The sequence below is a fragment of the Postechiella marina genome (genome assembly GCF_039538365.1).
GTDB lineage: Bacteria > Bacteroidota > Bacteroidia > Flavobacteriales > Flavobacteriaceae > Postechiella > Postechiella marina.
Genome location: NZ_BAABCA010000002.1, coordinates 288,358 through 346,028, shown reverse-complemented (window position 1 = coordinate 346,028; position 57,671 = coordinate 288,358). Strand labels below are relative to the sequence as shown.

The 57,671-nt window shown below is 32.6% G+C and carries 45 protein-coding genes (1 of these 45 running past the window's edge); 29 read left to right on the top strand and 16 right to left on the bottom strand.

Annotated features, from left to right (window positions below):
* The 3 genes from ABD715_RS05300 to ABD715_RS05290 all read left to right on the top strand — a co-directional run.
* Window positions 1-575, top strand: partial view of a DUF1501 domain-containing protein gene (locus tag ABD715_RS05300; RefSeq protein ID WP_344787071.1) — the final stretch only. It extends 880 nt beyond the left edge of the window; the window shows 575 of its 1,455 coding nt (coding positions 881-1,455); its start codon lies off the left edge, out of view; it ends in the stop codon at window positions 573-575.
* Between the two features lie 6 nt (window positions 576-581).
* A complete protein-coding gene (locus tag ABD715_RS05295) occupies window positions 582-2,720 on the top strand; it encodes a c-type cytochrome domain-containing protein (protein WP_344787070.1) in 2,139 nt (712 codons plus the stop codon).
* Window positions 2,721-2,787: 67 nt separating this feature from the next.
* Window positions 2,788-3,696: a M28 family peptidase gene (locus ABD715_RS05290; protein ID WP_344787069.1), complete on the top strand. Its 909-nt coding sequence runs from the start codon at window positions 2,788-2,790 to the stop codon at window positions 3,694-3,696.
* Here the strand turns inward: ABD715_RS05290 and ABD715_RS05285 are convergent, their stop codons facing one another.
* Complete coding sequence (locus ABD715_RS05285; protein WP_344787068.1) at window positions 3,697-7,116, bottom strand: hypothetical protein; 3,420 nt, start codon at window positions 7,114-7,116, stop codon at window positions 3,697-3,699.
* 215 nt (window positions 7,117-7,331) lie between these two features.
* Between ABD715_RS05285 and ABD715_RS05280 the strand changes: the two genes are divergently transcribed.
* From ABD715_RS05280 to ABD715_RS05270, 3 genes are all read left to right on the top strand, one after another.
* Window positions 7,332-8,093, top strand: coding sequence for an exodeoxyribonuclease III (locus tag ABD715_RS05280; RefSeq protein ID WP_344787067.1), 762 nt, complete (start codon window positions 7,332-7,334; stop codon window positions 8,091-8,093).
* A gap of 42 nt (window positions 8,094-8,135) precedes the next feature.
* Window positions 8,136-9,095 (top strand): OmpA/MotB family protein, encoded by a 960-nt coding sequence (locus tag ABD715_RS05275; RefSeq protein ID WP_344787066.1) that lies wholly within the window; start codon window positions 8,136-8,138, stop codon window positions 9,093-9,095.
* A gap of 399 nt (window positions 9,096-9,494) precedes the next feature.
* On the top strand, window positions 9,495-10,667 hold the full coding sequence (locus ABD715_RS05270; RefSeq protein ID WP_344787065.1) for a beta-ketoacyl synthase N-terminal-like domain-containing protein: 1,173 nt from the start codon (window positions 9,495-9,497) through the stop codon (window positions 10,665-10,667).
* Window positions 10,668-10,675: 8 nt separating this feature from the next.
* Here ABD715_RS05270 and ABD715_RS05265 read toward each other — a convergent pair whose 3' ends face one another.
* The gene (locus ABD715_RS05265; RefSeq protein ID WP_344787064.1) at window positions 10,676-11,725 is read right to left on the bottom strand and encodes a sugar-transfer associated ATP-grasp domain-containing protein; all 1,050 of its coding nucleotides are present in this window, start codon (window positions 11,723-11,725) and stop codon (window positions 10,676-10,678) included.
* A 219-nt stretch (window positions 11,726-11,944) separates the two neighbouring features.
* On the opposite strand from ABD715_RS05265, the gene ABD715_RS05260 reads away from it, so the two are divergent.
* From ABD715_RS05260 to ABD715_RS05235, 6 genes are all read left to right on the top strand, one after another.
* Window positions 11,945-12,514: a hypothetical protein gene (locus tag ABD715_RS05260; RefSeq protein ID WP_344787063.1), complete on the top strand. Its 570-nt coding sequence runs from the start codon at window positions 11,945-11,947 to the stop codon at window positions 12,512-12,514.
* A 4-nt stretch (window positions 12,515-12,518) separates the two neighbouring features.
* Window positions 12,519-13,946 (top strand): flotillin family protein, encoded by a 1,428-nt coding sequence (locus ABD715_RS05255; protein ID WP_344787062.1) that lies wholly within the window; start codon window positions 12,519-12,521, stop codon window positions 13,944-13,946.
* Window positions 13,947-14,047: 101 nt separating this feature from the next.
* Window positions 14,048-15,289, top strand: coding sequence for a S41 family peptidase (locus tag ABD715_RS05250; RefSeq protein ID WP_344787061.1), 1,242 nt, complete (start codon window positions 14,048-14,050; stop codon window positions 15,287-15,289).
* A gap of 102 nt (window positions 15,290-15,391) precedes the next feature.
* Window positions 15,392-16,486 carry a biotin synthase BioB gene (gene bioB, locus ABD715_RS05245; RefSeq protein ID WP_344787060.1) on the top strand — a complete coding sequence of 365 codons (1,095 nt, stop codon included), beginning with the start codon at window positions 15,392-15,394 and terminating at the stop codon, window positions 16,484-16,486.
* A 244-nt stretch (window positions 16,487-16,730) separates the two neighbouring features.
* Window positions 16,731-17,591, top strand: a complete 861-nt coding sequence (locus ABD715_RS05240) for a cupin-like domain-containing protein (protein ID WP_344787059.1) — start codon at window positions 16,731-16,733, stop codon at window positions 17,589-17,591.
* 64 nt (window positions 17,592-17,655) lie between these two features.
* Window positions 17,656-18,171, top strand: a complete 516-nt coding sequence (locus ABD715_RS05235) for a DUF6646 family protein (RefSeq protein ID WP_344787058.1) — start codon at window positions 17,656-17,658, stop codon at window positions 18,169-18,171.
* A 133-nt stretch (window positions 18,172-18,304) separates the two neighbouring features.
* On the opposite strand, the gene ABD715_RS05230 is transcribed toward ABD715_RS05235, so the two are convergent.
* Complete coding sequence (locus tag ABD715_RS05230) at window positions 18,305-18,778, bottom strand: regulatory protein RecX (protein ID WP_344787057.1); 474 nt, start codon at window positions 18,776-18,778, stop codon at window positions 18,305-18,307.
* 114 nt (window positions 18,779-18,892) lie between these two features.
* Between ABD715_RS05230 and ABD715_RS05225 the strand changes: the two genes are divergently transcribed.
* Window positions 18,893-21,232: a lamin tail domain-containing protein gene (locus tag ABD715_RS05225; RefSeq protein ID WP_344787056.1), complete on the top strand. Its 2,340-nt coding sequence runs from the start codon at window positions 18,893-18,895 to the stop codon at window positions 21,230-21,232.
* Between the two features lie 186 nt (window positions 21,233-21,418).
* On the opposite strand, the gene ABD715_RS05220 is transcribed toward ABD715_RS05225, so the two are convergent.
* The 4 genes from ABD715_RS05220 to gdhA form a co-directional block, all read right to left on the bottom strand.
* Window positions 21,419-23,833: a TonB-dependent receptor plug domain-containing protein gene (locus ABD715_RS05220; RefSeq protein WP_344787055.1), complete on the bottom strand. Its 2,415-nt coding sequence runs from the start codon at window positions 23,831-23,833 to the stop codon at window positions 21,419-21,421.
* Window positions 23,834-23,836: 3 nt separating this feature from the next.
* Entirely contained in the window at window positions 23,837-24,556 is a 720-nt protein-coding gene (gene recO, locus ABD715_RS05215) for a DNA repair protein RecO (RefSeq protein WP_344787054.1), read from the bottom strand.
* Window positions 24,556-26,898 (bottom strand): type IX secretion system anionic LPS delivery protein PorZ, encoded by a 2,343-nt coding sequence (gene porZ, locus ABD715_RS05210; RefSeq protein ID WP_344787053.1) that lies wholly within the window; start codon window positions 26,896-26,898, stop codon window positions 24,556-24,558. The genes recO and porZ overlap by 1 nt, the downstream gene beginning before the upstream one ends.
* 119 nt (window positions 26,899-27,017) lie before the next feature.
* Window positions 27,018-28,361 carry an NADP-specific glutamate dehydrogenase gene (gdhA, locus tag ABD715_RS05205; RefSeq protein ID WP_344787052.1) on the bottom strand — a complete coding sequence of 448 codons (1,344 nt, stop codon included), beginning with the start codon at window positions 28,359-28,361 and terminating at the stop codon, window positions 27,018-27,020.
* Window positions 28,362-28,564: 203 nt separating this feature from the next.
* Between gdhA and ABD715_RS05200 the strand changes: the two genes are divergently transcribed.
* Window positions 28,565-29,368, top strand: a complete 804-nt coding sequence (locus tag ABD715_RS05200) for a THC0290_0291 family protein (protein WP_344787051.1) — start codon at window positions 28,565-28,567, stop codon at window positions 29,366-29,368.
* 63 nt (window positions 29,369-29,431) lie between these two features.
* Window positions 29,432-30,151 carry a DUF3298 and DUF4163 domain-containing protein gene (locus ABD715_RS05195; RefSeq protein ID WP_344787050.1) on the top strand — a complete coding sequence of 240 codons (720 nt, stop codon included), beginning with the start codon at window positions 29,432-29,434 and terminating at the stop codon, window positions 30,149-30,151.
* Here the strand turns inward: ABD715_RS05195 and ABD715_RS05190 are convergent.
* The gene (locus ABD715_RS05190) at window positions 30,128-30,592 is read right to left on the bottom strand and encodes a DinB family protein (protein ID WP_344787049.1); all 465 of its coding nucleotides are present in this window, start codon (window positions 30,590-30,592) and stop codon (window positions 30,128-30,130) included. The two genes, ABD715_RS05195 and ABD715_RS05190, sit on opposite strands and share 24 nt — an antisense overlap.
* Window positions 30,593-30,659: 67 nt before the next feature.
* On the opposite strand from ABD715_RS05190, the gene ABD715_RS05185 reads away from it, so the two are divergent.
* Window positions 30,660-31,016 carry an arsenate reductase family protein gene (locus tag ABD715_RS05185; protein WP_344787048.1) on the top strand — a complete coding sequence of 119 codons (357 nt, stop codon included), beginning with the start codon at window positions 30,660-30,662 and terminating at the stop codon, window positions 31,014-31,016.
* A 77-nt stretch (window positions 31,017-31,093) separates the two neighbouring features.
* Here ABD715_RS05185 and ABD715_RS05180 read toward each other — a convergent pair whose 3' ends face one another.
* Window positions 31,094-31,702 (bottom strand): superoxide dismutase, encoded by a 609-nt coding sequence (locus ABD715_RS05180; RefSeq protein WP_344787047.1) that lies wholly within the window; start codon window positions 31,700-31,702, stop codon window positions 31,094-31,096.
* 248 nt (window positions 31,703-31,950) lie between these two features.
* On the opposite strand from ABD715_RS05180, the gene ABD715_RS05175 reads away from it, so the two are divergent.
* The 5 genes from ABD715_RS05175 to ABD715_RS05155 all read left to right on the top strand — a co-directional run bounded on the left by ABD715_RS05175 (window position 31,951) and on the right by ABD715_RS05155 (window position 41,510).
* Window positions 31,951-35,082 (top strand): UvrD-helicase domain-containing protein, encoded by a 3,132-nt coding sequence (locus tag ABD715_RS05175; protein WP_344787046.1) that lies wholly within the window; start codon window positions 31,951-31,953, stop codon window positions 35,080-35,082.
* 234 nt (window positions 35,083-35,316) lie between these two features.
* On the top strand, window positions 35,317-36,711 hold the full coding sequence (locus ABD715_RS05170; RefSeq protein ID WP_344787045.1) for an OmpA family protein: 1,395 nt from the start codon (window positions 35,317-35,319) through the stop codon (window positions 36,709-36,711).
* 196 nt (window positions 36,712-36,907) lie between these two features.
* A complete protein-coding gene (locus ABD715_RS05165) occupies window positions 36,908-39,661 on the top strand; it encodes a PD-(D/E)XK nuclease family protein (protein ID WP_344787044.1) in 2,754 nt (917 codons plus the stop codon).
* A gap of 1 nt (window position 39,662) precedes the next feature.
* Window positions 39,663-40,505, top strand: a complete 843-nt coding sequence (locus ABD715_RS05160) for an alpha/beta hydrolase family protein (protein ID WP_344787042.1) — start codon at window positions 39,663-39,665, stop codon at window positions 40,503-40,505.
* A 243-nt stretch (window positions 40,506-40,748) separates the two neighbouring features.
* Complete coding sequence (locus tag ABD715_RS05155) at window positions 40,749-41,510, top strand: HpcH/HpaI aldolase family protein (protein WP_344787041.1); 762 nt, start codon at window positions 40,749-40,751, stop codon at window positions 41,508-41,510.
* A 52-nt stretch (window positions 41,511-41,562) separates the two neighbouring features.
* Here ABD715_RS05155 and ABD715_RS05150 read toward each other — a convergent pair whose 3' ends face one another.
* Window positions 41,563-42,081 (bottom strand): CvpA family protein, encoded by a 519-nt coding sequence (locus tag ABD715_RS05150; RefSeq protein ID WP_344787040.1) that lies wholly within the window; start codon window positions 42,079-42,081, stop codon window positions 41,563-41,565.
* Between the two features lie 121 nt (window positions 42,082-42,202).
* Between ABD715_RS05150 and ABD715_RS05145 the strand changes: the two genes are divergently transcribed.
* From ABD715_RS05145 to ABD715_RS05115, 7 genes are all read left to right on the top strand, one after another.
* Window positions 42,203-42,559, top strand: coding sequence for a hypothetical protein (locus ABD715_RS05145; RefSeq protein ID WP_344787039.1), 357 nt, complete (start codon window positions 42,203-42,205; stop codon window positions 42,557-42,559).
* 142 nt (window positions 42,560-42,701) lie between these two features.
* Window positions 42,702-43,721: a phenylalanine--tRNA ligase subunit alpha gene (pheS, locus tag ABD715_RS05140; RefSeq protein ID WP_344787038.1), complete on the top strand. Its 1,020-nt coding sequence runs from the start codon at window positions 42,702-42,704 to the stop codon at window positions 43,719-43,721.
* Between the two features lie 174 nt (window positions 43,722-43,895).
* Window positions 43,896-44,396, top strand: coding sequence for a GbsR/MarR family transcriptional regulator (locus ABD715_RS05135; RefSeq protein WP_344787037.1), 501 nt, complete (start codon window positions 43,896-43,898; stop codon window positions 44,394-44,396).
* A 12-nt stretch (window positions 44,397-44,408) separates the two neighbouring features.
* Window positions 44,409-45,539: an efflux RND transporter periplasmic adaptor subunit gene (locus ABD715_RS05130; protein WP_344787035.1), complete on the top strand. Its 1,131-nt coding sequence runs from the start codon at window positions 44,409-44,411 to the stop codon at window positions 45,537-45,539.
* Between the two features lie 22 nt (window positions 45,540-45,561).
* Window positions 45,562-48,699, top strand: a complete 3,138-nt coding sequence (locus tag ABD715_RS05125; RefSeq protein ID WP_344787034.1) for an efflux RND transporter permease subunit — start codon at window positions 45,562-45,564, stop codon at window positions 48,697-48,699.
* A 4-nt stretch (window positions 48,700-48,703) separates the two neighbouring features.
* Entirely contained in the window at window positions 48,704-50,122 is a 1,419-nt protein-coding gene (locus ABD715_RS05120; protein WP_344787033.1) for an efflux transporter outer membrane subunit, read from the top strand.
* A gap of 14 nt (window positions 50,123-50,136) precedes the next feature.
* Window positions 50,137-50,736, top strand: a complete 600-nt coding sequence (locus ABD715_RS05115) for a TetR/AcrR family transcriptional regulator (RefSeq protein WP_344787032.1) — start codon at window positions 50,137-50,139, stop codon at window positions 50,734-50,736.
* A 14-nt stretch (window positions 50,737-50,750) separates the two neighbouring features.
* Here the strand turns inward: ABD715_RS05115 and ABD715_RS05110 are convergent, their stop codons facing one another.
* On the bottom strand, window positions 50,751-51,470 hold the full coding sequence (locus tag ABD715_RS05110; protein ID WP_344787030.1) for a hypothetical protein: 720 nt from the start codon (window positions 51,468-51,470) through the stop codon (window positions 50,751-50,753).
* Between the two features lie 119 nt (window positions 51,471-51,589).
* On the opposite strand from ABD715_RS05110, the gene ABD715_RS05105 reads away from it, so the two are divergent.
* On the top strand, window positions 51,590-51,985 hold the full coding sequence (locus ABD715_RS05105; protein WP_344787029.1) for a hypothetical protein: 396 nt from the start codon (window positions 51,590-51,592) through the stop codon (window positions 51,983-51,985).
* A 157-nt stretch (window positions 51,986-52,142) separates the two neighbouring features.
* On the opposite strand, the gene ABD715_RS05100 is transcribed toward ABD715_RS05105, so the two are convergent.
* The 5 genes from ABD715_RS05100 to ABD715_RS05080 form a co-directional block, all read right to left on the bottom strand.
* Window positions 52,143-53,483, bottom strand: coding sequence for a deoxyguanosinetriphosphate triphosphohydrolase (locus ABD715_RS05100; RefSeq protein WP_344787028.1), 1,341 nt, complete (start codon window positions 53,481-53,483; stop codon window positions 52,143-52,145).
* A 94-nt stretch (window positions 53,484-53,577) separates the two neighbouring features.
* Window positions 53,578-55,443, bottom strand: a complete 1,866-nt coding sequence (locus ABD715_RS05095) for a SulP family inorganic anion transporter (protein ID WP_344787027.1) — start codon at window positions 55,441-55,443, stop codon at window positions 53,578-53,580.
* A gap of 101 nt (window positions 55,444-55,544) precedes the next feature.
* The gene (locus ABD715_RS05090) at window positions 55,545-56,213 is read right to left on the bottom strand and encodes a DUF2490 domain-containing protein (protein ID WP_344787026.1); all 669 of its coding nucleotides are present in this window, start codon (window positions 56,211-56,213) and stop codon (window positions 55,545-55,547) included.
* A gap of 4 nt (window positions 56,214-56,217) precedes the next feature.
* The gene (locus tag ABD715_RS05085; RefSeq protein ID WP_344787025.1) at window positions 56,218-56,844 is read right to left on the bottom strand and encodes a carbonic anhydrase family protein; all 627 of its coding nucleotides are present in this window, start codon (window positions 56,842-56,844) and stop codon (window positions 56,218-56,220) included.
* Between the two features lie 28 nt (window positions 56,845-56,872).
* A complete protein-coding gene (locus tag ABD715_RS05080) occupies window positions 56,873-57,664 on the bottom strand; it encodes a universal stress protein (protein WP_344787024.1) in 792 nt (263 codons plus the stop codon).
* Window positions 57,665-57,671 lie beyond the last annotated feature (7 nt).

The window sequence follows — 57,671 nt, the reverse complement described above, 5'->3', positions numbered from 1 at the left end:
ATTTATCTAAAGAGCCTGCTCATATTACAGAAATGTATGGCTCAGATTCTTTAATTCCGGGTACTTATGCGTCTAACTGTTTACTGGCTAGAAAACTATCTGAATCTGGTGTGAGGTTTGTACAATTGTATCACCAAGGGTGGGATCAACATGGTAACTTGCAAAGAGATATGCCTAAGCAAGCCATGGATGTAGACAAAGCATCGGCTGCTTTAATAACAGATTTAAAACAACGTGGATTATTAGACGAAACTTTAGTGATTTGGGGTGGCGAATTTGGGCGAACTAACTATTGTCAAGGTAAATTAACTAAAGATAATTATGGAAGAGATCATCACCCAAGAGCATTTAGTATGTTTATGGCTGGTGGTGGAGTAAAAGGCGGAATGTCTTACGGTAAAACAGACGAATTTGGGTATAACATTATTGAAAACCCTGTGCATATTCATGATTTACATGCTACCATTATGCATTTAATGGGGCTAGACCACGAAAAGTTAACATACAAACATTTAGGAAGACGATTTAGATTAACCGATGTGCATGGGCATGTTGTTAAAGATATTTTGGCGTAAAAGAACATGAAAAAACTAGAATCTACAGTTATAAACCTATTATTTTTATTGCATTGCTTTTTGGTGGTGTTATTAATTTTCGAGAAAGGTGTTATTATTCCCTATTGGCTTCAACCCCTTGGTAGAATGCATCCGCTTGTTTTACACTTTCCAATTGCGTTTATTGTTTTGCTAGCTATTTTTAGTTTTTTTAAAAAACAAATCGAAGCAGAAACTTATAAAAACATAAACAGGTTTTTAATAGTGTTTACTGCATTTACAACGGTTATAGCAACTATAATGGGACTTTTTCTTTCTATGGAAGGCGACACTACAGATTTAATGACACTGCATAAATGGTTTGGAGTTGGTATATGTTTTCTAGTTTACGTACTTACTTTTGTTAAAAAAGAAAAGGTGTTTAATGCGTTGCTTTACGTAGGCGTAATTGGTGTTGTTTTTGTTGGCCACTATGGTGCTGGTTTAACACATGGTACTAATTTTATAACCGAACCTTTAGTTAAAACAAAGGTTGTAAAACTTAATGAAGAGACTCCAATTTTTCAAGGTTTTGTAAAACCAGTGTTAGATTCTAAATGTTTAAGTTGTCATAATTCTGAAAAACGAAAGGGTGAGTTAGACATGAGTTCTTTTGAAGGCATGATGCATGGAGGAAAAGGAGGCAAACTTTGGATTGCAGGAAACCCAGAGAAAAGTGCCTTATTAAAACGTGTACATTTACCCGAAGATAATAAGAAGCATATGCCACCTCAGGGTAAAAAACAACTTACCAAGGGCGAAATACAATTAATAAATGCATGGATTAAACAAGGCGCAGACAATAAAATTGCATTGGCACAATTACCAGAAGAGGATGGTTTAAAGCAGATTACATCAAAATTACTAGCATCTAAAAACAAAAGCATAGAGCCTGTTTTTGCTTTTAATTTTGCTAAAACCGAAATTATTGATGGATTACAAAACCCTTTTAGAAGTGTTATTCAAAAATCGCCAGCATCTCCAGCTATAGAGGTGGTTATAAACGGAAGAGAAACGTATAGACCAGAGTTTCTTACCGATTTATCGAGTATAAAAGAACAAATTGTTTCTTTAAACTTATCGTTTCTTCCTGTAGATAAATCATCTATAGATTTTATAAGTTCGTTATCAAACCTAAATAATTTACTGCTAAACTTTACTGATGTTACAACCAATGATTTATCGGGCTTAAAAACCTGTGTTAATTTAAAAACTCTGTCTTTAAGCGGAACAAAAGTAGATGTTGAAATTAAAGATTTATTAAAACAATTACCTAAGCTAGAAACACTTTATTTATGGAATACAGAAATAAATAACGAGGCTATTGATGGTTTAAAATTAGAATTTCCTAATGTGCATTTTGAAACAGGGTTTAAAAGTGATGGTAAGGCATTAAAGCTAACTCCACCTGTGTTGTTAAGTGAAAAAACTATTATTTCTAAAGGTGATTTTATCGAGTTAGGACATAAAATGCCAGGAGTAGAAATACGCTATACTACAGATGGTACAGTTCCTACTAAATCTTCTAAATTATTTAAAACGCCAATTCAAGTCGATTTAAAAAATAAGAAACCTTTTAAGGCCATTGCTTATAAAAAAGGTTGGTTGGCAAGTAATGTAAAAACTATTAAATTTATAGATAAAGGCTATACGCCAAAACAATTTGAAGTAACCTACGAAGGTGAAAACAACGAATTTATTGGTGTAGCTTCAAGAATATTAATAGACCATAATAAAGCAGGAAATGGTACAGCAAATTCCACACCATCTTGGGCTGCATTTAACTTTAACAACCCTTTAAACGCTCTTGCTTATTTTGGAGAAAATCCGCCAACTATAAAGCATATTATTTTTAATTATGGTGTGCATAAATGGTCTAAAACAGAGCCTTTAGCTACATTAGAGGTTTGGGCAGGTCAAGATAAAAACAATCTTACTTTATTAAAACAAATTAAAAAAACACCAAGAAAACTAAAAGGAGATAAAAAGAATCAAGATATTGAGGATAAAAGGCCACGAAGACTTAAAATTGAAGTGCCAAAAAACAAAATCTTTAAATATTATAAAATTATAGCAACACCCCATAAAAAATCTAGAATTTATGTAGATCAACTGTATTTTTATTAATTCTAATTAATAAAAAACTAACTTATACTAAATTAATACTACTTTAGTATAAGTTAGTTTTTTGTTTATGCTACAAATTAAAATTTTAGTATTTTTTATAGGCTTTAGCTGTATTGGTTTTGCTCAAAATGCGAATAATGCTGTCAATTCATGGAGTAAAGACGCTTTGTTGCAGCATGTAAAAACGCTTTCTTCCGATATCTTCGAGGGCAGGCGCACAGGAACTAAAGGCGCAGTAAAAGCTAAAAAATATATTATAAATCAATTTTACAGCTCTGGATTAAAGCCTTTTAAAAAATCTTTCGAACAGCCTTTTACCTTTGTTAAAGGTAATAAAACGTATAATGCATCAAATGTTTTAGGAGTTGTTAAAGGCACAGAACATGCTAATAAATATATTGTTATTAGCGCTCATTACGATCATGAAGGAAAAAAAGGGGGGCAAATTTTTAATGGAGCAGATGATAACGCTTCTGGAGTAAGTGCTTTGTTTGCTTTCGCAGAATATTTTAAAACCCACCCGCCAAAGCATTCTGTTATTTTAGCAGCCTTTGATGCTGAAGAATTAGGGCTTCGTGGGTCTAAGTATTTTGTAAGCACCTCTGCTATTTCTTTAAAAAACATAAAGCTTAATATAAATTTAGACATGATTAGTAGAAGTGTTAAAAATGAATTGTTTGTTGTGGGTACAGCCTTTAACAAAACTTTGAAACAATTAATTTTAGGTGTAAATACTGTTGATGATTTAGAGCTTAAACTAGGACACGATGGCGAAGATGGTTTAGAAAATTGGACCTATGCCTCAGATCATGCCAATTTCTATAAAAATAATATTCCCTTTTTATATTTTGGAGTAGAAGACCATAAGGATTATCATGAACCTACAGATGATTACGAAAATATCCACCCAGAATTTTACAAAAAAGCAGTAGAAACCATTATGTCTGTTTTTGAAAAAACAGACAAATCTCTGTAATTAAAAATAAGCTTTTAGTTGAATGTTTCCTGTATGAATGGTTTTACTCGTTTCGGTCTTTCTTCCAAAATAACTAAGGTTTAAATCTAAAAATTTAGTTATTTTCTTTTGTGCTAATAAACTCCATGTAAAGTTTTTTCCATCTTGTAAGCCTTCTAACATTTGGTAAGATACTGGTGTGTTTGCACTACCAGTAAAACTATTAGAAAAGAAATTAAACTCTCCATTTATAGCACCACGTTCTTGATTAGAAAAAGCAAACGATGTGCCGTATTTTTGTTGTTTTAAAGACTCTAATCCACCAATAGTATTGTCTTTTGTTGCGTATTGATAAAAGATATCAAACTGCGCGTTATCGTTTAAAATGTACGATATTTTAGGGTTAAAACGTGTTTCGTCAAAGTTGTAATTCTTGCTGGCAAAATTTTCGCTAATACTTTCGTTGGTGTCAAGAGCAAAAAGCATATTTAGTAACCAGCTATCTTCAATTTTATGGTTAAAGTTTACTTGGTGGCTCTTTAAGTTGTTTTCTATAAAACCAATAGATAGTATATTTCTCGATTGGTTTTTTAAATAGGTGTACGAGGTTGTGTAATGCTGCTTTCCTCTGTTAAAAAAGAATACATTTCTTAAGTTTAATTGCAATCCTAATTGGTTTTCTTCATCTTCTTTAAAAGGATTTAAATTAAAATTATTACCATCTCTTTTTATTTTTCTATCAATTAAATAACTGGTTTGATTGTAAAAATGAGACCAGAATTTTTTAGATGAGTTTTTACTAACCGACCATTGCGATGGGTTTATAGTAAGTGTTTGGCTTAGTCTATTTTGGTGTGTTTTTACAAAAACACGATTTGGTAAAAGTACACGAATATATTTGCCTTGATCTTGAAATTGGGCAATTTCAAACTCTTCAAGTTCTTGTATACCATTATTGTTATAATCAATCCAGGTGTAAGTGCCTTGTCCAGGCTCTACTTCTACATAGGTGAAATCTTGTTGTGCTAAGGCGCCAGAGTTGGTTTCAAAAACTGTATTCCATAGTACAAGTTGTTTAAAAAGTTTTTGATTGTATTGTATTCTAGAGTTTATAGATTGTTCGTCATCAATAGCTTCGTCTTCATTTTTAAGCATTCTGTAGTTTGCGTAAAAAGACAAATTGGTAGTTGTATTCTTAATTAATTTAGAGTCTAAATAAAAGGTGTTCGATGTGTTTACTCTTTGCAATTTATTATTTTTAATACTATCGTTTGCACGGTTTTTATATCCTATTTCTGCAAAAACCTGGCTGCTATCTCCAATGCCAGTAAATATTTCGTACGATTTAAATTTCTGACTTAGAGGTGTTAATACTTTGGTGTTAATGTCTTTTTGTTGGTTGTCTTCAATAGCTAGTTTGGTGCCTATCCAGCTTTTTTTCATTCCGTATATTAGAGTGTTGTAAGACCTTAAAAAAGTTGAGGTATTTGCGTTTGAAGCCGATTTTAAAAAGCTAGAGTTAGAGAATAATTGGAGCTTATTAAAAAAAACATGAGCACTTGCCACATGCCGGTTGCCATTAAAGCCATAAGAATAATTTAAATGTTGAAATTGATAATCGATAAACCCTTTTTTAGGATGAAATAAATGCAGGCCAGAATTTAATAAAATTTGATTGCCCAAGTTGCCAATAATTTGGTTTCCTGTTGGTTGCTCTAAATTCCAATCTCTATTAAACTCGGGATTGTATAAACCCTCAATGTTTCTATAATTAGCAGAGATATAATCGCTATCAATATAAGCGTTTAAACTCCATAAGCTATCTTTCTTTATTAAATTTTGTTCTATATTTAGTTTTCCTGCAAAGCCATTATTATTGTCATCATCTATATTAGAAAAGGCATTTAAATCGTTTTTACTTCCAGAGCCTTCAAACTTAATGTTTGTTTTGTTCGATGGTTTGTAAGTCCCGTTAACCACAACTATTTGCAATTTTGTTGGGGCAATAAGCTGCACTACAGGGGCGTAATTACCTTGTAAAACACCAACAAATTCGTAAATATTGTTAATAGCATTTATGCTGCTTAAATTATAGTCGCCTTGGTTTTCTCCAACATTGCTAAAAGTAACTCGGTAAAGTTCGTCGTTTTCATTATTCGAAAAAACAAAAGCCTCTGTGCCATTAATAATCTCTTTTTTATAAAGAATTCGGTTTTCGTTTAGTGTTTCTTTAATTTCTGATGGTGCTACCATTTGCGATTTATCGTCTCCCGCATTTGCTAAAATATCTACTTGCTCTTCAGATAGGTTTTGCTGTAAAGGTTGGTTTTTAGAATCGTTTTCAGAATACACAGAAACACCAATATTTAATTTATCACTTTCAAATTTACCACCACCATAAGCCACAAGTCGCGAGTAATTACGTTCGCTAAATTGATAATCGGCAGTAATACGCATTTCAGAAGTAATAGGAAAAGTAGAGTTAAAAATAATTTCTCCAGCATTATAATCTATAATATAATCTTCGTTTTCTCCACGTTTAACAGGTACACCATTAACATAAATAGTTTCGCTACCAGATACAATAAGTACAAAAAGTTCTCCATTTTGGCCTTGCAATTTGTATGGACCTTGGTTACCTTCTTGTGCTGTAAATTGGCTTGTGGTAAATTGCCCGCGTACCAAAGCTCCTGCAGCAAAAACATTGGTTTGCTCGTCGTTGCCTAATTTGGCATTAACAAATAAACCTTGTGCGCGTTTAGAAAAACTAGCAAAATAAGAATCTTGATTTTGTAAATCTATATCGCCAGCACGTATGTTCCACTTGTTGCTGTAAAGCTCTATAAAAACTTGGTCAAACTCGTCTAAGCGTTGCGAATATCCACTTTCTTGTAAAGGGATGTTGGCATCTTGAATCGAAGCTCTAAGCGATACTTTTTCGTTAAGTTTTCCGCTTATTTGTAAATCTAATTCACTATTTAAAACCGAGTTTTGGTTATTACCCACTGTTACTCCACGAGAAATACTACCCGATGTGGTAAGACCATCAAACGGAATGTAACTTTTAGATGTGTTAGGCTGTGTAAGTTTGTATAATTTGTTGGTGGTGTTTGTATTGTTAACTATAATGCTTTCATCTAGTTCTTTGTATGTTTTGGTTAAAAAATCTGGAAATTTTAAATAATTAATAATAATAGAGTCGGTATCTATAGTTTTTTTAAAAGTTAAAATAGCTTTAGGGAAATTAATACTATAAAAAGAAGAATCTATTAGTGTATTGTCTTTTTTTCTAACCGAAAAAGCATTAGAATTTATGCTTACGTCTTCAATTTTTATAGAGTCTTTTACAGCAACTTTTTTCGTTTTGTAATTAGATATTTGGCTATGCGAAACACCACAAAAACAAAGAAAACAGATAAGTATACATGTAAAATATTTCATTGAGATAATAAAACTGTAAAAAGTATAAAATATTTTGTTGATAGATTTTGTTAATTGCACGTTATAATAATAGTGTAAAAGTAACGTATTATTTATTTTAGCTAAAACTAAGACACATTACTATTAGCTGGTTTTAGTTTCCTGCTTATAATAAAACAATCTACAAAATGTTATTCTTATATAAATTTAGAATAGCACTTTAAAATTTAAAGAACATGAAAATTATATCGTACAATGTAAATGGCATAAGAGCAGCTTTAAAAAAAGACTTTGCTGGTTGGTTAAAAAGCGCCAATCCAGATGTTATTTGTTTACAAGAAATAAAGGCAATGAAAGAGCAGTTAGACCTTTCTGTTTTTGAAGATGCTGGTTATGTATACAACTATTGGTTTAGTGCGCAAAAAAAAGGATATAGCGGTGTGGCTATTTTAAGTAAAATAGAGCCTAACCATGTCGAGTTTGGCACAGGAATTGAGTCCATGGACTTCGAAGGTAGAAACCTGCGTGCAGATTTTGATGGCGTGTCTGTAATGAGCATGTATTTACCATCGGGAACCAATGCAGCACGATTAGACCATAAGTTAGAATATATGGATATGTTTCAAGAGTATGTTAATACATTAAAAAAAGACATACCTAACCTAGTTATTCTTGGCGATTACAACATTTGTCACGAAGAAATAGATATTCATAACCCAAAAATGAAAGGTGTTTCAGGGTTTTTACCAGTAGAGCGAGAATGGATTGGTAAGTTTATAGATAGCGGATTTATAGATTCTTTTCGTTATTTAAATAAAGACAAACAACAATACAGTTGGTGGAGTTACAGGGCAAACTCTAGAGCTAATAATAAAGGTTGGCGTTTAGATTATGCTATGGTAGCAAAACCATTACAAGAAAATATAAAAAGAGCAGTTATATTGTCAGATGCTGTACATTCAGACCATTGTCCAATTCTAGTAGAAATAGATAAATAATAGCAACCTAAAAAATAATCAAATAAAAAATACCCTAAAAAAATGATTAAAAAAATTTCGTTATTAGCCTTAACCTTAGTGTTAGTTGCATCGTGTGTATCTCCAAAGGTATACAAAGATTTAGAAAATAAATACAGTCGTTTAAAATCAGAAAATAGAAAACTATCAGACGAAAATAGTAAGTTGTTAAACGAAAAAACAAAAGCAGAAAACGAGCTTAGCAGACTTCAATCTATATACGAAAAAGCAGTTGCAGACAAAGAGAAATTACAAGCCGATTATAACGCCACAAAATCAAACTACGATAATTTAAAAGCCTCTTACGACGCTTTAGAGCAAAATAGCTCGAAAGCCATAGCAGCAAACTCTAAAAAAAACAGAGAGCTTTTAGCGCAATTAGAAGCTAAAGAACAAGCCTTAGCAGCAGAAAACGAGCGTTTGGCAAAGCTTAAAAAAGAATTAGAAGATCGCTCTAACCGTGTTGCCGAGCTAGAAAGCGTTATTGCAGCCAAAGATGCAGCTATGACCAAGTTAAAAGACGCCATTTCTAGAGCTTTGACAGATTTTGAAGGTAAAGGCTTAACCGTAGAGCAACGCGACGGAAAAGTATATGTTTCTATGGAAAACAAGTTGTTATTTGGCTCTGGTAGCTGGGCAGTAGGATCCGAAGGGAGAAAAGCTGTTAAGCAATTAGGTAGCGTGTTAGGCGAAAACCCAGACATAGCAGTTTTAATAGAAGGCCACACAGATAACGTACCATACAAAGGCAATGGTATACTAACCAGTAACTGGGATTTATCTACAAAACGAGCAACATCTATTGTAAATATTTTACGCGAAAACACCAAAATACAAGCCGAAAACCTAACCGCAGCAGGTCGTGGCGAGTTTGCACCAATAGCATCAAACGAAACCGCTGCAGGCAAAGCAAAAAATAGAAGAATCGAAGTTATCTTAACACCAAAACTAGACGAACTGTCTAAACTGTTAAACGATAATTAAAAACAAGATAACATAAAAACACAAATAACCGTCATTTTAATTATGGCGGTTATTTTTTTGGCGTTACCACAAGGGTCGGGCTTTCCGCTATATCTTTTTAAAAGGCATATTTATAAGTAAACCATAAACTAAACTACTAAGTTTTAAGTAAGCGAAAAACAAGGTGTTTGTATATTTTAAAAAGGATGTCGCATCAATCCCTAACGCAGTACCATTTATAAAATAAGTAACCAATTAAAAAATGGGGTATGTATTTAATAAGAGATAAGAAAACAGAAATGGAGAAAATATTCCCATCAATTTTTTAAATTTGCAAACTTAACGTCAACCCTAAACAAGATTAAAACAAACTTCTAAAAACTAGAAGGTTATTAAGCATGTTTATAATGACGACTAATTATGATTAAACCTATATCTATTACCGCAATAGCATCAATTTCTCCATTAGGAAAAACATTAAACGATGTTTGGGCCAGTTATAAAAACAATACACATTGCATTTCAGAAAAAGAAATCAATAAAAAGCCTGTTTTAGTATCTCAAATATCTAAAGACTCCAAAAAAGAAATCGAAGAAATAAAACAGTCAGACAATAAGTATAAATCTTTAGACAATACGGTTTTGTTTACCCTTTACGCATCAAGAAAAGCGGTAAAAGATGCCGGTTGGCAAGCTCAAGATAATTTTGGAATAAATATTGGTTCTTCTCGTGGTGCCACAAAACTTTTTGAAACCTACCACGAAGGTTTTTTAAAAAATAACAAAACAGAAACCTTAAGCTCTCCAACCACAACGTTGGGTAATATATCGTCTTGGGTAGCGCACGATTTACAAACAGAAGGCCCAGAAATAAGTCATTCCATAACCTGTTCTACAGCGTTACACTCTGTTTTAAATGGTGTTGCATGGATAAATTCTGGCATGTGTAATAAGTTTTTAGTAGGTGGTAGCGAAGCGCCTTTAACACCGTTTACCATTGCGCAAATGCAAGCTTTAAAAATTTACTCTAGAGCTAAATTAAATACCAATCAAGATAAGTTTCCTTGCGAAGCACTAAATTTAAATAAAACGCAAAACACTATGGTTTTGGGCGAAGGTGCGTCTGTAGCTTGTTTAGAAGCAGGAAAAAAAGAACATGCTTTGGCAGTAATAACGGGAGTTGGGTATGCCACCGAGATTTTAAAACATAATATTTCTATTTCTAGCGATGCCGTTTGTTTTCAAAAATCTATGAAAATGGCTCTGGGGCATTTAAATCCAGACAATGTCGATGTTGTTGTTATGCATGCACCAGGAACTATAAAAGGCGATTTATCAGAGGTAAACGCTATAGAAAAAACATTTCTCAATAAACGCCCAGCTTTAACCACCAATAAATGGAAAATAGGGCATACCTTTGGGGCTTCTGGAGCTTTAAGTTTAGAGTTTGCTGTATTAATGTTACAACATCAAGAGTTTATTGGTGTGCCCTTTGCAGAAAAGCAAGAGTTGCCAAAAAGTATAAAACATGTGTTGGTAAATGCTGTTGGCTTTGGTGGTAATGCAGTTTCTATTTTGCTTTCAAAAGCTTAAAAGCAGTTTTATTTCGATTTAGCAATATTTAGCAACGTTTTCATGTGTTTATTATTAAGCATACCGCCATGTGCAATATCGCTTAAAGGTAAGTGCGGTTTCGAATTGCACTCTACTATTAATGGCCCGTTGTTGGTTATGGCAATATCCCAGCCTATGTATCGATCTGGTAAAAAGGTTACAGCTTCTCGTAAATTGTTACAAATGTCTTCGTAAAATGGAATTTTAAAACCTTCAAATTTAAAACCACTATCAGGGTGTTCGTATATTTCTGCACCACCATAACCCGATAAATAATGCCCCGTTTTTTTAAGTGTACCGTCTGCCATATTAACACCAACAATAAAACCACCAGACGATGCGTTGTCTACCACACTTTTACCAACGCCAAATCTGTAAAATCCGCCTATAAACTCAACCTCATTATCTTCAGTTAAAATAGATATAATCCTCAACGTGTTTACAGCCTTGTTATGTATGTTGTTAATAGCATCGTGCTGCTTAATAATTTCTGTATGAACAAAAGTACCCTGTGTTAAAAACTCAAAAGTCTTATCTATATCTTTATTTACACTGGCTTTACTTATTTTAAAACACCCTTTGCCTCCTTGCTCAGATGGAGGTCTAAAAAACAAGGCCTCTACGTTAGTATCTTTAAAAATAGTTTTAAAAAAAGCAGTTACTGCATCTTTATTTTTTAGTTGTACCGTTTTGTTGTTGTAAAAAAAAGAAGTTTTAAAGTTGTAACTAATTAGTTTTGGGGTTTTTAAATTGTTTTGCTCGCAAAAAAAAGAGAAAAACAATTTGTTTTCTATTATAGGGTTTAAGTCTTTGTTGTGCAGTTTATGGCTATTACCCATAAGGGTTAATTCTTTAGTACTGTGGTAGTCTAAATAATTTGTAATGTTTTTTCTGTAGGCATATTTAAAATAATAAAAAGGAATTTCTTTTTTGGTAATAGTAAGTATAAAAACCTCTTTTATTATTTTAAAAATACTTTTTTTGTTCGGGTCTTTAAAAAAGATTTTAATCCTTTTAACATCGTTAAATCGGCTCATTTATAGAAAATTGATGAAATCAAAAATAAGATATTCCTTTATAAATACTAATTACTTTTGGGGTTATTTGTAACAAAGCAGAGTATTGGTATACATATATATAAAACTACAAAAGACTATTAATCTGGTCTAAGTAATTTTAAAATTAAAAACATCATAGTAAAGGTTAGCCAAATTAATCTTACATTTAAATCGTTAAATTTTTAAAGCATAAAACGTATGGAGTGGTATTTTAACTTAGAACTTTTTCCAAAAGTATATTGGAGCATTGCCTTACTAGGCTCTTTTATCTTTGTTATTACCATGGTTTTAACTTTTATGGGTGGAGATGTTGATGAGCTAGATCTTGATACCGAAATAGAAACCGACACCGGTATTGGTTTTCAATTTATAACCTTTAAAAATTTGGTAGGTTTTTTTACCATTTTTGGGTGGAGCGGTATTGCTTGTTTAGACGCGGGCTTTTCTAAACCCGTAACCATTGTTATTTCGCTTACTTGTGGTTTGTTAATGATGGGAGTTATGGCAGCCATGTTTTTTTACATGCGTAAACTTAACCACAGTGGCACATTAAATTTTAAAAATGCCATTGGTAGCGTTGGCGAAGTGTATTTAACAATAGGTGCTAAACGCTCGTCTATAGGTAAAGCACATGTGCGTATACAAGGTGCTTTAAGAGAATTAGAAGCGTTAACAGACTCAGAAACCGATTTAAAATCGGGTGCAGTAATATCTGTAAAAAACGTAACAGCAAACGGTATTTTAATAGTAGAACAACTAAATAAATAATTATATGACATTACTAGTTACTCAAGCCTTAAACTTAGGTTTTCCTATTGCTGTAATAGCAGCAGTTTTATTTATCTTTTTATTTTTAATTATATTAATAAGGCGTTATAAACGTTGTCCTTCAGATCGTATTTTGGTGGTTTACGGTAAAGTTGGTGGTGGCCAATCTGCCAAGTGTATACATGGTGGTGCAGCTTTTATATTACCAGTAATTCAAGATTACGAGTTTTTAGATTTAACACCAATGTCTATAGAGGTAAATTTAATAAATGCACTTTCTAAGCAAAACATTCGTGTAAATGTACCGTCTCGATTTACAATAGGTGTATCTACAGAGCCAGGTGTTATGCAAAATGCAGCAGAGCGTTTATTAGGTTTGGGTTTACCAGATATTCAAGAATTAGCAAAAGAAATTATTTTTGGTCAGTTACGTTTGGTCGTTGCCTCTATGGATATTGAAGAGATTAATAACGATAGAGACAAGTTTTTAACTAACATTTCGCAAAGTGTAGAAACCGAGTTAAAGAAAGTAGGTTTAAAACTAATAAATGTAAATATTACAGATATTGTTGACGAGTCTGGCTATATTGAAGCTTTAGGTAAAGAAGCAGCAGCGCATGCCATAAATGCAGCACGTAAATCGGTTGCCGAGAAAAACAGAGATGGATCTATTGGTGAAGCTAACGCAGTGCAAGATGAGAGAACCCAAGTAGCAGCAGCAAATGCGCAAGCAGTAGAAGGAGAAAATACCGCAAAAATTGCTGTAGCAAATTCCGATTCGTTACGACGCCAGCGAGAAGCAGAAGCAGAGCGTGTAGCAAATGCATCAGAAAAAGTACAGAGTGCAAAAGCCTTAGAAGAGTCTTATGCTGCAGAGCAATTAGCAGAAAATGCCAGAGCAAATAGAGAGCGTTCTTCTCAAATGGCAGATGTTATTGTACCTGCAGAAATTGATAAAAAGAAAGTTGAAATTGATGCTGAAGCTGAAGCTGAAAAAATAAGACGTCGAGCAAAAGGTGAAGCAGATGCAATATTGTTTAAAGCTCAAGCAGAAGCACAAGGTTTGTATGAAGTATTAACAAAACAAGCAGCAGGTTTAGATCAAATTGTAAAAGCAGCAGGTAACAACTCTAAAGATGCAGTATTGTTATTAATTGCAGATAAGTTACCAGAATTAGTTAAAACACAAGCCGAAGCTATTAAAAATATTAAAATAGATAAAGTTACCGTTTGGGAAAACGGTGGTGGAGGCGAAGACGGAAAATCGTCTACAGCCAATTTCTTATCGGGTATGTACAAATCTGTACCACCATTGCAAGACATGTTTAATATGGCTGGTATGCAATTGCCAGAGTATTTAAAAGGTAAAGATATAGAAACCGAAAATGCCAATGCAACTACAGATGGTGCTAATGCAAAAGCAAAAGAATAACTATTAAAAATTGTACTATTAAAAACTCTACCTAAAACACAACAACATTATTGTGTTTTAGGTAGAGTTTTTAATTTTATGCTCATTTTAAATAAAATCTCATGAAAAAGTTACTTGTAGTTTTTCTAGTTGTATTTAATGTAACCCACAATTATGCACAACAGTATTATGTAAATCATTCTAAAATAAAAGAAGATTTAAATAAAATAATTGGAGATATAGAGGCAAACTATGTGTATTTAAACGAAAAAGGAGTCGATTTAAATTGTATTCGTAAGTATTACGAAAATCAAATTAAGCATATAAAAACAGAAGAAGATACGGTTTTATTGTTCGAGTATTTACTAGACGAGTTTTACGATAGTCATGTTATTTTAAATACAAATAGACCATCGTCTTACAGGTTAAGTGCACCAGTATATACAGCTATTACCAAAGGAAAATTTTTGGTTACTAGTGTGTGGAAATCGCAAATATTAGAAGAGGCTAACCAAATTATTAATGCCGAAATTCTTAAAATAAACGGTGTAAATTTTAATGAAGCTATAAATAATTTTCCAACCCAATGCAACGATAAAAACAATAGCTTGGCTCGCGAGTGGATAGCTAATAAACTTTTGGCAGGACAATACAACAAGCCACGTGTTTTAACCTTAAAACTGAAAAATAAAAAAATAATAAACTTCGATTTAGATAACATAAAAATTAGGGCAGAGCCTTATTATTTAACATCTAAAAAACATGGAGATATTGGCGTTATTAGAATTAATAATGCTCTAGGAAAAGATATTTTAGTTACAGAGTTCGATAGAGCGTTAAATAAATTAATGGATACCAAAGGCCTTATTATAGATTTAAGAAACACTGTAGATGGGGGCAACTCTTATGTAGCTCGTGGTATTATGGGGCGTTTTATAAGCACGCCTAAACCTTACCAAAAGCATTTGTTTTTAGAGCAATCTAAAGCCAGCCCTAATGTAAATCCTGCAATTACACGCAGTTGGGTAGAGTATGTACATGCACGAGGTAAAACATATAAAAAACCTGTTGTGGTTTTGGTTGGACGCTGGACAGGTAGTATGGGCGAAGGCCTAGCAATAGGTTTCGAGGGCATAAAACGCGGTAAAATTGTAGGCTCTAAAATGGAGCGCTTGGCAGGAGGTGTAAGTAGTTTTTCGTTTAAAAACCAAGCGTATGGTTATAGAATATCTACCGAAAAATTGTTTCATCTTAATGGCATAGCACGCGAGTTATACGAGCCAACATACGTTGTAAATCAAACAATTTCTGGTAAAGATGAGGTGTTAGAAAAAGGAATTAAGTTAATAAATAAGTCGAAATAAAAAATAATTCAGTAAATTCAATTATTTAATATCCATATTTTAGATGTAACAGAAAGAAAATCTAAATGGATATAACTATTTTTGCAAAAAATAAATCTTCAAATGAGCGAGACTAAACACAATTGGACTAAAGAAGAGATTCTAGATATATACAACAAACCATTAATGGAGTTGCTTTACGAAGCAGCTACAATACATAGAAAAAATCACGACCCAAACACGGTACAGGTTAGTACATTATTGTCTATTAAAACAGGCGGATGTTCTGAAGATTGTGGCTATTGCCCACAAGCTGCCAGATACCATACCAATATAGAAGGTAACGATTTAATGCCAGTACAACAAGTAAAAGCACAAGCTTTAAGAGCTAAAGCAAGTGGGAGTTCTCGTGTTTGTATGGGTGCTGCATGGCGAAATGTTAAAGATGGCGAAGAGTTCGACGAAGTTTTAGAAATGGTACGTACCATTAACAAACTAGACATGGAAGTTTGTTGTACACTAGGTATGATTACAGAAAACCAAGCACAACGTTTGGCAGAAGCAGGATTATACGCTTACAACCATAATTTAGATTCTAGCGAAGAGTATTATAAAGAAGTTATTTCTACACGTGGTTACCAAGACCGTTTAGATACTATAGACAATGTACGTAAAACAAACGTAACGGTTTGTAGTGGCGGTATTATTGGTATGGGCGAAAATATAGAAGACAGAGCAGGAATGCTTGTAGCGCTTTCTACATTAAATCCGCAACCAGAATCTACACCAATAAATGCATTAGTTGCTGTAGAGGGTACACCACTAGAAGATCAAAAACCAGTTTCTATTTGGGAAATGATTAGAATGGTAGCTACCACAAGAATTGTTTTACCAGAAACCCAAGTACGTTTAAGTGCAGGTAGAACGCAAATGTCTAGAGAAGGACAAGCTATGTGTTTCTTTGCAGGTGCAAATTCTATTTTTGCAGGAGATAAGCTGTTAACAACACCAAATCCTGATGTAAATGAGGATATGAAAATGTTTGAATTATTAGGTTTAAATCCGCAAAAGCCATTTACTAAAAAGGTACAACCACAAACAGTTGAAGCTGCAGAGTCTAAATTTGAAGCTTTAGGCGAAAAACCAAAGTGGACACGCCCAGAGCACAAAATTGAACGTAATGAGGCTGCAAAGCAAAAATCTAAAGCTTTAAAATAAATAGCAATTACAAATTTTTAATGGGTTGTAAACAGGGTTACTGCTTTTGGCAGACTACCTGCGTTAAAAACTGCAACAAACTTAGGTTAAGCTTGGTAAGTTTTATTACAGTTGTTTTTGTGTTGTTATACATGTGCAACACAAAAAGCAATTGCTAAAAGCCAAGGCCTAAAGATAACACCCTAGATACTATTTAAAAATTTGTAGCGTTTATTTACCTTTGTAAACCTAAACTAATTAAACATTGGCTTTAAACTTACAGGAAATTCCGCGAGTAAAAACCATTACTAAAAAGGATTTTTTAAAATACTATTTTAAACCACAAAAACCTGTGGTAATAGAACGTTTTATAGAAGACTGGCCTGCGTATACCAAATGGAATTTGGAGTATATGAAACAGGTTGGAGGCCATATTACGGTGCCTCTTTACGACGACAGACCCGTAGATTATAAAGATGGGTTTAACCAAGCGCATGCTAAAATGAAACTTAGCGACTATATAGACTTGCTAAAACGCGAACCAACAAAATTTCGTATTTTTTTATGGAATGCACTTAAAGAAATACCAGTGTTACAAAAAGATTTTACGTTCCCAGATTTTGGGTTGCGCCTATTAAAAGGTGTGCCCATGTTGTTTTTTGGTGGCAAAAACTCGCATACTTTTATGCATTACGATATAGATTTAGCCAATATTTTCCATATTCATTTCGAAGGCGAAAAGCAGGTTATTTTGTTTGATCAGCAGCAGAGCGACTATATTTATAAAATTCCACATTCTTTAATTACCCGAGAAGATATAGATTTTAACAATCCAGACTTAAAAAAATGGCCCATGCTTAAAAAAGCAAAAGGTTATAAAAGCATACTAAACCATGGCGAAATATTGTACATGCCAGAAGGTTATTGGCATTACATGCGCTACATAACACCAGGTTTTAGTATGAGTTTGCGCGCTATTGCCAGACAACCTAAAAATTTTGGAACAGCCATTTATAATTTACTAATTATGCGTAATTACGATAATATAATGCGCAGAATTAAAGGGCAACGCTGGATAGACTGGAAAAACGAACAAGCTATTGTGCGTACACATAAAGGTTTGTAAAAAAAAACACACTTTTATTAATAAGATATAATATATTTGCCCACTTAAATAAAAAACTCAAATCATGAAAAAAATAATTTTATTTGTTGCTTTGGTAAGCGTATCATTTGTTAACGCTCAAGCTTTTTTAGGTAAAAACGATAATAAATTTCAAGTTGGTGCCAACTTTCAAGACGGAGGTACAGGTATTAATTTAAGCTACGATTTAGGTTTAGGAGAAAACATATCGGTTGGTTTCTCTACATCTTATGTTTTAGGGCTAGACGATGCTTTAAAAAATAACGCTATTGACGATTTAAATGCCGATTTTGATAACCGTTTTGACCTAAGAGCACGTTTTAATGCAAACCTAGGAAACGTTATTAATATTGATGATAATTTTGATGTTTACCCTGGTTTAAGTCTTGGACTTAAAAACTTTGGTGGCCATTTAGGTGCACGTTACTTTTTTAGCGATGGTTTTGGTGTTTACACAGAATTAAACACGCCTTTTGCAAAATATAAAAGCGGAACATTAACAGCTGCCGAAGAGTTACACAACCAGTTTACGGTTAATTTAGGAGCAGTTTTTAACTTGTAGAAAAAAGAAACAATACATTTAAAACCACAGGCTTTAAATGTTAAAATAGTATTAAAATTTAAGGCTTGCAAAACATAGTTTTGCAAGCCTTTTTTGCATTAAAAAAGTAATTTTTTAACTGTAAATTTTGCTATTATTTTATAAGCTCGTTGGCCTTAGTGTACACTAAATGAGACTCCCAACCGCGATACAGAAAATAATCTATAAACTTTTTCTTTTTTTTATAAATGTTATTTTCTGTAATAGAATTTGCTTTTTTTTCGGCTAAGTCATTAAAAGTGTCGACGTATACCTCTTCGGGTACTTCGGTAAGCGCTTGATTTATATTAACTTTGCTTATGTCTTTTTTCTTTAGTTCGAAAGTTAATCGGCGTCGGCCCCAAGCCTTAAACTTAAATTTACCTCGAACAAATGTTTTGGCAAAACGTTCTTCATTAAGAAAGTTATGCTCTAGTAGGTGTACAATAATTACATCTATAGCTTCGGGTATCATATGCATACCTTCTAGCTTTTGCTGCACTTCTTGATGGCACCGTTCTTGGTAGGCGCAATAATGCTCTAGTTTTCTTGTGGCTTCTTCTACGGTATATGTTTTTTTTGTTTGCATAAAATCGAATCAAAAATAACAATTGATAAATTAAAATTTAGAATAAAAATTTATAAAAAACCAAATCTTTTCTGCTACGCATAGTCGAAGTATAATTTTTTAAACTTAACGCTTATGAAAAAAATTAGTCTCTTAATAATAACGCTTTTATCTGTTGGTTTTGGGTATGCGCAAATGAATGACTTAATTATCTCTGAGTATGGAGAAGGGGATGGTAATAATAAATATGTTGAAATATTTAATGGCACTGGAGCCGATGTAGATTTATCTGATTATGAGATTTGGAGAATTTCTAATGGTGGTTCATGGTCTGAAGTTGAAATTTCTTTAACAGGAGTAATATTAGTTAATGGAGCGACTTACGTTGTTGCTCATACTGGCGCAGATGCTGTAATACTAGCTGTTGCTTCCGGTAGTACTGGAAAGGTTAGTGGAAGTGCTAATTGGAATGGAAATGATGCTGTTGGTTTAGCTAAAGATGATGGTACGGGGACATTTGTGTTAATTGATGCAGTAGGAACAGATGGTGTTTCGCCACCATTAAATGAAGGTTGGGATGTTGCAGGTGTACCAGATGCTACATACAATAGAACATTGGTTAGAAAAGCTAGTGTTTGCAATACAAATACAAATTGGACAACTTCGGCAGGTACTAACGTTGTAGATAGTGAATGGATTGTTTTAACTCAAGACGATTGGTCAGATATTGGTTCGCATACTACAGACTGTTGTATATATGCTACAACATGGTCTTCTGGAGCATGGTCTTCGGGACCACCAACACTAAATACAATTGTAACTATTGATGATAATTTTAATACAAGTAGCGGAGGTTTACAAACAAACTTTAGTGCTTGTACATTAATTGTTAATGCAGGAGCTACCTTAACGGTAGGCAACGGTAATTTTGTTGAGGTGCAAAATAGTGTTACGGTTAATGGAAATCTTTTTGTGGAAACACAAGGTAATTTTGTTCAGAATGATGATAGCGGAACATTTACTGTTGGCGCTAGCGGAACTGCTCGTGTAAATAAACAAACAGCATCTAAAAGTAATTGGTATTATTATACTTATTGGAGTTCTCCTGTTGTTGGAGAAACCATAGGAAGTGTTTTTGCAAATGTAGATGCAGATAGGCGTTTTTCTTTTAATGCAGCTAATTTTGTAGATACAGATAATGATGATATTGACGATAATGCAGATGCTTGGACTATAGAAAATGCAGGGGCTTTAATGGTGCCTGGAGTTGGATATGCTGCTACAGAATCTCAATTTTTTATGGGTGGATCTGGAACAGCTGCTTTTGAAGGTGCTTTTAACACAGGAAACGTAGATGTTACCATTGATTTAAACGTAGCTAATGCAGGACTTAATTGGAATTTTATAGGAAACCCTTATCCATCGGCATTAGATTTTATAGCTTTTCAAGCTGCTAACGCTTCAATTTTAGATGGTGTTGCATATTTTTGGGCGCAAGCATCGCCTCCAGAAGCAGTAAACGACGGTAACGAGGTGTTAAACTTTAATCTTAATGATTATGCAGTATTTACCGTAGGTACAGGTGGAACCGCTGGTGGTAGTGGTCCAGCTCCGTCAGGGTTTGTAGGTTCTGGTCAAGGCTTTTTTATTCCAGCTTTAAATTCGGGAGTTGCAACATTTACAAATGCTATGAGAATGGCAGATGTTACAAGCAACAGTCAGTTTTTTAAATCAGGAAATACTAAAAAATCTGTTGAAGATAAAAGTTTAGAAAATAAATTATGGGTTAATTTAACGTCAGATAATGGTGTTTTTAATCAAATACTTGTAGGTTATGTAAATGGAGCCACAAATAGTAATGATGGCATGTCTTATGATGCACCAAAATTAATTACACAAGATTTTGCAGCTGCATTATATTCTAAAATGGAAGGTGATGATACACATTATACTATTCAAGGAAAAGATTTAAATAGCATTAATTTAAATGAAGTAATAAAGGTTGGTTTTGCTTCTAATATAGAGGTAGCCACTTTATTTAAACTATCTATAGATCATTTACAGGGCGATTTCTTAACAAGTAACTCTGTTTATTTAAAAGATAACTTGCTAAATAAAACACACAACTTATCTGAAGGAGACTATACTTTTACATCAGAGGTTGGAGAGTTTAACGAGCGTTTCGAAATTGTATTTAATACCGATAATACCTTATCTACAAATCAAGAAGAAATAAACACAAATAAGTTTACTATTGTCGATGTAGACGATAACAAGGTTCAGTTTAACACAAACAGTAATTTAGATATTAAAAGTATTAGTGTTTTCGATCTTTTAGGAAGACAGTTATACAATTTAAAAGGGGAAAACACATCAGAAACATATACCTTATCTAACTTAAAAAACACGGTTTATATAGCTAAAATAGAATTGTCTAATGGTGTTGTAATAACAAAAAAAGCCATTAAGAAATAATATTTAGGTATTTAAAATACCAACAAAGCATAATAACACATAAAAAAAGGAGCTCATGTAAATTAGCTCCTTTTTTTGTTTTTTAAAACATGGTTTGGGCTATTGTTTTTGGCCTTAAAATAAAAATATAGTTATCGGTATTACTTTTGTATAAAATGGATGCAAAAGCATTAATAAAGCAGTTGCTTATAAGGTGTATTTTAAAGCTAAAATAAAGTTTCTTCCTGCAGCTGCAATGCCAGACGAGTAGGTTTTATAACGTTGGTCTGTTATGTTTTCTAAACTTGCAGTAACCGTTGTGGTATCGCTAATTTTATATTGGGTTCTTAAATTTAAAGTATACCAAGATGGCGCGTAAGGGTTGCCATTGTTGTCTAGCGCATAAATGTAGTCTTTCTCAATTTCCGATGTTGCCAAATCGTTATACGATAATTGCTCGTTGTAATTTAAAAAACCATCTATTTTTAAGTTTTTGTTGTTAGACCATACTAAGTGTGTGTTTCCAAAGTTAGGTGCCACATGTCTTATAGGTACTTCTATATCGTTGTTTTCTTCTGTTCCGCTTATTACGCTGTATTGCGATGTTAATTTTAAATGCTCTTGAATGTGCCATTTTAAATCGACCTCGAAACCATAAATACGCGCTTTCGATGCATTTTGAATGGCCTGTATGTTGCTTAATTCGCCATCGTATTCAATTTCTGTCTCGCCATTTAGCGTATAATCTCTTCTTACTAAAGCATTATCTAAATAAGTGTAATAGGTACTCATGTCTAAAACAAAGGCATCGGTAAAATTTAGTTTTAGTCCTAACTCGGCACTATAAGCATATTCTGGTTTTAAATTTTCGTTAGGCACAACCACAGATCCAGGTTCAGAATCGAAAACCTTGCCAATATCATCAATATTTGGCGCTCTAAATGCCGAAGAAGCATTAAGTTTCCATTGTATGGTTTGGGTAGGCGACCACCTAAAACCTGCGGTACCTGTTAAGGCGCCTGCGCTGTTTTTAGAGCTGTTAAATGGTAAGTTTAAGTAAACGTTGTTATTGGTAAAATTGGCTTTAGAAACCACGTTGTTAAAGCGTAACCCCGACTGAAATACAAATTTTAAATTTGGTTTGTATTTTATGCTAGTATATGCAGCTGCCGATTGCCAACTGGCTCCGTTAGGGTATCTAGAAACGGTTGGTGTTTGGGTGTTATTGGTTATGTTTTCTTCAAAACCTATAGATTTCACTTTGTTATACACATACTCTATCCCGTAAAAAAACTGAATTTTTTTACTTAGTGTTTTTTCAAAATCGAAATTAAACGAGTAAGCATCTACATGTTCTTCTCTTACATTTCTTATATCGTCTCCAAAATCGCGATCTAGTCTGCTTTCTTGAAAATTTTGGTAGGCTAAAGTGGTTTTAATTTTATCGTATAAATTAGAGCTGCTGCTTAGTTTGGTAACTTGCATATTGCCCATAAACCATTTTTGCGGACCGTAATTCCACTCTGCAGATCGTAATGTGTTGTTTTTATATCGAATAAGCCTGTCGTATCTAGGTACATCAGATGTTTTTGTGTAATACAACCCTAAGTCTAAACTTAACTTTTTATAAGGCTCGAAACGTGCCTTTTGCATAACGTTTATTTGGTTATACCCAGATTGCCTTTGTACCAACGGGTTGTTGTTTGTAATAACTACATCGCCAGTGTTGGTTGTAATAGCAAATTCTGGTCTTAAATATTCGTCTGGACCATGTTTGCCCATGGTTAAATCGCCAAAAGATGTATAACTTACGTTGGTTAAAAAAGCCCATTTTTTATAGCCTAAATTAAAATCGAGATGGCCAGTTTTTTCGTCGCTTGCAGACGAGTATCTTACTATGGCATTCGATTTAAATAAAAGAGAATCTGTGTACGATAATTGCGGTTTTTGGGTGTAAAAACTCATAACTCCACCAATAGCATCGCTACCATAAATTACAGAACCCGAACCTATGGTAACCTCTGTGCTTTGTATAGAAAACGGATCGATAGAAATAACGTTTTGCAGGTTGCCACCTCTAAAAATGGCATTGTTCATTCTAACACCATCTACGGTAATTAACAGCCTGTTGGTCGAAAATCCACGAATCATTGGGCTTCCGCCACCAAGTTGACTTTTCTGTATAAAAACTTGCCCTGAGCTTTCAAGTAAATCGGCGCTGGTTTGCGGATTTACAAATTGAATACTTTCAGAATTTATGCTTATTATTTTTTGAGGAATATCTTTTTTGTCTTGCTCGAATTTTGATGCAGAAATTACAATTTCGTCTAGTCCTTGCGTGTTGGCATCTAAATATATAATGTTAGAAGCATCTATTTTGGATTTGTTAATGGTTTTTAATAGATGCGTTAGGTGCTGAAAGTATAGTACTTCGTTGCTAGAAAAGGCATCTAAATTTGCATGTCCGTTTTCGTCTGAAACTACATTTACAGATTTATCAAAATTATAAATAGCAACAGCGTTTATAGGCTCTTCGGTAAGGGTGTTTAATATTTTTATTTGCTGCGCTTGCACATTTAAGTTGGCAAATAAAAGAAAAAAGAGGATGTAAAATACCTTCATGTTTTAGCTAAAAACTTGATTAAAAACTTGTAGTGATTTAGGGGTTTTAAAACTTCCCAAATGTAGTTCAAAATAAAGCAATATCATACTTAAAAACGATTGTCTTTGTTTTGCATTAATTTTTACAGTATGTAATGCATCAAAGGTTGTGCCTAATAAGGTTTTTAGTAGTGTTAAATTTTCGCCGTGTACCGATGTTTTTCCGTAACCTGTATTTTCAAATTTACCATCTCTAAGGTTAAAGTATTTGTCTTCGCTACTAATTTCTTCTGGGTAAAAACCTAAGTATCTGGTTAGGTTTAGTAAAAATAGTAAATGAAAGTTAGACGATTCTGTATGTGTGTCAAACCACAACAAAGTGGTTTCTAGGTAGCTGTAAAGGGTTTCGTTTTGCTCTTCTTCTTGTAAAATACTAGATAATACTTCTGATAAAAACATAACGACCGCACTTTTTATAATATTGGAGTGTAGACTAGTGTATAAATGGTTTAGTTTAACTTCTTTTATAGTTTGAAGGTTTTTATTGTTTTTGTAATTTATAACAATTTGTATTTGAGATAGTAACTGGAAATAAGCAGCTTTTACATGGCCTTTTTTATTTTTTAAAATACCTCGAATTAAAAAGCTAACAACACCGTATTGTTGGGTGTAGCATTTTACAATTAAATCGTGGTCTCTGTATTTAATTTTAGACAGTACAATGGCGTTAGTTGTTGTTAACATTACCTTACTACCATTAGTTTTAAAACCTTAGTCTCGAAGTTATCTAGATCTGACAACATAATTAAGTAAACGCCCGATGCAACAAGGTTATTGGCTAGGTTTTTACCATTCCAATAGGCGGTTCCGCCATCAATTTCTAAGTTAAAATTTTTGTAACGTAAATTGGTTTTAGATTCTGCTTCGGCCACTAAATTGCCTGTAATGTCGGTAATTTTAATGTTTACATTTTCTGAAAGGCCTTTAATTTTAATTTTTTCGTCTACCATGTTAAACTTAGGGCGCACAGGGTTTGGGTATACGTGCGCAGTTTCGAAATCTTCTTGGGTACTAGAACCTCCAGATTTAAAAGATAATAAGCCTTTGCTAGACGCTATGTATACGGTACCGTTTGTATTGTCTATAGAAAGATCTGTTATAGAGTTTGATGGTAGTGGCGAGTTGTCTTTTGTAAAATGATGTATGGTTTTTTGTCCGTCTGATGATAAATAGAACAAACCAGCACTATCTGTACCAATCCATTTGTTATTAGATCCATCAACCTTAATACTTGTTATTTGCTGTTGAAAAAGTAGCTCTTTAGCAATACCATCTTCTTCAATAATAATCTCATTAACAGAAATATCGTCATTTTCAAAAATGTTAGCGGTGTCGTATAACACACGTAGGCCTCTAAAAGTACCTATCCATAATTGATTTCTTTTGTCTAAAGCCAAAGAAAGTATAATTTCTGAAGGCATATTTTGATCTTCAAAAGCAATATTTTTTATAAGTTTATTGCCTCCGTTTTCGTTAAAAGCAATAAGACCTCTGTTGTAGCTACCTATCCATTTATATTGGTTACTGTCTATTATTATGTCTTGGTATCCTGTGTTTTCTGTGGTTGTAGGTATTACTTCTTTTAAATCGTACGATATCCAGCTATTATTTGATGGGTTTAAAACTTTTAATGGGTTTTCTGTTCTGTTGTTTAATATCCATAAGTTGCCATTTTCATCAAAAGACATGGCGCTAATTCTTATGTCTATATAATTGGGGTTAGGGTGAACTAATGGTTTTAGCCCGCTATTTGTTTCGTTGTGTAAAAATGTAGGGATTTCGTCGTTAACCTCTAGTAAACCACTAAAATAAGAGCCTATGTATACTTGGTTGTTATTAAACGGATTAATGGCGGTAACTTTTAAATTTTTTGCACCAAATACGTCGCTGTATGGCGTATTAGTCCAGGTGTTGTTTTTGTAATGGCTAAAGCCTCTGCTGTTTAATGGGTACGGGTTGTTAAAAAGGTCGTGGTCTCCAAATGTAAGCCATAAATTATTAGGTCCTGCTGTTATGGCAAAAGGAGTGTTAAGTAAAGGGCAATCTGGATGTAACTCTTCGATAGTATTTGTGTTTGATAACGGAATTTTTAATGCTCCGAAATCTCTTGTACCAATAAAAAGTGTATTATTACTTATAGATGCAGCACTATATAATGTGCTAAAATCTGTACTTACAGGAATTTCGTGTGTTAAATTAAAATTTGTATCGTAAATATATACCGCGTTTCTTAATGTAACAATTAAACTGTTGTTATGTGTTATTAATTTAAGTGGTGTTTGGTTATATTGAAATAGTCTGGTTAACACATCATTTTCTACACGATATATTCGTTTATTAGAATGTGTAGCATATAATGTATTGTTTAAAGTTTGAACGCCAACAAAATTACCAGACGATATTTGTTGCCAATTTTGATAATCTATTAAATTGGGGTTGCTTAAATCTGCTTTTCTTATACCGCTATTGTTTTGGCAAGCAGCATATATAAAACCATTGTGAATGGTGGTTTGGCTTACTTTTAATTGGCTTCCAGAATTACCAATAAAATAGGTGTCTCCAAATTCTAAACGTTCTAAATCGAAAACAGATATACCGTAATTTGTAGATATATAAATTATATTTTCGTATGCGTTAATATGGTTAATTCTTTTATCTACATTATTAATAGTCGCTTTTTCTGCAATATCTACTACGGTAAGTACGTTTTTATTATCGTTAAAAATAATTTCAATAAGTCCGTTTTCGTAGCCCACTACAAGTAGGTTGTAAGTATCGCTGTAATAAATAGTAGATATGTCTTCGCCAGAAAGTCCGTTAACAGTTGTTATTTCGTTAAACTCTTTTGTTTGAGTGTCGTAACTAAAAATGGCATTTTGTGAGGCTGCATAAATTTTATTGCCTGCATTAACTACATCGGTAATATTATAATAAGAATAATGCCCTGTCCAAAGAGCCGAGAAATCTTGGGCAAATTGTAAAAAGGGTAGTAAAAAAATTAAAATTATAATACTTCTTTTAATCATAGCTTTATTTATGCTGTCAAATATATTTATATCTAACGAGTTTTGGCTTAAAATAATATATTTAAACAAAAAAAGCTTCCTGAATATAGGAAGCTTTTTGTAATGTTTTTTAAAATGTATTAAACAACACCTTGAGCAAGCATAGCATCTGCGACTTTAACAAAGCCAGCAATGTTTGCGCCTTTAACGTAATCGATATAACCGTCTTCGTCTTTACCAAATTTAATACAAGAGTCGTGAATGTTAGACATGATGTCTTTTAATTTTTCATCAACTTCGTCTCTTGTCCAGTTAAATCTTAACGAGTTTTGAGTCATTTCTAAACCAGATGTAGCAACACCTCCTGCGTTTGATGCTTTTCCAGGAGCAAACAATATTTTAGCCTTATGGAACTCTGCAATAGCCTCTTTAGTAGATGGCATATTAGCTCCTTCGCTAACACAAATACAACCGTTGCTTAAAAGTGCTTTGGCATCAGCTTTATTTAATTCGTTTTGTGTTGCACAAGGTAAAGCAATATCACATTTAACTTCCCATGGCGTTTTTCCTTTTACAAATTCTGCATTAGGATATGTTTCTAAGTATTCGCTAATACGACCTCTTTTTTCGTTTTTTAATTGCATAACAAATGCAAGCTTGTCTGTGTCTATACCATCTTTATCGTAGATGTATCCAGAAGAATCTGAAAGTGTTAATACTTTACCACCAAGTTGAATTACTTTTTCGGCAGCGTATTGTGCTACGTTTCCAGATCCAGAAATTACAACTTTTTTGTTTTCGAAACTGTCTCCTTTGGTTTCTAACATTTTTTGAGCAAAGTATACATTACCATAACCTGTAGCTTCTGGTCTAATTAAAGAGCCACCCCAAGACATACCTTTACCAGTTAAAACACCAGTAAAACCGTTGCTTATTTTTTTGTACATACCAAATAAGAAACCTATTTCTCTTGCGCCAACACCAATATCTCCTGCAGGAATATCTGTGTTATGGCCAATGTGTCTAAATAATTCGCTCATAAACGAATGGCAAAAACGCATTATTTCGTTGTCGCTTTTTCCTTTAGGGTCAAAATCACTACCACCTTTTCCTCCACCCATAGGTAAAGTTGTTAAGCTGTTTTTAAATACTTGCTCGAAAGCTAAGAATTTTAAAATACTCATATTAACTGTTGGGTGAAAACGAAGACCGCCTTTGTATGGGCCAATTGCCGAATTCATTTGAATTCTATACCCTCTGTTTACTTGAATTTCTCCAGAATCGTCTACCCAGCAAACCCTAAAGGTTACAACGCGTTCTGGTTCAACCATTCTAAGTAAAATGTTTTTACCGTAATAAATATCGTGCTCTACAATGTATGGAATTACAGTTTCTGCAACTTCTTCTACTGCTTGTAGAAATTCTGGCTCGTGGCCATTTCTTTGTTTAACTAAATCTAAAAATTCTTCAATATTATTTTTCATTTATATACAGAATTGAATTATTATTTTATGAACTATGTAATTTTATGCTGTAAAGATACGTTATCTGTAAAAAATATGCTTGTTTTTTTAGAAATTCGTAATTTTATTTTTAACATGGTAGTTGGTTAATTTATAAATGTTTGTTTGTTAGTTCTGTTTTTATATATTTGTTTATTAATGCCTCAGTAAAATAAAACCTTATTATGCTTAACTATAAATGTTTAGCCTACATCTCTTTATTACTTGTATTTTGTCAAACGGCATATGGTCAATTGGGTTTTTCTCATGAGATTGGTGTTATTGCTGGTCCAGTAGAGTTTAGGTCTGATTTTGGTAATAGAAATGATACAGAAACTAATTTTGGGAATTCGGGATATGGCATCGGTTTAGTGCACTACTTGAATTTTTCTTATAGAGCAGATTGTAATTGTTACACCACAGATACTTATTTTAACGATCACTTTAAAATAAGAAACGAGATTTCGTTTAATAAAACAAAATTAGAGCATTTTGGTAAATGGGTAGACCCAAGTAGAAATACAATAGAGGCAAACCAATTAAGAGGTCATAAAGGCGAAGCCAATAACTTTGATATAGGTACTCAAATAGAATTTTTTCCTTTGAGTATACGTTCTTTTCAGGCTTTTAGTTATAGAATAGCGCCTTTTGTAAGTTTGGGAGTGCATTATACTTCTTTTTCTCCAAAGGTAACAACTACCTATGCAAACCCAGATCCAGACGAAATAGGGAATGTGTTAAATCCAGATAACTTTTATTCGGCCTGGGATCCTGGATCGGTTGATGCTTCCCCTGGTAGTACATGGTCTGTAGTTAGTAGTGTTGGTTTTCGTTATAAGCTTACCAAATTGTCTGATTTAATGTTAGATTTAAGATGGCAATATTACTTTAGCGATTATGTAGATGGATTAGACCATCAGTTAGAATACAACAAATACAACGATTGGTTATTATGGCTTAATGTAGGCTATATTTATTACTTAGATTAAACAGAGTTCTCTTAATTTTTGCCTTAATTCAAACTGGTTTATTGCCTTGTTAATTTTTATAGCATGCGAATATATAAATGCCTACTATTTACACTGTTTCTTGTTGTAAGTGCTTGTAAAAAAGATGTTAAAACAACATTTACAGAGTCTGATTTTAATACAGAAGCCAATGTTAATGTACATGTAAACATACCTGTTGCCGCAGGCGATGCAGATATAGTAACTAAAATAAACTCTACTGTTAAACACAGTGCTATTGCAGCGCTCCAAATTGGCGAATTTCAAGATGAAGATATAAACTCTATTGAATCTGCTGCTTTAAACTTTACTAACGAGTATAAGGCTTTTAAAACAGATTTTCCTGATAGCCCAGAATTATGGAAAGCCCAAATAGATGGCGAGGTTCTTAGCCAATCGGCAGAACTAATATCTGTATCCTTAACAAGTTATATAAACACAGGAGGTGCTCATGGTACAATGCATATTTCTTTATTAAATTTTAATGCAGAAACTGGAGAGCATGTAGAAAATACAAAACTTTTTAATGATGCAGAAGGTTTTAAAAAAATAGCGAAAACTTATTTTGATAACGCTGTAAAAGATAAAGCGTTATTGGATGTTTCTGATAGTTTTAAATTGCCAGAAAACATAGGTTTTAACGACGAAGGTATTGTATTACTATACAACACCTTCGAGATTGCACCTTATGCATCGGGAATTATAGAATTTATGATTCCGTTTGATGAAGTAGCGTCTTATTTAGTTTTTAATAGCTCGCTTTAAAGCTAAAATATAACCCATGTGTATACCTTCGTGAAATAATACGAAACTTAAGGCTTCATCCACGTTTTTTAATGTATTGCCAGTAGTAGAAACAGTATACTCTTTATACCCTTTAAAAGCATTATTAGCATAATCGTTTTTTGTTTTTTCTATTGTAGCGAACAATAAGTCTTTAATCTCGTTTACTTCTGTTTGCGATGCATTTCCATTTGGCTTAGAGTCTTTTCTATACTTATTAATAATATCGTCGCTTACCATGGGTTGTAAACCCGATAACTTATAAATTAGCAATTGCTCTGTAACTACAATGTGCCCAATATTCCAGATAATATTGTTGTTAAATCCTTCTGGAATTTTGTTTAAATCTTCTAGTGTATAGCTTTCAATAATTTTTTTTAGCGCAGCTCTAGTATTTGGTAATACTTCAAATATAAAATCCATTTTATTATTTTTTTATAAAAATACTTTTTAATCATTTAATTACTTTTACGTTTAATAAAAAAATATAATGAGAAAAGTATATTATTTAAAAACATGCAGTACTTGCACTAGAATTTTAAAAGAATTAAACCTGTCTTCAGATTTTGTTTTACAAGATATTAAGCAAGAAGAGGTAACAGTAAAACAAATAGAAGAGATGGAAGCGCTTTCTGGTAGTTACGAGGCTTTGTTTAGCAAACGCGCAAAACTTTACAAAGAAATGGATTTAAAAAATCAAGATTTGTCAGAGCGCGATTATAAGCAATACATTTTAGAGCATTATACTTTTTTAAGCAGACCTGTATTTATAATAGATAACGACATTTTTATTGGTAATTCTAAAAAAAATGTAGAAGCTGTAAAAGCCAAATTAGCAAAGCTTTAAATTTATTAAAGTGATATAAACAAAAAAGCTGTTTCGTTTTAACGAAACAGCTTTTTTAGTATAAACGTAAAGCGTAATTATTTAGCTTCAGCGTAACGTTTTTCAGCTTCATTCCAGTTTACTACATTAAAAAATGCACTAATATAATCTGGACGTCTGTTTTGGTAATTTAAGTAGTATGCGTGTTCCCAAACATCTAATCCTAAAATTGGAGTTCCGCCACAACCAACGCCTGGCATTAATGGGTTATCTTGGTTTGGAGTAGAGCAAATTTCTAATTTTCCGCCTTCATGTACACATAACCATGCCCATCCAGAACCAAAACGAGTAGCAGCAGCTTTACTAAAAGCAGCGATAAATTCGTCTTTAGATCCAAAGGTAGACTCAATAGCATCTTTTAAATCTCCAGATAAGTAACCTTTATCATTTGGATTCATTACAGACCAGAACAAAGAGTGGTTGTAAAACCCACCTCCATTGTTACGTACAGCACCATTGTTCATGTCTAAGTTAGTAAGAATATCTTCAATAGATTTTCCTTCTAAATCTGTTCCAGCAATAGCGTTGTTTAAGTTGTTAGTATATCCTTGGTGGTGCTTTGTATGGTGTATTTCCATAGTTCTAGCATCCATATGTGGTTCTAAAGCGTCATATGCGTAACCTAATTCTGGTAATTCAAAAGCCATAATTTCTTATTTTAAAATATTAATATATAAATTTATTCAAATTTACGTATAAAACCATTCAATTAAAAATAATTAGTTACTATCAAATCAGTTTAAAAAGAAAATTAATAACATTTTAACGTTATGTTATAAATTCTAATATTAACCAATTATAGAATGTATTAAAATTTTTGTGCCAATACAGAAAAACAATTTTTTTAAACCATTAAAATCAACTAGAGTTTTTATATTGTAATTAAATTTTAATTATGTCTCAAAAACATGCTTTTACAATATATAATGCTTCTGCAGGAAGTGGTAAAACATTCACTTTAGTAAAAGAGTATTTAAAGATTTTATTTAGATCTAAAAGTCAAGATCAGTTTAAACGTGTTTTAGCTTTAACGTTTACAAACAAAGCGGTGGCAGAGATGAAGGAGCGTATTATAGATATGCTAAAAATATTTGCAGATCCTACGGTTTTAAAAGAGCCACATACCATGTTTGAGGCTATTTGTACAGATTTAAGTATAGAAGCATTTACACTGCATAATAAGTCTAAAAATTTATTAGAAACCATAATACATAATTATGCTGCTTTTGATATTTCTACCATTGACGGATTTACGCATAGATTAATTAGAACTTTTGCCCACGATTTAAAACTACCTTTAAATTTTGAAGTAGAATTAGATCAAGATGCTTTGCTTAATGAAGCTGTAGATAGTTTAATAGCAAAAGCAGGAACAAGTAAAGAGCTAACCAAAATTTTGGTGGATTTTGCTATTGAAAAAGCAGACGACGATAAAAGTTGGGATGTGTCTTTTGACTTTAATAAGATTGCCAAATTATTGGTAAACGAAAACGATATACCTTTTATAAGCGCTTTAAAAGAAAAATCTTTAGACGATTTTAAGGTGCTTAAAACGCAGTTAAAAACAGAGGTGGCCGACTTAGAATTGAATATAATTGAAACTGCAAACACCGTATTGTCTTTAATAAGTGAATCTGGTTTAGAATTTAAAGATTTTTCTAGTAGTTATTTGCCTAAACATTTTAAAAATATAAGCGATAAAAAGTTTGATTTAAATTTTGATGCCAAATGGCAACAAGATATAGAAACAAAAACGTTGTACCCAAAACGTGTAAGTAAAGATGTAGCATTAACCATAGAGCAAATACAACCACAATTGGCTTTAGCTTTTAATACCACAAAAGCATATATTTTTAATTATAAATTTTTAAAAGCTTTTTATAAAAATATAACACCACTGTCTGTTTTAAATGTAATTAATAAAGAGTTAATTGCGCTTAAAGAAGATCAAAATAAAATGCTTATTTCTGAGTTTAATACCATTATAAGTAACGAGCTTAAAAACCAACCAACGCCTTTTATTTACGAGCGTTTGGGCGAAAAATTTAGACATTATTTTATAGACGAGTTTCAGGATACCTCGGTTTTACAATGGCAAAATTTAATTCCGTTGTTAGATAACTCACTATCTACAGAAACAGGTAGCGCTATGTTGGTTGGCGATGCTAAACAAGCTATTTACCGTTGGCGAGGTGGTAAAGCAGAGCAATTTATAGATTTGTTTAATAAAAAAAACGAACCCTTTCCTGTTTCTCAAAATATAGAGCACTTAGAGGCTAATTACCGTAGCTTTAAAGAGGTTGTAGGTTTTAATAATGGTTTTTTTAAGTTTTTATCTCAACATGTTTTTAGTAATAAAAATTACGAAACACTTTACGATAAGGCACATCAAAATATCTCTAAAAAAGAAAATGGTTATGTCGAGTTGTCTTTTCTAGATATTTCTAAAGATGATGATAGAGACGCGCTTTTTTCTGCCGAGGTTCTAAACACAATTAATACTTGTTTAGAAAATAATTACACACTTGAGGATATTTGTATTTTAGTTAGAAAGAAAAAAGAAGGTGTTGCTATTGCCGATTTTTTAAGTAAGCAAGGTATTAATATAGTGTCTTCTGAAACTTTACTAATTAATAATGCGCCAGAAGTTATTTTTGTAAATAATCTACTTACTTTATTATTACATCCTAAAAATAACGAGGTAAAGGTTACTGTTTTAAATTACTTAGCACAGGTTTTTAATATAGAAGATAAACATCAGTTTTTTGCCAAGCATATTAATTTATCTATACTAGAATTATTTAAAAGTTTCGAGGCTTTTAATATATATGTAGATGCTAGTAAGCTTTTACAACTGGCACTTTACGATTTGGTAGAAACCATTGTAAGGGCTTTTAATTTAGTAGAAAAATCTAATGCATACGTTCAGTTTTATTTAGATATTGTTTTAGATTTTACACATAAAAAAGGATCAGATCTTTCTGGTTTTCTAGCTTATTTTGAAAAGAAAAAAGAAAATTTAAGTATTGTAACACCAAAGGGGCAGAATGCGGTACAAATTATGACTATTCATAAAAGTAAAGGGCTCGAATTTCCTGTTGTTATTTTTCCATATGCCGATTTAGATATTTATGCAGAACGCGAACCTAAAGCATGGTTTCCTTTAAACAAAGAGCATTTTAATAATTTTTCGTGTACTTTATTAAATTATAATAAAGATTTTGAAAACTATGGAGAAACAGGACGCTTGATATATAACGAGCATCAAGCAGAATTAGAGTTAGATAATATTAATTTACTTTATGTAACCTTAACACGACCAGTAGAGCAGTTATATGTTATAAGTAAGAAAGACATATCGGCCAAAGGCGAAGTAAACCAAAAAAGATATTCTGGTTTATTTATTAACTATCTTAAACATTTAAATGTTTGGGACGATGCACAGTATGTTTATAAGTTTGGTAATATAGAAAGAGAGGTGTTAAAATCGTCTAAAAAAAATAATACCATAGAGCAAGACGAGTTTATATCTACCGAGAAAGAAAAGCATAATATAAAGATTGTAACAAGTTCGGGTTATCTATGGGATACAAACCAAGAGGAAGCCATAGAAAAAGGAAACCTTATACATAATATAATGTCTGGTATAAAAAGCAAAGACGATATAGAGGCTGTAATTGCAAACTATAGTAATACCGGGATTATTAATAAAGATCAAAGCGTTCTTTTAAAAGAAAAAGTTAATGCTATTGTAAACCACGAAGCGTTAGTGCCTTATTTTAATGCAGATTTAATTATTTATAACGAAAGAGATATTATAAATAAAGATGGTGTTATATTAAGACCAGACAGGGTTGTTATAAAAAACGACGAGGCAGTTATAATAGATTATAAAACTGGACAAGAAGATATACAACATAAACAGCAGTTACAGTTGTACCAAGATGCTTTAGAAACGATGAAAATTAACGTTTCTAAAAAGATTCTTATATATATAAATGATGCCATAGTGGTTAAAGCATTTTAATTTAATAAAAACATACAAAATGCTTAATAAAAACAAGAATCTCTGTGCCTAGCGATATTTTAAGGGCTTATAGAGTGTTACGATTTTTTTTACACATGGTATTTTATCAAAAATCGTTCTGAACTAAGCGTTAATAAATGGTATCACCATTTTTTTTATATATTTGTCTTTGTTAATAAAATTTAACAACTTACTTTTGTTGACAATTAACACTTAAAAATTAAATTTTTGAATATGAAAAATCTTAGCCGATTAATGTTAGCTATGTTGCTTGTACTAGGTTATAGCAGCGCTAATGCCCAAGACAAAAACAATCCATGGCAAATTACCATTGGTGTAAACGCAGTAGATGCTTATCCTTCAGGAGACGGTAGCCTTTTTACAGGTGGTGGTTTCGCAAGTGACTCTTTCGGAGACGAATTCGCTAACGTAAGCGATCACTGGAACATCTTACCATCTTTATCTACTATTTCTGTTTCTAAATATTTAAACGAAGGTTTCTCTTTTGGAATTACAGGTTCTTTAAATAAAATTGAAAACTGGGGAGATAAAAGTGTAAATCCAGATGTAACTAACGACGTTGATGATTTATCTTACTATGGACTTGATGCTACAATTAAATATAACTTCTTAGAAGGAACAACTATAGATCCTTTCGTAGGATTAGGTGGTGGTTACACTTGGATTGATGAAATTGGAGCTGGAACTTTAAACGGAACTTTAGGTTTTAACTTATGGTTTAACGAAAACATTGGTTTAACTGTTCAAACATCTTACAAACATGCGTTTGAAGATTACTTAGATACACACTTCCAACATGCTGTTGGTCTTTCTATCAAATTTGGTGGAACTGATACTGACGGAGATGGTATATATGACAAAGATGATGCTTGTCCAGATGTTGCTGGTTTAGAAGCTTTTAACGGATGTCCTGATACTGATGGAGACGGAATAGAAGATAGCAAAGATTCTTGTCCAAACGAAGCTGGTACAGCTGAATTTAACGGATGTCCTGATTCTGACGGTGACGGTGTTGCTGATAAAGATGATAACTGTCCTTCTGTTGCTGGTTTAAAAGCTTTAGCTGGTTGTCCAGATGCTGACGGTGACGGTGTAACTGATGCTGATGATAAATGTCCTAATGTTGCAGGTCCTGCAGCTAACAAAGGATGTCCATGGGCTGATGCTGATAACGATGGTGTTTTAGATAAAGACGATAAATGTCCTAAAGTAAAAGGAACTGTTGCTAACAATGGTTGTCCTGAAGTTACTGCTGCTGTTCAAGCAACTCTTAACGAGTACGCTAAAACTATCTTATTTGATACAGGAAGATCTTCTATCAAATCTCAGTCTGAAGCTGTATTAAACGATATCGTTGGTATCTTAAAAGAATACAAAACTGCAACATTTACTGTAGAAGGTCATACTGATAGTACTGGTTCTGATAAAACTAACCAAAAATTATCTGAGTCTAGAGCTAACTCTGTAAAAGACTTCTTAGTATCTCACGGTATTTCTACTTCTAGATTATCTGCAGTTGGTTTTGGTGAAGCTAAACCAATCGATTCTAATAGAACAAGAGCTGGTAGAGCAAACAACAGAAGAGTTGAAATCAACTTAGTAAAATAATTAAAGTTTATATAAACAACTAGTTTATAAATCTTATAGAAAAACGCTTCGGATATCCCCGAAGCGTTTTTTGTTTTAAAATATAGTACATAGCAAAAAAAAGAAACTTTTATAAGTTTCTTTTTTATTTATAGGATGATTAAAAATGTAATATGTGTATTTTTAATCTCAATAATAAAAAAATAATTTTCTAGGTATGACAACTTTTATATTTGATGTTTTAAAAGATTTAAAAAATACTGGAGCAAATCTGTCAAATTTAACTTTTGTATTGCCTAGTAAAAGAGCGGGTGTTTTTTTAAAAAGCCAACTAGCTCAAGTTGCAGAGCAAACTATGTTTTCGCCTATAATTATAAGCATAGAAGAGTTTGTAGAAGACCTATCTAAACTTAAAAAAGTAACTAATACAGAATTGCTTTTCGAGTTTTACGAAACCTATTGCGAGTTGGCAAATAAGACCGAAATAGATTCTTTTGAGGCGTTTTCGAAATGGGCACAAATTTTACTTCAAGACTTTAACGAAATAGATCGCTATTTAATTCCGCAGAAAAAAATATTTGATTATTTAAGCGCTATTCAAGATTTAGAACATTGGTCTGTAGAAAAAAATCAAACCGATTTTATAAAAAACTATTTAGCTTTTTGGAATAAACTGTATGCACATTATACGCATTTTACAAAACACTTGTTAAGTAAACAAATAGGCTACCAAGGCCTTATGTATAGAGAGGCTGTAGTGAATTTAGAGGCTTATATTAAAGCAAATGATACACAACATGTTTTCTTGGGTTTTAATGCTTTAAACACATCCGAAGAAACCATTATTCAAACCTTACTAAAAAATAATTTAGCAAAAGTATACTGGGACATAGACGATGTGTTTTTAAACAACCCCAAACACGATGCAGCTTTATTTACACGACAACATAAATTAAAGTGGGAATACTTTAAAAAGCAGCCTTTTAATTGGGTAACAACAAACTACTCCGCAGAAAAAAATGTTTCGGTATTTGGTATACCTAAAAATATAGGCCAAGCAAAATACATTGGTACACTTTTAAATACTATAAAAAAAGAACAAAAAACGCTGCATAAAACAGCTGTTATTCTAGGCGACGAAAATTTACTTATTCCAGTTTTAAACTCTATACCATCCAATATTAATGCGTTAAATATTACTATGGGTTTCCCTTTAAAATCTATTCCTTTAGCGTCTTTATTCGAGCAATTGTTTAGTATACATAAGTCGGCATCTAATACATTTTATTATAAAGATGTTATAAATATTTTATCGCATCAGTTTATTAGGCCTTTGTTTCAAATAGAAACAACAGATTATGCTTCAAAAATAATAGAAACCATAAACGATAATAATCTTATTTATTTAACCAACCATAGGTTAAAAGAACTTGCAGGTAAAAATAAAAACCTAATAGAATTATTGTTTTCTGGTTGGATAACAAGTATCGATGTTGTTTTAAAAAAATGTTCGTCTTTAATACTAACCATTAAAACTTATTTAGATACAGATAAAGAATCAAATTTATTGTCTTTAGAGTATTTGTTTCGTTTTAATGAGCTCTTTAACGAGCTTTCGCGGTTAAATTTAGAATATAAACACATAAAAGATGTTTCGGCATTACATAGTATTTATAAAGAATTACTAAGCTCTGAGACGTTAGACTTTCAGGGCGAGCCTCTTCAAGGTTTACAAATAATGGGTATGCTAGAGTCGCGTGTTTTAGATTTTGAAACCATTATTATATCCTCTGTTAACGAGGGTGTTTTACCATCTGGAAAAAGTAACAACTCGTTTATTCCTTTCGATGTAAAAATAGAAAACAAACTACCAACTTATAAAGAAAAAGATGCAGTATACACCTATCACTTTTACAGATTGTTACAACGTGCTAAAAATGTATATATTCTTTATAATACCGAAGCAGATATTTTAACAGGAGGAGAAAAAAGTAGATTTATTACACAGTTAGAATTAGAGGGTATACATAATATAAACCACAAAATAGTAACACCTCATGTGCCTATAATTAATAAAGAATTAAATGTAATTAAAAAGGATGATGATGTTATAAAACGTTTAAAAGAGATTGCAGAAAAAGGTTTTTCGCCATCGTCTTTAACAAATTATATAAGAAATCCGTTAGATTTTTATTATCAAAAAATATTAAAAATTAGAGAATATGATGAGGTAGAAGAAACGGTAGCAGCAAATACATTAGGAACAGTTGTACATAATACCTTAGAAGATTTTTATAAACCTTTAGTGGGAACATATCTTTCGGTAGATATCGTAAAAAAACTAAAAACAGATATACAAAAAACAATTACGCACCATTTTAAAGATATTTATAAAGAAGGAGATATTACAAAGGGCAAAAACTTACTTATTTTTGAAATAGCTAAGCGTTATGTGTCTAATTTTTTAGATTTAGAAATTGAAGATTTAAAAAAAGGTAATGCCATTAAAATTATAGCTATAGAAGCTAATAATAAAGTTTTAATAGATATTCCAGAAATTGATTTTCCCGTTTATATAACAGGAATGGTTGATAGGGTAGACGAGTATAATGGGGTTACAAGAATTATAGATTATAAAACCGGCAAGGTAGATCAAGCTAATGTAGAACTTGTAGAGTGGGAAGCTATTAATACCGATTATAAAAAATTTAGTAAACCCTTCCAGATACTAACTTATGCTTATATGATGGATGCTTCTAAAAATTTAAATTTCCCGGTTGAAGCAGGTATTATTTCATTTAAAAATTTAAGCAATGGATTTTTAAAATTCGCAAAAAAAGATAAGCCTGGAACTCGATTAAAAGACACTGCCATAACCAAGGAGACTATAGATAGTTTTAAAGTAGAATTAAAAAAACTAATTATAGAAATTTGTAATATAAATATAGATTTTACCGAAAAAGAAGTTTAAAATGGAGGCAAGAAAAAATAGTGTTATTAGTAGCGAAAACGATAAACCTATACTTATAGATTTGAATTATAAGCAAAATAGTAAACCCAAACCCGTTGTTATATTTTGTCATGGTTATAAGGGTTTTAAAGATTGGGGAGCTTGGAACATGGTAGCAAATGCATTTGCTAAGCAAAATTTCTTTTTTGTTAAGTTTAATTTTTCTCATAATGGCGGTACTATAGAAAACCCTATAGATTTTCCAGATTTAGAAGCCTTTGGAAATAATAATTACACTAAAGAGTTAAGCGATTTAGAATCTGTTATAAATTGGATTTGCAGTAATCCAGAGTTTAAAGATGAAGCAGATTTAAATAATATAACTTTAATAGGTCATAGTAGAGGTGGCGGTATAGTATCTATAAAAGCTAGCGAAGACTCCAGAATTAAAAAGGTAGTTAGTTTAGCAGGAGTTAGCAATTACGCATCGCGATTTCCTAAAGGTGAAGCTTTAAAGAAATGGAAAGAAACCAATGTGTATTTCGTGCAAAACGGACGTACAAAACAGCAAATGCCTCATTACTTTCAGTTTTATACAGATTTTGTTTTAAACGAAGAACGATTAACTATAAGTAGAGCGGTTAAGTCTTTAAGTATACCACATTTAATAATTCATGGCGATGCAGATACAAGTGTTATTATTAAAGAAGCTAATTTACTGCATCAATGGAATGCAAATAGTCATTTGGTTGTAATTAAAGATGCAAACCATGTTTTTGGAGTGTCTCACCCTTGGACAGAACAAGAAATCCCAAATCATCTGCAACAAGTTATAGATCATGCAATTCATTTTTTAAAAAATTAGAATATAGGATAAAATATGGATAGCTTTAGATAAGTTTTAAGACTATCAAGATTAACCAAACACATACTTTTATACCTTATAAAATGTAATTTTAACCTATTGTTTTTATAATGTAAAAGATTAAAAAAGGAAATACGTGCCATACTTTAGTCCATATGCATCATAACTTAATAGTCATTTTATAAATATTTGCTTTTTAGATTATATAAAATATTTTTGAATCTCTTTTGAAAACAATAACAAATGAAAAATAAATTAAAGGAAAGTCTACAACAAGGAAACAGTGTTTATGGTCCTTTTTGTAAAATTCAAGACCCAACCATAGTAGAAATTGCAGCTTTAAGTAACTTCGATTTTGTAATTATAGATATGGAGCATGGTCCTTTTAGTATAGAGTCTACGCAAAACATGGTTAGAGCTGCCGAGGCCAGAGGCATTACTCCAGTAGTAAGAGTAACCGAAAATAATGAAACTTTAATTTTAAGACTTTTAGATATTGGTGTAAAATGTATACAAGTACCGCAAATTTGTACCAAAACCGATGCCGAAAGTGTAGTAAAAGCAACAAAATTTTTTCCTGTAGGCGAGCGTGGTATGTGTCGTTATGTTCGCGCAGCAGAATATACTAATATAGAGCCAGCAGATCATTTTGGAAAAGCGAATAACGATGTCATGTCAATTATTCATATAGAAGGATTGGAAGGTATAGAAAATCTAGAAGAAATTTTATCTGTAGAAGGTATAGATGTTATTTTTCTAGGACCTTACGATTTATCGCAATCTTGCGGTGTGCCAGGCCAAGTGCATCACGAAAAAGTGGTTAGTAGCATGAAAGATGCTGTAGCATTAGCAAGAAAGCACGGTAAAGCAGTAGGCACATTTACAGAGTCTGTAGACAACGCAAAAAAATGGCGAGATATAGGCGTGCAATACATATCTTATGCAGTAGATGTAGGTTTGGTAATGAATACCTTTAAAAGCATAACTAGCCAATTAAAAAAATAATAAAAAACAAATATTGTGAAACCAAAATTATTTGGTTTCACAATATTTGTTTTTATACTGTCTCAGCAGTAGGTTCTTCCTCTTTTTCTTTAGGCCTTAAAATATCAGGAAATAACATAGGCACTAAAGCCTTAACCGGAGTATAAAGCACAGACTCATCAAGTGTTTCTTCATCTGCAAAAGCAATTGTACTATTAAATCTATCAAAAACAATTAATAGAACGCTTAAAATTAAACCAATTTTTAAAGCACCAAAAGCAGCACCAAGTATTTTGTTTATTACGCCTAGCGCAGCAAAATCTGCTAGTTTAGTTAAGGCTTTTCCAGCCAACGCAATAGCTAAAATTATAATAACAAAAGTAATAGCAAAAGCTACAACGTTAATTGTTTTTTCGTTCCAGTCTACCTTAGTTTCAAGAAAATCCGAAGCAAAATTACTAAAATGTATTGCGCCATAAACTCCAGCAATTAAAGCAACTAAAGAGGCTACCTCCACAAAAAGACCTTTCATAAAACCGCGAACAAGTCCAAATAAAATTGCAGCAGCCAAAACCATATCAATAACACTCATAGTAAACAGAATTTTCACAAATATAAAATAAAAGAAATAATGTGTATTTAGCCAACAAGCAACTAAAAATAACAACAAGGTTCATTAACTTTGACTTTTTAAATAAAAGACATAAATTTAAATGGCAAGAGACGAACAATTAAAAGAAAGATGGAGCGCTGTGGTAACCAAGTTATCCAATCAGTTTGCAGACGGAGACACTCTAGATCTTGATGCTATAATATATCTAATTGGCGTTCAAGAATTAGGGCAACTAGACCGAACGTTTAAAAAAGATCAAAAACTAGATCTTATGCATATTGCCATATGTAAATTATTAACACCGTATGGGTATTACGAGCTCGATTTTGTAGATAACGACGGTTGGCCACATTATAAAACACTAGCAGAATTGCCCAATTTAAAAGCAGGAGAACAAAGTATTTTAATGAAGGAAGCCATTGTAAACTATTTTGTAGAAACCGAGTATATTAATTAATATTAGGGCGTTACTTTTTGAGAAAAACAAAAAGTCGGGCTTTACGTTGCAATCTTTTGCAAAAAAGCAAAAGGATTTCCACTACAATCCCTAACGCAATTTGCGTAAAAAACAGTAAATTTGCCATCATTTTAAGAATGTCATGATAGATAAGATAAAAGAACTTATAGAAGAAGCAGAAGGATTTAAAGCACAAACTAAAGAAGAAGTAGAAGCCTTTAGAATAAAGCTTTTAGGACAAAAAGGTGTTGTAAAACAATATTTTGCAGAGTTTAAAAACGTTGCAAACGATCAAAAAAAAGAATTTGGCCAAGTTATTAATGCCTTAAAGAAAACAGCAGAAGATAAAGTAAATGCTTTAAAGGCAGAGTTAGAAGGTAACGAAGAAGAAAAGGGTATTTATGGCGATTTATCTAGACCAGGAGCGCCTATACAAATTGGAGCGCGTCACCCTATATCTATCGTAAAAAATCAAATTACAGATATCTTTTCTCGAATTGGTTTTAATGTAAGCGAGGGGCCAGAGATAGAAGACGATTGGCATAACTTTACAGCATTAAACTTACCAGAGTATCATCCAGCCCGCGATATGCAGGATACATTCTTTATACAAACCAATCCAGATATTTTATTACGTACACACACCAGTTCTGTACAAGTACGTTACATGGAAAATAATAAACCGCCAATTCGTACCATTTCTCCAGGTAGAGTTTATAGAAACGAAGCAATCTCGGCACGTTCTCACTGTTTTTTTCATCAAGTAGAAGGTTTATATATAGATAAAGACGTTAGTTTTGCAGACCTTAAGCAAACACTACAACATTTTACAACCGAAATGTTTGGCAAATCTAAAATACGTTTACGCCCTTCTTACTTTCCGTTTACAGAACCAAGTGCAGAAATAGATGTGTATTGGGGACTAGAAACAGAAACCGATTATAAAATAACCAAAGGAACAGGTTGGTTAGAAATAGGTGGTTGTGGTATGGTAGATCCTAACGTATTAACCAATTGCGGTATTGATGCAGAAGAATATTCTGGATTTGCATTTGGTGTAGGTATAGATCGTATAGCTATGTTATTACACCAAATTAGCGATATTCGTTTATTAAGTGAAAACGATGTACGTTTCTTAGAGCAATTTAAATCGGCTTTATAAATTTAAAACCAAATAGATATATTTTAAACCCTACTGTTAATAGTAGGGTTTTTTATTTAACAACAATTTAACTTCGTTTAGTTCGGTTTGTTCCGAACCTTAAAGTATATTTGCAGAGAATTTTATTGCAAAGTATAATGTGGTGCGGTAAAATTGATGTTAAAATTATAGAGCATGGAAAATATTTGTGAACATAAAATGCGATTAGTCGAAAAACTAGGAGTGCATTTAGAAAATAGAGAGCAATTAGCGCCAGTTGCAGCACGCATAATGGCATATGTAATTCTTACAGGTAAAAAAGGAACCACTTTTGAAGAGTTGGTTAAACTTTTATGTGCAAGTAAAAGTACCATTTCAACACATATAAACCATTTACAAGGGTTAAACAAATTAGAATATTTCACGAAGACTGGAGATAGAAAAAAATATTTTATAATAAATAAAGATTCTATTATTCATCATATAGATAATTTAATTAACGAGTGGCAAGAAGTACGAGAACTACATTTAGAAATAAAAGCATATAAAAACAGTATTAATAACCAGAAAATAGAGAAAACAGAAGAGAAATTTGATTTGAACTTTCATAACGATTATTTAAAATTTATAGATGAAGCTTCGGCTTCTATTAAAGAATTAAGAAACAAATTAACGGATAAAACATTCGAGATCTAAAAACCAATAAAAATGAGAAATATTAAAACATATACCGTATTAACACTAAGTTTATTCTTAGTTATTGTTAGTTGTGGCAACAGCGAGCAAAAAGCAAAACCAGCAGAAGCGCCACCTGCATCTTTTCCTGTGGCACAAATACAACATAAAACTGTAACAGGTTTTTCAGAATATCCAACAACCATAGAGGGTATTGTAAATAGTGATGTAAGAGCAAAAACATCGGGCTATATAGAAAAAGTATATGTAGATGAAGGCGAAAAAGTACGTAAAGGACAAGTGTTATTTAAGTTAGAAACACAGTCTTTAAGTCAGGATGCTGGAGCAGCAAAAGCACAGGTTAATGTAGCACAAGTAGAGGTAGATAAATTAATTCCTCTCGTAGAAAAAAACATTATTAGCCCTGTACAATTAGAAACAGCAAAAGCAAATTTAGCTCAAGCAAAGGCAAACTATAGCAGTGTTACTGCAAATATTGGTTATGCAACTATTAAAAGCCCAATAGATGGTTATGTTGGTGCAATTAATTTTAGAGAAGGCGCTTTAATTAGCCCTAATGATGCAACACCATTAACAACAGTTAGCGAAATCGATCAAGTTTATGCTTTCTTTAGTTTTAACGAAGCACAATATATAGATCATTTACAGAGAAATGGTGGAAAAAGTAAAGCAGAGCGTATTAAAAACTCTCCAGATTTAAGTTTAGTGTTGGCTAACGGAAAAATTTATTCTGAAAAAGGGCGTATTCAAACGAGTACAGGTCAAATCAATCAAAATACAGGAACTATAAAAATTAGAGCTGCTTTTAATAATCCAAACGAAATTTTAACTAATGGAAATAGTGGTAAAATAAGAATTCCAACCGAGTATAAAGACGCCATTGTTATTCCGCAAACAGCAACTTTCGAGCAACAAGGTAATATCATGATTTTTAAACTTGGAGAAGACAATAAAGTAGGAACTTCTATTGTAAAAGTTAAAGGTACAGTTGATAATTTATATGTTGTAGAATCTGGTGTAGACTTAAAAGACAAAATTGTAATTTCTGGAGTAGGTAAATTAAGAAACGGAATGGTTATTACACCTCAAGAAACATCTTTTGAAGAGGCCATTACTCCGGTTGCAACCTTATTTAGAAATTAAATAAACAAAATACATATTAGTCATGTTAAAAACATTTATTGAAAGACCCGTGCTTTCGACAGTAATTTCTATTATCATAGTTTTACTAGGAGTTATTAGTATATCTACCTTACCTATAGAGGAATACCCAGATATTGCACCTCCAACCATTAAGGTAACAGCAAACTATACAGGAGCCAATGCAGAAACTGTTTTGGAAAGTGTAATTATACCTATTGAAGAACAAATTAATGGTGTAGAAGGAATGACGTATATTACCTCTACAGCATCTAACACCGGTGCAGCAGAAATTACGGTATATTTCGATCAAGAAATTGATGCAGATATTGCAGCGGTAAACGTACAAAACCGTGTAGCAAGAGCAACACCGTTATTACCGCAAGAGGTAACTCAAACGGGTATTATTACTCAAAAACAAGAAACAAGTGCATTAATGTTTATCTCGATGTATTCTGAGAGTGAGAATTACGATGCTACTTTTATTCAGAATTACTTAAAAATTAACGTTATTCCAGCGATGCAACGTATTAGCGGTGTTGGTGATGTTAGTGTGTTTTCGCAACAAGATTATGCAATGCGTATATGGTTAAATCCAGAAAAACTAGCATCTTATAACTTAATGCCTTCAGATATTACTGCTGTTTTAGCAGAGCAAAACTTAGAAGCTGCTGCAGGTTCTTTAGGGCAAAATAACGGTGAATCTTTCTCTTATACGCTTACATATAGCGGGCGTTTTAAAGAAGAAGCGCAGTACAGCGATATTGTAATTAAAGCTTTAGGAAACGGAGAGTTTTTACGTTTAAAAGATGTAGCTACTATTGAGTTGGATGCACAATCTTACGCCTCTAATGCCATGAGTATGGGTAATCCTGCTGTTTTTATGGGGATTTTTCAAACAAAAGGATCGAATGCGCAAGAGATTATAGAAAATATTAAAGTAACGTTAGAGCAAGTAAAAGCAGATCTTCCAGAGGGTTTAGATGTTTTTGTACCTTACGATACAAGTTTGTTCTTAAACGCGTCTATCGAAAAAGTGGTTAGTACTTTATTAGAAGCCTTTTTGTTGGTATTCTTAGTAGTATTTATCTTTTTACAAGATTTTAGATCTACATTAATTCCTGCAATAGCAGTACCTGTTTCCATTATTGGTACCTTCTTTTTCTTGAATGTATTTGGATACTCAATTAACTTATTAACGCTATTTGCATTAGTATTGGCTATTGGTATTGTGGTAGATGATGCCATTGTAGTTGTAGAGGCAGTGCATGCTAAGATGGACGAAGGGGAGCATAACCCTAAAAAGGCAACATTAACAGCCATGAACGAAATATCTGGAGCTATTATCTCTATTACATTAGTAATGGCAGCGGTATTTATTCCGGTAACGTTTATTACGGGGCCAACAGGAGTATTTTACGAGCAATTTGGTGTTACTTTAATTATTGCCATTTTAATTTCTGCAGTAAATGCCTTAACATTAAGTCCAGCATTATGTGCCTTATTATTAAAAGAACATAAAGACGACGAAGAATTAAAAGGAAAAGGGCCATTACAACGTTTTTACACGTTATTCAATCGTGGATTTAATGCTACTATTGAGAGGTATGGTAAATCAGTTCAGTTTTTATACAAAAGAAAATTTGTATCTGTATTACTATTAATTATTGCGGTTGTAGGTATATTTTGGGCATCTTCTACAACACCAACAGGTTTTGTGCCTAATGAAGATAGAGGTATTGTTTTCGCAAACATTGAGTTGCCACCAGGAGCATCTTTAGATAGAACAGACGCTGTATCAAGAAAACTATATAGCCAGATTGAGGGTATAGAAGGTATTACTGCTGTAAACTTTATTAAAGGTAGAAGTTTAATTAGTGGTGCAGGTAGTAACTTTGGTTTTGGTATTATAAAATTAGATAATTGGGAAGATCGTGAAGACCCTTCGCTTTCAGCGCAAGCCATAACAGGTAAATTATTTGGTGTTGCAGCAGGTATTCCAGATGCCAATATTATATTCTTTTCACCACCAAGTATTCGTGGGTTTGGTAACTCAGCAGGGTTCGAAATTAACTTATTAGATAAGTTTGGTGGCGAGTTTTCAGATTTAGATCAAGCTAATAAAGATTTTTCTATGGCTTTAATGAGTCATCCGGAAATTAAATACGCAACGTCATCTTTTAGCACAAACTACCCACAATACGAAATGGAAGTTAATGTGCCATTAGCAAAAGAAAAGGGTGTGTCTGTAACGAGTATATTTTCTACATTACAGGGTTATATTGGAGGAATTTATGCTTCTGATTTCTCTAGATTTGGTAAACAATTTAGAGTGTATATTCAGGCTTTACCAGAAGATAGAGCAGATGAGAGTGCATTAAACAGTATGTATGTAAGAACAGATTCTGGAGAAATGACACCAATTACACAATTTGTAACGCTTAAAAGAGTATATGGTCCGCAATCGGTAACACGTTTTAACTTGTTTAACTCTACTATGATTTCTGGAGCAACAAATGAAGGGTATAGTACAGGTGATGCTATTAGAGTAATTGAAGAAGAGGTGGCTAAATTACCAAGTAATTATACGGTTGCGTATTCTGGTTTAACTCGTGAAGAGGTAAATGCTGGTAACCAAACAACCTTTATCTTTATTTTAAGTATACTGTTTGTTTACTTTTTATTAAGTGCGCAATACGAGAGTTACTTACTACCGTTTGCAGTGGTTTTATCTTTACCGTTTGGTGTATTTGGAGCCTATATAAGTACAAAGTTTTTAGGCTTAGAAAATAATATTTATTTCCAAATTGCATTAATTATGCTTATTGGGTTATTGGCCAAAAATGCCATACTTATTGTTGAGTTTGCATTGCAGAGAAGAAAAAATGGAGAAAGCATTGTTGATGCAGCAGTAGATGGTGCTAAGTCGCGTTTACGTCCAATATTAATGACCTCTTTCGCCTTTATTTTAGGGTTAATGCCATTAGCATTAGCAAAAGGTGTTGGGGCAGAAGGAAACAACTCGATTGGTTCTGGAGCAGCAGGAGGAATGCTTATTGGTACCATTTTAGGGGTATTTGTAATTCCTATTTTATTTATACTATTTCAGTGGTTGCAAGAAAAAGTTTCTGGTAAACCCGCAGTACAAACTATTGAAGAATAAAACGATGAAATCAATTTTAAAACATAAAAATTCAAGCAAAGGTTTATTAATACTTGTGGTTGCTTTAACATTACAAAGTTGTTTTGTGGCGCAAGATTATACACGACCAGAATTAAACGCCGAAACCGAGGCGTTATACAGAACAGATAATTTACCAACAGATAGTGTCTCTATTGCAGATGTGTCATGGAAAAATTTATTTACAGACCATTATCTTCAGCAATATGTTGAAGAGGGTCTGCAAAATAATATGGATGTTCGTATTGCATTACAGCAAATAGTTGCTGCTGGTGCTTATGTAAAACAGGGTAAAGCCGGTTATATGCCAACATTAAGTGTTGGGGCTAATTATACACGTCAAGAGTTTTCAGAAAACAGCCAATTTGGTTCTATTTTTAGTGGCGGATTAGATACTTACGATGTTACTGCAAACCTATCTTGGGAAGCCGATATTTGGGGTAAAATAAGAAGTAATAAAAGAGCAACGCAAGCAGCTTATTTACAAAGTGTAGCAGGACATCAAGCGGTTAAAACACAACTTGTTTCTAGTATTGTAAATACTTATTATAATTTATTAGCTTTAGATGCGCAGCTAGAGGTTACTAAAGAAACTATTATAACAAGAGAAAAAAGTGTAGAAACTATTAAAGCTTTAAAAGATGCGGGTAGTGTAACCCAGGTTGCAGTAGATCAAAATATAGCACAGTACAATAGTGCTAAGGCTTTGCAAGTAGATATAGAAACCGCTATTTTTAAAACAGAGAATACACTTAGTATTTTACTTGGTAAATCGTCTCAGCATTTTGAAAGAAGCACTTTAAATATTCAAAAAATTGAAGAAGATATAAAATTAGGTTTACCCGTTGCTTTACTTGCTAATAGACCAGATGTTATGGCTGCAGAGTATGGTTTAATTCAATCTTTTGAGTTAACTAATGTTGCTAAAAGTAGCTTATATCCATCGCTTACCTTAACTGCTTCTGGCGGATATCAAAGTTTAGATTTAGATCAATTAATAAATGCAAACTCATTATTTGCTACAGTAGTTGGTGGTTTAACGCAACCTATTTTTAATCAGCGTAAGCTAAAAACACAAAAAGAAGTTGCTATAGCACAGCAAGAGCAAGCTTTATTAGAGTTTAAAAAGACTTTGTTGGTTGCAGGAAACGAAGTATCTAACGCCTTGTTTAATTACGAATCTGAGACTAAGAAAATAGAATTTAGAAAGAAAGAAGTGGAAGCTTTACGTGCTGCGGAGTCTAACTCTGATGAATTGCTTAAAAACGGATATGCCAATTACTTGGATTTGTTAACAGCTAGAGAAGGTGCTTTAAATGCAGAGTTAAATATTATAGACAGCAAGTTACAACAGTTAGTGGCTATAGTCGATTTATATGAGGCACTTGGTGGCGGATGGAGATAGTATAAAATAATGTAATGATTAAGAAGGCAGAAATACTTAAGTGCTCTATAACCAACTTTACCAAGTTTGGAAGTAAACGCTTTACCTTGGATGAGTTGGCTAGAGCATTGGGGATTTCTAAAAAAACAATTTATCGTTATTTTAAAAACAAAGAAGATTTAGTTACTTGTAGTATTGAAACATTGTTAAACGACTACAAAGAAGAAATAAATAAGATTGTTGCTAGCAATGGTAACGATCCTATTTTGTGTGTTATATTAATTTACAAGAGAGGGTTTGAGTATTTAAAATACTTTAAGCCCTCTTTTATTTTTGGTTTAGAAAAGTATTACCCAAAAGCGAGTAAGTTGTTTAATGGTTTTAGTAACGAGTTGGCAAGCTCAATAATTTATAACCTATTAACTCAAGCCCAAACCTCTGGAGATATTAGGCCCGATGTTAATGTAGAATTGGTTGTAAAAGTTTACTTTTTTAGAATAGATAATATTTTATTTAAAACCAATAACTTATTCGATTTATATGGCAAACAGCAATTGTTTAAACATATGGTTGTAAATAATTTAAAAGGTGTGGCAACATCGCAATATAGCAACCCTTATTTTAACGATTTTTAAGATGAGGTTGTTATTTATAACTCTGTAAATAATTTAGCATTAAACTCTTGTTTTACAACAACATTTTTAGGTCCAAAATCGCTTCTGTTGTACGATAGTAAAATATGACCTGCTTTTTGGTAATTATCCCAAGGTTTAGAGAAACTTGGTTTCTCGTCGTTAAAGTTTTTAAAGAAATCCCATTGTTTTATAAGTTGATCTTTTTGATCTACATAAATCCAATACTTATTATTAGGAGTAACACCTACATCTTGAAAAGTAAGTTGTAAAATATCGGCTGTAATACCGTTAGCAAGTTTGTCTGTTTTTATGTATTTTAAAGTAACACCTGGATCTTGAAGTTTCCATGGCATAACTAGCCAATACGAGTCGTTAATCCACCATTTTTTAGCTTTATTAAGTAGCTTTTTAGTTTTTTTAGGGTCTTCTATTAATTGTCCGTTTTCAAAAGCTTTACCTTTAAGTGTATTTATGTTTACTATAATAACCTGATTTTCTTTAGGGTTTTCTACTCTAACATCTCCTGTCCATTTGTCCCAAAATAAAATACGCTTTCCAAAATCCCATTTTATAAAGTGTGTGTTATTATAGTTTTCTATTCCTCCCATAGCTTTTACAACATTGTTGGCTATGGTTGTTGCTTTTTTGGAGTTTGATTGTGCTTGTGTAGATAAGGTTGTTATTGCAGTTATGGTAAAAACTAAAATGGTTTTAATGGCAGAAAGACGTTTCATTTTTTATTAGATTTTTTTCAATTTTAACGAAAATAACCATTTTATCATTCTGCATCAATTATTTAGTTTGTCTTTAACATTAAACTTATTTTTGCATTTTAGTTAGAATTATTTTTAAAATGAAAAAAGATATAATAATCCCTAAAGTTGAAGGTGTTTACATTGCGGTTGTAAACGAGTATAACGATATTTATAAAACTCAAGATTGGAACGCTTATATTATAAATGATAAGGATGTTGATATAGATACGGTACTTATTGTTACCAGTGGTTATTCTGAAACAAAAACAACTTCGCTGTTTAGAAAAAAACTAGATAAATTGCCTAAAAAAAGTTATGCAAAAATAGAATTGCTACAAGAAGATTTGTTTGCTTTAAATAATACGTTTAAGGTTACTTTTTTTGAAGGTAACAAGATGTATGATAAAACCTATTTGTTTAGAAAAAATACCATTAATTTAAAAGCGTTACAGGATTTACCATTAATGGAAGCTCGTGGTGTTTTGGTAAAGTAGTACTGTTGGTTTTGAAAATGGCTTTTTGCGTTAGGGATAGAACGGTGTGTTTGAGCTCCCCGACGTAGGAGGGAGCGAGTAGTGAAAGCCCGACTGTAGCGTTTCTTACAAGGTTTTTTGCCTTGTAAGAGTAAGCGTAAGTAACGCACTAAATCTATTAAAAACTAATGCCTTTTATTTTTTTGTAATCTGAAATGGCTTTACTGTCTGAGAGTAACGAAACGTAATAGCATACACTAGACAAGCGGTTGTATAGGCTTGTATCGTTGGCTTTAACTGTTTTAGGTAGCCCTTTTAATATAAGTTTGTCGTAGTTTGAGGCGGTGTTGTTAAAACAGTTATTTACAGCTTGTGTATAGGTGCTTAAAAGGGTGTTTATTACACCATAACCAGCAATTTCTTTATCGATAACCTCGGTAGATTGGTATATGTTTTCTATGCTAATTTTAATAATGTCGTTTATTTGTGCTTCGTATTTGCTTTTGTCTAGCAAGGCACAGTTAAAATCGCCACTTAAAATGGCATCTTCGTGTTGCATAAATATATCTACAGCTTCGTTTATTAAAGTACCAATGGCTAAAGCGCGTAGATAACTTACTCGGTCTTGCTTGGTAGAAAGGGCGTAGTAGTTTTCGGTTTTAATGCTGTGCCTTATTAATTTAGAGAGGTACTCTAGAGCAAATTCTTCTTGGATAAGACCAAGGTTAATACCGTCTTCAAAATCTATAATGGTGTAGCAAATATCGTCTGCAGCTTCTACTAAAAAAGCTAAAGGATGTCTGGCGTAGCTTATATGGTTGTCGTTACGTTTAACTAAACCAAGCTCGTTGGCAACATCTTTAAAAGCTTCTTTTTCTGATTGAAAAAAGCCATATTTTTTATCGGCTATATGTTTTGTTGGCTTTTTGGGTAACGATTCTTTAGGGTATTTTGTAAAGGCGCCAAGTGTGGCGTAGCTTAAACGGAGACCGCCAATACGACCAGCTCTATCTTCGGTTAAAATTTTAAAACCATTGGCATTGCCTTCAAAATCGCATAGATCTTGATACTCTTTGTCTGTAAGTTTGCTTTTAAAAGCCTTACCAGCTCCTGTTTTAAAAAACTCACCAATAGATTTTTCGCCAGAATGACCAAAAGGAGGGTTTCCAATATCGTGAGCTAAAGCAGCTGCAGCTACTATGGCTCCAAAATCGTTAGCTTGATACCCGTATACGCTTTGTAAATGTGGGTGTTTTTCTAAAAGTTTTTTACCAACTAATCTGCCTAAAGAGCGCCCAACTACGCTAACTTCTAAACTGTGCGTAAGGCGAGTGTGTACAAAATCTGTTTTAGATAAGGGAATAACTTGAGTTTTGTCTTGCAGGCTCCTAAACTCTGAAGAAAATATAACACGATCGTAATCTACTTCAAAACCTAAGCGTGTTTCGTCTTGTTCTTTTCGTATACGTTTATTGGTGTCTCCAAAACGTTTTAGAGATAGTAGTTGTTCCCAGTTCATAGTAAAAAATAAGTGCCTGCAATATACTTATTTTAGTTAAAAAATAATTTGTTACAGGTACTTATTATAAATTATAACTTGAAGTGTTTTTGGTTTATTTAGTATGCTCTTTTATATAGTCTCTAGCCCATACAATACTGTCAGGGAATTTTTTAAAGATTTGTTCTTCTGAAATAAAATCAGGAATAATATCAATACGTTCCATCATGTATCGAGGTTGTTTTAACAAACCAACAAAAATGACTTGTATGTTTTTTTGCTTTAAATCTAGTAGCATATCTTCCATGGCGTATAAGCCAGATTGGTCCATGTATTGCATGCGCCCCAAACGCATAATTACTAAGTGTGCAGAGTTTGGTATTTGTGATGCTAGTTGCTGAAAATCGCTTGTAGATCCAAAAAACAGAGGGCCCTTTATGTGTTTTATAAAGACGTTGTTTTTTAAACTTTCTGGGAAGTTAGACTCGTCTGTCCAAGCTTCTTCTTTTAGTGTTTTTAAATCTGATCGTTCTCCTGTTAAATCTCCAATTTTTTTCATAAACATTAAACAGGCAATAACTAAGCCTATACCTACTGCGTAAATTAAATCCCAAAAGGTAGATAATAGTAATACGGTAAGCATAATTAAAACTTCTGAACTTAGTTTTAAAGGTCCTATTTTTATGTCTTTAGGTAAGCTAGGTATGGCTTTTAAACCTTTATAATCCATAACTCCAATACCTACTGTTATAAGGATGCCAGCTAAAACTGCAGCGGGAATTTTTGATGCTACAGGGCCTAGGCCAAGCATAATAATTAAAAGCATTATACCTGCAATCATTCCAGAAAGTTTTGTTTTTCCACCAGAATTAATATTTACAACTGTACGAATGGTTGCACCTGCGCCAGGTATGCCTCCAAAAACAGCAGCAATACTGTTACCAATACCTTGGCCTATTAATTCTTTATTTGGTTTGTGTTTTGTTTTTGTCATATTATCTGCAACAACACTAGTAAGTAAAGAGTCTATAGCTCCTAATAAGGCCAGGGTTAATGCAGTAAATATATATGGTGTTACTTGGCTTGGGTTAAAGCTTGTAAATATTTCTAAATTAGATGTTGGCAACCCGCTAGGTATTTCTTCTATAGTTTTATAGTTTAATTTAAAACCTACTGCAATGCCAGACATTACAACCAAAGCAACTAATGTGCTTGGTATTACTTTTGTAATGCGTTTAAAACCGTAAATAATAAATACAGTCCCCATGGCTAATATAAGTTCTAGCCAGTTAATATTTTGTACCGCTCTTGGTAGTACTTTTAAAGCACCAATAACGCCAGAAGCTTCTTTTTTAGCTAGTGTTTCGGCTTCTTTTAAAATATCTGAAGCAGTAATGGTTTCTGCTTTGTTAATGGTTTCTTTAAAATTTTCTAATACTAAAATGCCTTCTCCTGCTTCATCCTTTAAAATGTTTTCTAGAATGACTTCTTGTGCTTGTGGTTTAAATTGGTTTACAAATGCTGTGTCTTCTTTTGGGTAGTAACCTAAAGATGGTAGTATTTGTGTTAGTAAAATTATAACACCAATGGCAGTCATAAAACCAGAAACTACGGGGTAGGGAATGTATCTTATGTATTTGCCAATACCCAAAATGCCTAAGCCTATTTGCATTAGGCCTGCAAGTAAAAAAACAGTTAAAATAATGGGTAATGCTTTATTAATATCACCATCATTAAGAGCCATAATTCCTGCTATGGCAACCATACTAACTGCTGTCATAGGAGCAGTAGGACCTGAGATTTGAGTGCTAGTTCCTCCAAAAAGAGCAGCGAAAAAACTAATAAATATGGCGCCATATAACCCTGCTGTTGGACCTAATCCAGAAGATACACCAAAGGCTAGTGCTAGTGGTAAGGCTACTATTCCTGCGGTTATGCCTCCAAAGGCATCGCCTTTAATATTTGAGAATATGTTTTTCATAACTCTAAAGGGTATTAATATTGTAAGTTAGGAGATATTTATTTGTAAAAAAACCAACACTTAAAAGTATTGGTTTTTTTACAATCCATAAAGTGGTATGTTTAAAAAGTAACAAAAGTTATAATATTAAATTGGTCTCTGTTGCTAGTTTCGAAAAACTGGTTCATGTAACCAGCTTCAATTTTTATTTTATCGTTAATACGATATCCTAAACCTCCGTATAGTCTGTTTCTATCGAATACAGAAGATTCTGTGTTTAAGAATATTTCGTTGTATCCAGAAAGATAAAATGATTTGTTAACGGTTTCTTTTTTACCTAATGGTACGTTAATACCTAAAAAGTAACGAAGTCTCATTTTAAAATCAGATTCTACAAAGCGTTGTTCAAACCTGTAACGGTGATTTAATTTTACCGATCCTATGTTTTGTTTAGATGTAAATTGCTGAAATATACGATGCTCGTTTACAGATACCTTATCGTCTGTGTCTCCTATATAATTTTCAGATAAAATATATCCGTATCCTAGTAAGACGTTATTTTTATTGTCGTTAAAGGTGTAACCCAATCCAGTTCTTAAAAGTAATTGTTCTAAATCGCCAACTGCATCATAATTTCGGTATTGTACCTCGTTATGAATATTCCATTTACTATTTAGTTTTTTATTACCAATATAAATTAGCCAATTACCAAAATCGCTGTTTTGAGATGTCCCAATATTTGGAAGCATTAATCCTAAGATTAATGCCACCAATATTTGTGTTTTTTTCATTTTACTAGTAAAAATCTACTGCTCCTGTATGAATATCGTACATGGCGCCTACAATTTTAATTTCTCCTTTTTCTTCCATTTCTACTAAAACAGGGCTATCTTCTCTAATTTTGTCTATAGTTAAAAGTACGTTTTTTGCCGATACGTTATCTACAAACTCTACGTTTTTAGAGTTTCTTAAACTAGCATCTTCTGGAGAGGTTACTGCATTTACAGCAGGTTTAATTTTGTCAAGCATTGCAGTAAGATTACCAAGTTTAGCATCGTCGCAAGCGCCTTTAATAGCACCACATCTTGTGTGTCCTAATACTACAATTACTTTTGTTCCTGCTAATTTACAAGCAAACTCCATGCTGCCTAAAATATCTTCGTTTACAAAATTTCCTGCAATACGCACACTAAAAATATCGCCTAAACCTTGATCGAAAACCAATTCTGCAGATACTCTAGAGTCTATACAGCTTAATATGGTAGCAAAAGGAAATTGTCCTTCGCTAGTATCGTTAACTTGTTCTAGTAAATTTCTGTTAGCTTTTAAGTTACTTTGAAACCTTTGGTTTCCTTCTTTTAAAAATTGCAATGACTTTTCTGGTGTCATTGTAGATTGTGTCTCTTTAGTATGTGCTTTCATAATGTCTATATTTTATTATTATAATGTGTTATCCTGTAATAAAGAGCGGAATATTAATGGAACTAACCAATTGTTCTAATTCGGTCTTTTTTATAAAGGATGTGTTAGTATCGTTTTTTCTGTTGACACAAAACAGGTCTACTTTGCTTTTAAGTAGGTATTTAGAAATGTTTTTAAATGTATTGGGTTGTTTTTCAAAAGCATACTCAATAATATTTGGATTACTGTTGATGTTTTCTTCCTTTTTATTTGAAGGTAAACTGTCTATAATTTTAAATGATTTAATCGGTTTTTTAGAACACGCTACTAAATCGTTGGCTATGTTTGAGGTTTTTTCTGTATTATTAAAAATACCAAGAGACATGTCGCTCTTTTGTTTTATAACACTATTACTGGAAGCAATAAATATGTCGCCTTTATATTTCTTTAATATAAAACGTGTAATATTATCGCCAATAATGTTTAAAGATTTAGTTTTTCTTTTACCTAAAACAATTATATCTGGTTTAATTTCTTTTATATGTTTTTCTATCTCATCTTTAATATAGCCTAAACTATAGCTGTAATTTATTTTACATAGGTTTGATGAAGAAGATATTAAATTTTTAATACGCTTGTCTATTATTTTGTGCTCGTCTTTTATGCTTCGAATAGCGTTTAGTTGGTTGTCTTTTTCAACAACTTCCGAAGCTTTTTTTACATGAAAAATATCAAGGTCTCCATTTACATGCTTTGCTAAATTTAAAGCGTTCTCCAGAAGATGTTCTGGAGACGACTTTAAATCTGTGAGCATTAAAATTTTATACTTATTATTTGTCATAAAAATT

Bases quoted from the DNA above. Each gene is read 5' to 3' on its own strand.
- ABD715_RS05255 (WP_344787062.1), top strand. From the start codon at position 12,519: ATGACATTACTAGTTACTCAAGCCTTAAACTTAGGTTTTCCTATTGCT.
- bioB (WP_344787060.1), top strand. From the start codon at position 15,392: ATGAGCGAGACTAAACACAATTGGACTAAAGAAGAGATTCTAGATATA.
- ABD715_RS05085 (WP_344787025.1), bottom strand. From the start codon at position 56,844: ATGAAAGCACATACTAAAGAGACACAATCTACAATGACACCAGAAAAG.
- gdhA (WP_344787052.1), bottom strand. From the start codon at position 28,361: ATGAAAAATAATATTGAAGAATTTTTAGATTTAGTTAAACAAAGAAAT.
- ABD715_RS05165 (WP_344787044.1), top strand. From the start codon at position 36,908: ATGACAACTTTTATATTTGATGTTTTAAAAGATTTAAAAAATACTGGA.
- ABD715_RS05280 (WP_344787067.1), top strand. From the start codon at position 7,332: ATGAAAATTATATCGTACAATGTAAATGGCATAAGAGCAGCTTTAAAA.
- ABD715_RS05235 (WP_344787058.1), top strand. From the start codon at position 17,656: ATGAAAAAAATAATTTTATTTGTTGCTTTGGTAAGCGTATCATTTGTT.
- ABD715_RS05225 (WP_344787056.1), top strand. From the start codon at position 18,893: ATGAAAAAAATTAGTCTCTTAATAATAACGCTTTTATCTGTTGGTTTT.
- ABD715_RS05110 (WP_344787030.1), bottom strand. From the start codon at position 51,470: ATGAAACGTCTTTCTGCCATTAAAACCATTTTAGTTTTTACCATAACT.
- ABD715_RS05230 (WP_344787057.1), bottom strand. From the start codon at position 18,778: ATGCAAACAAAAAAAACATATACCGTAGAAGAAGCCACAAGAAAACTA.
- ABD715_RS05265 (WP_344787064.1), bottom strand. From the start codon at position 11,725: ATGAGCCGATTTAACGATGTTAAAAGGATTAAAATCTTTTTTAAAGAC.
- pheS (WP_344787038.1), top strand. From the start codon at position 42,702: ATGATAGATAAGATAAAAGAACTTATAGAAGAAGCAGAAGGATTTAAA.
- ABD715_RS05185 (WP_344787048.1), top strand. From the start codon at position 30,660: ATGAGAAAAGTATATTATTTAAAAACATGCAGTACTTGCACTAGAATT.
- ABD715_RS05170 (WP_344787045.1), top strand. From the start codon at position 35,317: ATGAAAAATCTTAGCCGATTAATGTTAGCTATGTTGCTTGTACTAGGT.
- ABD715_RS05190 (WP_344787049.1), bottom strand. From the start codon at position 30,592: ATGGATTTTATATTTGAAGTATTACCAAATACTAGAGCTGCGCTAAAA.
- ABD715_RS05175 (WP_344787046.1), top strand. From the start codon at position 31,951: ATGTCTCAAAAACATGCTTTTACAATATATAATGCTTCTGCAGGAAGT.
- ABD715_RS05260 (WP_344787063.1), top strand. From the start codon at position 11,945: ATGGAGTGGTATTTTAACTTAGAACTTTTTCCAAAAGTATATTGGAGC.
- ABD715_RS05220 (WP_344787055.1), bottom strand. From the start codon at position 23,833: ATGAAGGTATTTTACATCCTCTTTTTTCTTTTATTTGCCAACTTAAAT.
- ABD715_RS05180 (WP_344787047.1), bottom strand. From the start codon at position 31,702: ATGGCTTTTGAATTACCAGAATTAGGTTACGCATATGACGCTTTAGAA.
- ABD715_RS05150 (WP_344787040.1), bottom strand. From the start codon at position 42,081: ATGAGTGTTATTGATATGGTTTTGGCTGCTGCAATTTTATTTGGACTT.
- ABD715_RS05155 (WP_344787041.1), top strand. From the start codon at position 40,749: ATGAAAAATAAATTAAAGGAAAGTCTACAACAAGGAAACAGTGTTTAT.
- ABD715_RS05105 (WP_344787029.1), top strand. From the start codon at position 51,590: ATGAAAAAAGATATAATAATCCCTAAAGTTGAAGGTGTTTACATTGCG.
- ABD715_RS05285 (WP_344787068.1), bottom strand. From the start codon at position 7,116: ATGAAATATTTTACATGTATACTTATCTGTTTTCTTTGTTTTTGTGGT.
- ABD715_RS05145 (WP_344787039.1), top strand. From the start codon at position 42,203: ATGGCAAGAGACGAACAATTAAAAGAAAGATGGAGCGCTGTGGTAACC.
- ABD715_RS05095 (WP_344787027.1), bottom strand. From the start codon at position 55,443: ATGAAAAACATATTCTCAAATATTAAAGGCGATGCCTTTGGAGGCATA.
- ABD715_RS05080 (WP_344787024.1), bottom strand. From the start codon at position 57,664: ATGACAAATAATAAGTATAAAATTTTAATGCTCACAGATTTAAAGTCG.
- ABD715_RS05120 (WP_344787033.1), top strand. From the start codon at position 48,704: ATGAAATCAATTTTAAAACATAAAAATTCAAGCAAAGGTTTATTAATA.
- ABD715_RS05125 (WP_344787034.1), top strand. From the start codon at position 45,562: ATGTTAAAAACATTTATTGAAAGACCCGTGCTTTCGACAGTAATTTCT.
- ABD715_RS05130 (WP_344787035.1), top strand. From the start codon at position 44,409: ATGAGAAATATTAAAACATATACCGTATTAACACTAAGTTTATTCTTA.
- ABD715_RS05295 (WP_344787070.1), top strand. From the start codon at position 582: ATGAAAAAACTAGAATCTACAGTTATAAACCTATTATTTTTATTGCAT.
- ABD715_RS05200 (WP_344787051.1), top strand. From the start codon at position 28,565: ATGCTTAACTATAAATGTTTAGCCTACATCTCTTTATTACTTGTATTT.
- ABD715_RS05160 (WP_344787042.1), top strand. From the start codon at position 39,663: ATGGAGGCAAGAAAAAATAGTGTTATTAGTAGCGAAAACGATAAACCT.
- ABD715_RS05100 (WP_344787028.1), bottom strand. From the start codon at position 53,483: ATGAACTGGGAACAACTACTATCTCTAAAACGTTTTGGAGACACCAAT.
- ABD715_RS05090 (WP_344787026.1), bottom strand. From the start codon at position 56,213: ATGAAAAAAACACAAATATTGGTGGCATTAATCTTAGGATTAATGCTT.
- ABD715_RS05270 (WP_344787065.1), top strand. From the start codon at position 9,495: ATGATTAAACCTATATCTATTACCGCAATAGCATCAATTTCTCCATTA.
- porZ (WP_344787053.1), bottom strand. From the start codon at position 26,898: ATGATTAAAAGAAGTATTATAATTTTAATTTTTTTACTACCCTTTTTA.
- ABD715_RS05135 (WP_344787037.1), top strand. From the start codon at position 43,896: ATGGAAAATATTTGTGAACATAAAATGCGATTAGTCGAAAAACTAGGA.
- ABD715_RS05195 (WP_344787050.1), top strand. From the start codon at position 29,432: ATGCGAATATATAAATGCCTACTATTTACACTGTTTCTTGTTGTAAGT.
- ABD715_RS05275 (WP_344787066.1), top strand. From the start codon at position 8,136: ATGATTAAAAAAATTTCGTTATTAGCCTTAACCTTAGTGTTAGTTGCA.
- ABD715_RS05115 (WP_344787032.1), top strand. From the start codon at position 50,137: ATGATTAAGAAGGCAGAAATACTTAAGTGCTCTATAACCAACTTTACC.
- ABD715_RS05250 (WP_344787061.1), top strand. From the start codon at position 14,048: ATGAAAAAGTTACTTGTAGTTTTTCTAGTTGTATTTAATGTAACCCAC.
- recO (WP_344787054.1), bottom strand. From the start codon at position 24,556: ATGTTAACAACAACTAACGCCATTGTACTGTCTAAAATTAAATACAGA.
- ABD715_RS05290 (WP_344787069.1), top strand. From the start codon at position 2,788: ATGCTACAAATTAAAATTTTAGTATTTTTTATAGGCTTTAGCTGTATT.